The following is a 57,671-nucleotide window of genomic DNA, read 5'->3' as shown; positions in this document are numbered from 1 at the left end:
ACTGGATTAGAATTACTTCAAAAATAATTTATAATGAAAAAAGTGTACCAGTGTATGTAATTGGAAAAATATCTAATATTGATTCTGAAAAAGAGGAAAAAGATAAGTTACTGGATAAGGTTCAAAAAGATGGCTTAACAAATATTCTTAATTCAGCATATATTAGAAAGTTAACTACAGAAAGTTTATCTAATTTATCTCCTAACAAAAATGGAGCTTTGTTAATTTTAGATATTGATTATTTTAAGTCTATTAATGATACTTATGGGCATTTAATTGGAGATAAAATATTAATTGATGTTGCAAAAGTACTTGCTAGAAGTTTTGAAAAAAATGATATTGTTGGTCGATTGGGTGGAGACGAGTTTAGTATCTATATTAAAGATATAATAAATAAGGAAGAACTTGTCAATAAATGTAATGAAGTATATAAACAAATTCACCTCATAAAACTGCCAAGTGGAAAAAGCATATCTATAAGTATGGGTGTAGTAATAACAAAATATGGACAGAAATATGACGAATTATATCAAATGGCAGATGATGCTCTTTATGATTCTAAGAAGCAAGGAAGAAATAAATTTAAAATAGTAGGAGTATAATTTTTAGTAAGATTTACTATAAAAATTGTAAATAAGATACAATTGAACGAGTTTTGTATAATTGTACATAAAAGAGATGTATTAATTTATATAAGATTCAGTATAAAAATATAATAAATTTTTAAATAAAAAGTATCTAATAAATCTTTTTAAAGTAAAAATAATAAAGCCCAATGACGTATGTTATTATCATCATTAGGCTTTATTTCTATAAATTAACACTAAAATTAAACTTGATGCTAACATTAGTATTAATTTACAGGTTAATTTTATATAGATTTACTTAGAATTAAAATCTGCTTCTTAAAACTTAGTCTTAATATTGGTTCATAGATTTTAATATTTCAATAACATAATCCCAAACATTAGCAATAGAAGGTATACTAACGTGTTCTTTTGGAGTATGAACATCAAACATATCTGGTCCTATAGAGATAGCTTCAGCATGAGGAAGTTTATCAAGTAATAATCCACACTCAAGACCAGCATGTAGAGCCATAACAGTAGGAACTTTACCAGTTAATTTCTCATAAGTTTCACTACATATTTTTTCTAATTTAGAACCTTTTTTAAATTCCCAAGCTGGATATTGAGATGTAAGACCATAGTCAGCACCTAAAGCTTGAGCTAAAAGTCTTATTCTATCAGCTATCTCATCTCTAATAGACATAACAGAACTTCTAACAGAAGTTAAGAATTCAATAGTTGATTCTTTAGTTTCAATTATAGCAAAGTTAGTAGAACTTTCAACTAATCCTTCTATATCAAGACTTACAGATTGAACACCATGAGGAGTTAAGCTTGACATTTGAATAACTTTTTCTTTGCAGTCTTTAGTAAGAGCTTTAGTTGCAGAAGTTTCAACTACTGAATAAGCCATATCAGGGTCAGAAGTAGTAAACTCATGTTTAAATGCAGTTAAAATATCATTTATTTGTTTTTTAGCAGATTCAACATCAGCTTTATCAACAGCTATTACACATTTAGCTTCACGAGGTATAGCATTATGCTTAGTACCACCATCAACTGAAACTAATTCGTAATCAATATCTAGTACGCTTAATACTCTAGCTATTGCTTTGTTAGCATTTGCTCTTTGTAAAACAATTTCCATACCAGAATGTCCACCTAATAATCCAGTAACTTCAACTAATAAAGCTTGCTTGTCAGCTCCAACTTCTTTGTACTCAACAGGTAGACTAACAACACAAGTTTTACCACCAGCACAACTAACTAATAGATATCCTTCTTCCTCGGAGTCCATGTTTAGGATATATTGACCTTTGATTAAGCTTGGGTCTAATGCATCAGCACCATTCATACCATCTTCTTCATTAACAGTAACTAAAACTTCTAATGCTGGATGCTCTAAAGTATTATCTTCTAATATAGCCATACCCATAGCAACAGCGATACCATTGTCAGCTCCAAGAGTAGTTCCAGTAGCGTATATCATATCACCATTAATTCTTAATTTTATAGGGTCTTTAAGAAAATCATGTTCAACATTCTTTTCTTTTTCACAAACCATATCCATATGTCCTTGAAGAACTACTCCTGGACAATTTTCATATCCTTTTGTAGCAGGCTTTCTTATTATTATGTTTAAACTTTCATCCTGGATAGTTTCAAGCCCTAAATTTTTACCAAAGCTAAGTAAATAATCACTTATGCCTTTCTCGTTTCCAGAACCTCTAGGAATTTGAGATATTTTCTCAAAGTTTTTAAAAACATTTTCTGGCTTTAATCCTTCTAATACGTTTCCCATGACTTGTGTTCCTCCTTAATTTATCTATATAAGTAGCTATTTTTATAAAATAAGCTAAAATAAACTCCTTTAAAAAATATTAAAGAAGATTTTTTAACAGATTATATTACAAATAAAGCATGTTTATGTATAATATATAGATAGCTACATACATAGTATAATACAAAATATGTTTAAAATATATCTAAAAGAGAAAAAATATAATAAATTTAGAAATAAAAAAGAAATAAAACTTGCAGTTTTTATTGAAAATGCTTGGAAAGCATACATTTTAAATATTAAAGAAAAAAGTTAAAATATTGAGGATGGTGAATATAGAAAAATGAATGAGAAATCGTTAAGAGTTCTAGAATACAATAAAATAATAGATTTATTAAAGAAGAAAGCCTCATCTTCTTTAGGTCTAAAATATATAGAAAGTTTAGTTCCAAATACTGATTTTGTAGAAGTAAAGTCCATGCTAGAAGAAACTAGTGAAGCTCAATCAATTATTATAAAGAGAGGTTCAGTAGGTTTGGATGGTATTCATGATATAGAAGATAAGGTTAAAAGAGCCTATATAGGTGCATCTCTTGACCCAGGAAGTTTAATTATGATAGCGGATACTTTAAGAGTAGCTAGAAGATTAAAAAATAGTCTATCTAGCAGTGATGAAGAAGATTTTAATTATCCAATAATACAATCTCTATCAAATTCTCTATATGTATATAAAGATATAGAAGAACAGATATACAATGCGATAATAAGTGAAGTAGAAATATCTGACAATGCTTCAAGTACACTTAGAGATATCAGAAGAAGAATAGCTCAAAAAAATCAATCCATTAGGTCTAAATTAAATTCAATAATAAGTTCAACTACTTATCAAAAATACTTACAAGATGCCATAATTTCTCTAAGAGGTGATAGATTTGTAGTACCTGTAAAATCTGAATATAGGTCGCAAGTAGCTGGTATAGTACATGACCAGTCATCTTCTGGTGCGACACTTTTTATAGAGCCAATGACTATAGTAGAGATGAACAATGAGTTAAGACAGCTAAAATTAGGAGAGCAAGAAGAGATAGAGAGAATTTTATCAGAACTTTCTGCAATGGTTGGAGAAGTAAGTGAAGATTTGATATCCAATCAAGAGATACTTGGAAGATTAGACTTTGCATTTTCAAAAGGAAAACTTTCTATACAAATGAGAGGTATAGAGCCTACATTAAATGAGGATAAATATTTAAATATAAAAAATGGAAGACATCCACTATTAGATAAGAAAAAAGTAGTGGCAAATACTATTTATTTAGGAAGAGACTTCCACACATTGGTAATAACAGGTCCAAATACAGGTGGTAAAACAGTTACAATAAAAACTGTAGGTTTATTTGCACTTATGACACAAAGTGGACTTCACATACCTGCTGATTATGGAAGTAGTATGTGTGTATATGATAATGTATTTGCAGATATAGGAGATGAACAAAGTATTGAGCAAAGTTTATCTACATTTTCATCTCACATGACAAATATAGTATCAATACTAAAAACCGTAACAGCAGACTCTTTAGTTATATTTGACGAATTAGGAGCAGGAACAGACCCTGTTGAGGGAGCTGCACTTGCAATAGCAGTATTAGAAGATATAAACTCTGTAGGAGCGAAATGTATAGCAACTACTCACTATAGTGAACTTAAAAATTATGCTCTTACTAAATCTGGTGTAGAAAATGCAGCAGTTGAATTTGATATAGAAACTTTAAGTCCAACATATAAGTTACTTATAGGTGTTCCTGGAAAATCAAATGCGTTTGAGATTTCCAGAAAACTTGGACTTAGTGACTATGTAATTTCACATGCCAAAGAATATATAAACACAGATAACATAGCTTTAGAAGATGTATTACAAAATGTTGAAAAGAACAGAATCAAAGCTATTGAAGATAGAGAAGAAGCTGAGAGATTGAAGGAAGAGATAGAAAGACTAAAAGTAGAATACGACGAAAAACTTGAAAAATTAGTTACTCAAAGAGATAAGATGATTGAAAAGGCTAAATCAGAAGCATTTTCAATAACAAGACAAGCTAAGGAAGAAGTAGACCTTATAATAAAGGAACTTAGAAGTTTAGAACAAGAAAGAGCTTCTAAAGAAAAAAATCGTAAAATAGAAGAACTTAGAAAAGAATTGACTAGTTCTATGGGAAGTCTTCAACCAACAGTAAAAAGTATGATAGTTCCAAAAGTTTCAAGTAAAGAAATAAAAGACCTAAAACCAGGGGAAGAAGTTAGAGTAATAACTTTAAATCAAAATGGTAGTGTGGTTTCTGTAGACAAAAAGAGAAAAGAAGCAGTAGTGCAAATTGGTATAATGAAGATGACTCTACCTTTTAAATCTTTACAAAAATCTCACAAGGATGTTTCAAAACACGTTACTAAATCAACAAGAAATATCATAAGGGCAAAATCTGGAAATATAAAAAGTGAAGTTGACCTTAGAGGTTTAAATTTAGAAGAAGCTATAATGGAAGTCGAAAAATATCTAGATGATGCATATGTAGCAGGTTTAGAATCTGTAACAGTAATACATGGAATTGGTACAGGAGTGCTAAAATCAGGACTACAAGACATTTTAAGAAAAAATAGACATGTAAAATCACAAAGAGGTGGCCAGTATGGAGAAGGTGGAGCAGGAGTAACAATTGTTAAACTAAAATAATTTGTATAGGAGCACATTTTTATGATATTAGTATCTGCATGTTTAATAGGAATAAATTGTAAATATAGTGGCGATAATAATGAAAATGAAGAAGTAAAAGAATACCTAAAAGGTAAAGATTTTACTCTTGTATGTCCAGAACAGTTAGGTGGTTTATCTACACCAAGACCTCCTGCTGAGATAGTTGATGGAAAAGTAATCACAAAAGAAGATAATAAAGATGTAACAGAAAACTTTGTAAGAGGGGCTGAAGAAACTCTAAAAATAGCAAGATTATATGTATGTAGCGAAGCAATACTAAAAGAGGGTAGCCCCTCTTGTGGATGTAATCTAGTGTATGATGGTAGTTTTTCAGGCAAAAAAATACCAGGGAAAGGTATCACAGCAAAGTTACTGGAAGAAGAAGGAATAAAAGTCAAGAGTGAAAAAGACTTATAGAAAAGCAATAATCGTATAGATAAAAACTGTAATTATAGTATTTTTAATATATACAGAAAACATAATTATTAAAGTGTTTTGCCCTGTAATGAAATACTTGAAAAAACACTAAATTTGATTTAACATAAAGAGATAAGCACAATATAAACCAGGAACAATGTAGAGAGGAGCAACAAGATGCAAGATTTCAAGGTAGCAATATCAAATTGCCTTAAAGAGAAAATAGAAGAACTGTCGATAGAAGAGATAGAGGCACTTATAGAAGTTCCACCAAACAAGGACATGGGTGACTATGCTTTTCCATGCTTTAAATTAGCTAAAGTATTTAGAAAAGCTCCAAACATGATAGCAAGTGAATTAGCAGAAAGTATAGAAGCTAGTGGAGAGATAACAAAAGTAATACAATTAGGCGGATATGTGAATTTCTTTGTAAACAAATCTCAATTAGCAGAAACTGTAATCAAAAAAGTATTAGATGAAAAAGAAAATTATGGACGTAGTGATTTTGGAAAAGATAAAACTGTAATAGTTGAATACTCTTCTCCAAATATAGCAAAGCCTTTCCATATAGGGCATATAAGAACTACAGTAATAGGTAATGCTCTATATAAGATATATGAATCACAAGGATACAAAACTATAAGAATAAATCATTTAGGTGACTATGGAACTCAATTTGGTAAGTTAATAGTGGCCTTTAAAAAGTGGGGAGAAAAGGAAGTAGTAGAATCTAATCCAATCCCAGAATTATTAAAATTATATGTAAGATTCCATGAGGAAGCAGAACAACATCCAGAAATGGAAGATGAAGCAAGAGCATGGTTTACTAAATTAGAAAATGGTGACGAAGAAGCAAAAGAATTATGGCAATGGTTTAGAGATGAAAGTCTAAAAGAATTTAGTAGAGTATATAAACTTTTAGATATAGAATTTGATTCTTTAGCAGGTGAAAGTTTCTATTCTGATAAGATGGACAGAGTAATAGAGTTGTTAGAAGAGAAAAATCTTTTACAAGAGTCTAAAGGTGCAAGAATCGTTGATTTAGAAGAATATAAGATGCCACCAGCTCTTATTACTAAGAATGATGGCTCAACATTATATATGACAAGAGATTTAGCTGCAGCAATATATAGAAAAGAAACTTATGATTTTGATAAGTGTATATATGTAGTTGGTTCTCAACAAAACCTACATTTCCAACAATGGTTTAAAGTAATTGAACTTATGGGATATGAATGGGCAAAAGACTTAGTGCATGTTGGATTTGGTATGGTAGCTCTTGAAGAAGGGACTATGTCAACTAGAAAAGGAAGAGTTGTATTTTTAGAAGATGCATTAAATCAAGCTATAGATAAAACTAAGGATATTATACTAACTAAAAACCCAGATGCTAAAAATGTAGATGAAATATCTAAACAAGTAGGTGTTGGAGCTGTAGTATTCCAAGAACTATCTAATAGTAGAATAAAAGACTATACTTTCTCATGGGAAAGAACATTAAGCTTTGATGGAGAGACTGGGCCATATGTTCAATATACACATGCTAGATGTTGTGCAGTTTTAAGAAAAGCAAAAGAAGAAATCACTTCTGATATAGATTATAGTCTATTGGCTGATGAAGATAGTGCAGAAGTTCTTAGAGTTATAGAGTCATTTAATAAAAATATTTTACTTGCTCTAAAGAAGAATGAACCACATATAGTTACAAGATTTATGCTAGATTTAGCTCAAGCGTTTAATAAATTTTATCATGACAATCCAATTTTAGTGGAAAATTTAGAGATTAGAAAATCGAGACTTGCTTTGGTACAAGCCACAAAACAAACTTTAGAAAATTCTCTGAAGCTGTTGGGAATGCACGCTCCAGAAAGAATGTAATACAACAAAATGTTGAAATAAAAAGAATAAAATTGAACTTAGTACGCAATTTGTATAACTGTAGAATATAGGGATGTCGAAAACTGATGCTTTACATATAAAAAAGTAGTATCGTATAATAATATATAGATAGTAGATTACAATGATTTTTGTACACTACTATCCCCCTATATATGACAGCTTCTTAACGGGCTGTCTCTTTTTTTTTAATAGCAGGATATTTAAATTAAGTTTTTGAGAAAGGATATATTTATGAATGACGTATTAATAAAAAAAGTCTACACATCTTCTTTTAATAATGGAAGTAAGACTCTTAAAGATTTAATTATAATAAATACAAAATCCTTAATAGATGATAAAACTCAAAGATGTGTATATATAGACGAAAAGAGATTGAAAGATGAACTTATTTACTTTAGATTTTATGGAGAAAAAATAGGTAATGTCAATTTTTTAAATATTTTATTACCATTAATTTTATCAAATACTAATATTCAAAAAAGTGAAGATGAGGTTGTTAAATTAATAAAAAAATATGTGAGTTACTTTAGAAAAGAGGAATTCTTATTTGATTATTTATTAAGTTCTGTAGCATATAATTCTGTTATGCACAATCTTATAAATAACAGTAAAATTGAATATGTCGAATTACTACAAAATATTAAAGACAAGATAATAGATTTTTCTATAGAATTAGACAAGTCTGATATTGTAAAGTTTCAGATGGCAAGGATAGGTACAATACAATTAATTGATAAATATATTGATTTAAAATATGAAGATTATGATGAAGAAAGTATTCTATCAAGTGTTTTAAATATTTTATATGATATTTATATAGAAGACAGAAATGTAGAAAATGAAGGAATTAAAAGCATGAAAAAATCTATATTATCTATTTTAGGTGAAGAGACTGAATTAAACGAAGATAATATAGATTTTATTCTTTCTATGTCAGAATATGTTGTTAAGTTGAGAAAATATAAAATTGGGGTTAAAATGTATAATAAAAAAATAGACCCAAGAAGTCTTATAAGCCTTGAAGAAGGCGATACTACAATAGACCCCATATTTAATCAAATAACAGTTATGTCGAAAACCTTTAGTGATAATATATTAAGCATAAAGATACATTCTAAATCAGGTATTTATATATTAAAGTTTAAAAAGGTTTAGGTTACTAGAGATTACTGTTTTTTTCTAAGTAATCCAAAAAATCTTTTTCTTTAGTGTCAGTTAAGAAACATAATTCTTTTACTATATTATTTCTAAGGTCGATAAAATCACTAATTTGGGTATTTTCATTAGTGTATTCAAGAGACTTTATAATAAGCAGTAAATCTCTTTTTGATAAAGAGTTGATAGATACTTTTTCAATTAATTCCATAAAAAACTTCCTTTCCTCACATTACTTGAAATTAATAATCTAATTATATAAATGTTATATAGACTTTACATATACTATTTTAACCTATAAGGGGTACAAAAAGCAGTATAATATTAAAAAGAGGTGAGAAATATTTGAAAATTTTATTAACAACGTTGAATTCTAAGTTTATTCATACAAATTTAGCTATAAGATATCTAAAAGAATTTGTAAGGAATTTGATAGAAGTTGACATGAAAGAATATACGATAAACAATGACTTAGATTATATTTTAAAAGATATATACAAAAATGAATATGATATAATTTTATTCTCAACATATATCTGGAATATAGGAGATATAGTTAAACTTTGTGATAATCTAAAAAAAATTAGACCAAATACTAAAATAGCTTTGGGCGGGCCAGAAGTGAGTTATGATAGCTATGAGGCAATGAAGAAATACGATTTTGTAGATTATATACTTTATGGAGAAGGAGAATTAATCTTTAGAGATTTAGTGCTTCATCTTAAAGGAAAAAAAGAAATAAAAAGTGTAGACGGATTGGTATATAGACAAGGAAGCGAGATAATAGTAAATAAACCTATGGAACTTCTTCAAAATTTGGACGAGATTCCTAGTCCTTATGAAAATTTAAATCCAAAGGAATATGAAAATAGAATAGTATATTATGAGTCGTCAAGAGGTTGTCCATTTAACTGTCAATACTGCTTATCTTCTACCATTCCTGGTCTGAGATATTTCAGCTTAGATAGAATAAAAAGAGATTTAAAAGCTTTAATAGATGCAAGAGTCTCACAAATTAAATTTATTGATAGAACTTTTAATGCAAATAAAAAAGTAGCTATGGAAATTATGGATTTTCTTATGAAAAATGATAATGGATATACAACCTATCATTTTGAAGTTACAGCATATTTGATAGATGACAAGATGCTAGAGTTTTTGGCTGACTGTAAAGAAGGACTTTTCCAGTTTGAAATAGGAGTACAGTCGACAAATGAAAAAACACTTGATGCAGTAGGAAGAAGAGATGATTTCAAAAAGTTATCTCATGTTGTTCAGACAGTAGCATCTTATAGAAATATACATCAACATTTAGACTTAATTGCAGGACTTCCCTATGAGGATTATGAAAGCTTTGAGAACTCATTTAATGATGTATTTAATCTAGGGATAGAACACTTACAATTAGGTTTCTTAAAGATGATTAAGGGTACAGGTATGAGAAAGGTAGCAGATGAGCATGGATTTAAATATAAGGATTATGCTCCATATGAGTTTTTATACAATAATTATATAAGCTATGAAGAAACATTGAAATTAAAGGATATAGAAGATGTACTTGAAAGATACTACAATTCTAAAAACTTTGTGTTGTCCATGAGATATATTATAGGCAAATTTTATAAACAAAGTCCTTTTAAATTTTTTGAAACTTTTGCTAAGTACTTTGATGAAAATGGGTATTTTGACTTGGCACAGGGGAAAAATCAATTATACAAAATATTATTGGATTTCTATAATGAAAAAATAAATATAGACAATGATGTATTTAATGATATATTAAAGTATGACTACATTTCACTAGGTAAGACATCAAATATACCACAGTTTTTTAATAAGTTAGATGTGGATGACTTTAAGAATAGATGTCATGTATTTTTACAAGATAATGATAACTTATCAACATATCTACCTAATTTTGTTGATAAACCAGCAAAACATATAATAAAATATGTTCATTTTGAACCATTTAAATTTAATATTGTGGATTTAAAAAATAATATAAATACAGAAATAAGAGAAGAAGAAAATATAGTCTTATTTGAATATGATGATAAAAAAATATTTGAGAAATCTAAAACTCATAAAGTAGAAATTTAAGTATTTAGGAGGAAACAATGGATTTTAAAATAGAAAAGTATTTACTGAAGAAGGCAGAAGAACTAGCTTTTATAACTATAAAGCATGGTGGAGAATTTAAATTAAAGAGTTATGATGTGCCAAAAGGTGGACTAGATGTACCTATAAAAAATGAGGTACTAGTAAAAGGTATAAAAGAAAAAACTGCTCAAGATAAGTTAAACTCAATGTCTATAGCAGATGCAATGATATATATAATTGGTATAGATAGTAAATTTAAAAATAATGGAGAATATGAAAAGTTTTTAGATGCTTTGTCTAAGGATATTAACTTAGATTTAAAAGCATATATGGGATACATGTCTAGAAAATACTTTGAGATTGGAGAGCATACAGATTCTTTAATATATATAAAAGCATTTATAACTATGTATCCAGATGATTTAGATGCAATGTATAATTATGCAATTGTGTGCCAAGAGATAGCAAAACAATATCAAAAAGACCTAGATGATAAGGCTATGAATGCATTTTTACTTGAGGCAATGGCCAAACTTGAAAAGATAATAGATATTGATAATGATTTTGCATTAGGTTATTATCATTTAGGTTATCATTATTATAATCAAGGTCAATATTTGAAGACTAAATTGACATGGGAAGATGCATTAAGATTAGGTTTAGATGCTGACTTAGTGGCTGAGATACAAGAAAATTTAGGAAAGATGGATTTTAAAGTACAGTATGAAGAAGGATATACACTTATATTCCATGGTAAGTTTAAAGAGGGATTAGAAAAATTACTGCCACTGGAAGAAGAACATATGGATTGGTGGAATTTGCTGTTTATGATAGGGCTAGGATATAAGGGTATGGGCGAAATAGAGCAGGCTAAGATGTATTTTGAGAAGATATTAGTAATAAAACCTAAGCAAGTAGATGCTATAGTTGAATTAGGGCTTTGTGAAGCTTCTAAATATAATTTAGATAAAGCAATAGAGCATTTTGAGCAAGCTGCTAAGATAAAAGAGGACCCAGAAATTCTTTGTAATTTAGGTATGGCTTACTTAAACAATGGTGAAATTGATGATGCAACTTACTATATAGAAAGAGCTTATGAATTAAATCCACAGGATGAGATTACGATTGCTTGTTTAAAAGAGCTTGGTATAAATAAGTAAGAATGTTATTAGATTGTATTAGATTCTATTAGGTTTTACTTTATTAGGTTGGACTTGATGCTAGCGAGTTTTATCTGATGCTATTAAATTTTATTAATTAAGAGTGGTAGAACATTTATTATGTTGTACCACTTTTTTTATTTACTTTGTCTAAGTATTTTTACTCTTATTTACTATTTGTAATATTATATTTCATAAGTATCTTGAATTTATAATAATTAAATATTAAAGCAGATTTTAGTTGTACAAATTTTTTGTAACATAAAAAATAAATTGATAAAAGACATATCAAATATGGTATTATTTAGTTAAATATATATAAGGGAGGGGTTACTTTTGATAAAGAAATTAGATGATATTTTAGAGCAGCTTAAAGGAGGAGAAAAAATAGTACTTTCTGTAGCAGCAGCTCACGATAAAGAAGTTTTAATGGCTATAAAGGATGCTGTAGAAAGAAATATAATTACTCCTATATTGGTTGGAAATGAAGGAAAGATAAGAGAAATATCAAAAGAAATAGAATTTGATTTGGGTGGAATTAAAATTATTGACAAGGATGATATTAAAGACTGTGCTGAAATAGCAGTTAAATTAGTATCAAGTAAAGAAGCTGATTTTGTAATGAAAGGTTTATTAGATACATCCGTTATCTTGAAAGAAGTGTTAAATAAAGATTATGGTCTTAGAACTGATAGTTTATTAAGTCATGTTATGGTATATGAGTTAGAAAGATACCATAAGCTATTGATAACTACAGATGGAGGAATGAATATAGCTCCTGACTATGAACAAAAGGCAAAGATATTAAAAAATTCTATAAAAGCAGCAAAAGCTTTAGGTATGGAAACTGTAAAAGTTGCATGCTTAGCAGCTAAGGAAAAAGTAAATCCTAAAATGCAAGCTACTGTAGATGCAGATATGCTAGCAAAAGCTTGTCAAGCAGGAGAATTTGGAGATAATGTAATTGTAGAAGGTCCTTTAGCTTTTGACTTAGCAGTTTCAAAAGAAGCTAGTGAGATAAAAGGATTTAAAAGTGAAGTATCTGGAGATGTAGATATTATGTTGGTTCCAACAATAGAAGTTGGTAATGGCATAGGAAAAGCCTTTACATACATGGCAGATTCTAAATCAGCAGGTATAATTATGGGCGCAAAAGCTCCTATAGTTTTAGTATCAAGAGCTGATTCACATGAATCTAAATTGTACTCTATTGCGTATGGAGCTATTGTAGCTAAAAGTATGAAATAAAAACATTAAGTGTGTAAAATAAATGCGTTAAAAGATAAAATGTAGTCATAATATCTAAATTAATGCAATATTAAAAAAATTTTATATAAAAAATAATTATAGCTTCAAATGAATATATACAAATGTTCAATTTGAAGCTATAATTAATATTAAAGTAAGAAAAATAAAAAAATTTCAAAAAATTAGTCCAAAAAATGCTATTCTAAGAAGTTTTTACTAATTATGGTATAGGGAGTAAAAATCTGTAACAAGTCCAAAAAAGTAGTGAGAAATAATAAACACACAAATAAGATATAATATCAAAAAATTGACTAGAAATAATTCAAAATTGATTTAAAAAAATCAAAACATAATTTAATTAAACTAAAATATCAAAAAAGTAGGCTCAAGTATTAAAAAATAGCCAAAAATGAGTAGTTAAATTAACTTAAATTAGGTATTAAAAATAAAATTTTTATGTATTATCTAATTTTGTTAAAAAAATATTTAAATCTAAAGCAAAGTGCTGAAAATTAGTATATAATCAACTTAGAAAGCATTTATTTTATTATTTTATGACATGAAGTCAGTCACCTGGGGGATTTTAAAAATCAAAAAAAGGGGATAGGAATATGGATGAAAAAATGTTAACAATTGATTTAAACAGCCAGAAGATGATAGCAAAAGCTAGAGAAGAAGGCGTAGAAACAATGTATGATAGAAAAGAAGGCTTTAAAGCACAATGTGGTTTTGGTCTTCAAGGGGTTTGCTGTAGAATATGTGGAATGGGACCATGTAGAATAAGTCCTAAAACTCCAAGAGGGTTATGTGGAGCAGACGAACACACTATAGTAGGTAGAAACTTTGCAAGAATGGTTGCTGGTGGGACAGCTGCCCATTCAGACCATGCTAGAGATATAGCACATACATTAGCATTAGCTGATCCAAATGGAAACTATAAAATAAGAGACGAAGCTAAATTAATTACTTTAGCTAAAGAATGGGATGTAGAAACAGAAGGTAGAGATATCTATGATGTAGCACATGAAGTGGCAGAAATTGCATTAATGGAATTTGGTAAACCTTTTGGGACATTAAGATTTATAAAAAATGCGCCAGAACCAAGACAAAAAATATGGAAAGAATATGCTATAGAACCAAGAGCTATAGATAGAGAAATTGCAACAATAATGCACTCTACTCATATAGGTTGTACTGGTGATATAGATAGTTTAATACACATGAGTCTAAGAACTTCTATGGCTGATGGTTGGGGTGGTTCTATGATAGGTACTCGTTTAAGCGATATCTTATTTGGAACTCCAGTACCAAGAAGAACAGAAGCTAACTTAGCAGTATTAGAAGAAAATAAAGTTAATATAATATTGCATGGACATGAGCCAGCATTATCAGAAATGATAGTTTTAGCTGCAGAAGAACCAGACTTAATAGCTTTAGCTAAAGAAGTTGGAGCAGATGGAATAAACTTAGCTGGTATGTGTTGTACAGGTAATGAAATTACAATGAGACATGGTGTAAGAATAGCAGGAGACTTCCATCAACAAGAACTTGCAATAGTAACTGGAGCAGTTGAGGCTGTAATAGTTGACGTTCAATGTATATTCCCTGCACTAGCTAGAGTAGCAGATTGTTACCACACTAAATTTGTAACAACTTCTCCAAAAGCTAAAATAACAGGTTCAACTTATATTGAATTTAGAGAAGAACAAGCTCTTGATGATGCTAAATCAATAGTTAAAGAAGCTATCTTAAACTTTAAAAATAGAGATAAATCAAAAGTACTTATACCTGAATTAAAATCAGGGGCAACAGTTGGGTATAGTGTAGAAGCAGTAGTAAATCAATTAGACAGAGTTGTAAACTCTCATATAGATCCAGCAGGAACAGTTAAGCCATTAACAGACTGTTTAAAATCTGGAGTATTAAGAGGAGCAGCTGGTGTAGTTGGATGTAACAATGCTAAAGGAGTTTCAAATGAGGCTCACGTAACAATAATGAAAGAATTAATTAAAAACGACATAATAGTAGTTACTACAGGATGTGGTGCTTCAGCAGCAGCTAAATTTGGTTTAATGGAAACTGATGCAGCTGAAAAATATGCAGGTAAAGGTCTTGCAACTGTCTGTAAATTAGTAGGAATCCCACCAGTACTACATATGGGTTCTTGCGTTGATATAAGCCGTATATTAGATTTAGTTGGAGCAGCAGCTAATTACTTAGATATGGATATGTGTGACCTTCCAGTTGTAGGTATAGCTCCAGAGTGGATGTCAGAAAAAGCAGTTGCTATAGGATGCTATGTTGTAGCTTCTGGTATAGACACTTACTTAGGAATAATGCCTCCAATAGCTGGTTCTTCAAGAGCAGTAGATATATTAACTAGCGAATTAAAAGATAAAGTTGGTGCAACATTTACTGTAAATACAAATCCAAAAGAGTTAGCAGCTACAATAATAGAAGATATAGAAAAGAAACGTGTTCACTTCGAAGCATTAGTTGAAGAAAAAATGGGTGTTGAAGCAGAAGCTTAGAAAATGGCTAAAGCCTTAGAAAAAACGATTTTATATCTAAATAAAGGTTTTATAGTTGAATGAAGTCAAATATTAAAGAAAAGAACATCAAAATACAATGAATATACTGAATAAATAAAATATAAACAATATAATGAAGAATACTAAAACTATACATGCTGCTTTGAAAAGCTAGTAGGGTAAATGTAATTGGTTCCTGTAAGGACTAGCTGTAGTTTATTTTTAGTGTTTAAAAAATAGATAACTACACTAAAACATAAATAAAATAAAAAGCAAATAGTAATAAAGGTGGTAGGGATTATGAAGATAGCAATAACAGGTAAAGGTGGAGTAGGTAAAACGACTTTTTCTTCAATGCTCTCTAGGATGTTTGCTGAAGACGGATACAGAGTTGTTGCTGTTGATGCCGATCCTGATGCTAATTTAGCTTTAGCACTAGGTTTTCCAAAAGAAGTATATGAATCAATAGTACCTATATCAGAAATGAAAAAGTTAGTTTCAGATAGAACAGCTGCTTCTGTAGGTTCATTTGGAAAAATGTTTAAGATGAATCCTAAAGTAGACGATATACCTGAAAATTTCTGTAAAGAATACAACGGAGTGAGATTACTTACATTAGGAACAGTGGATTCTGGTGGCACTGGATGTGTATGTCCAGAGCACGTTCTTTTAAAAAGACTCTGTTCACACTTAATACTACAAAATAAAGATGTAGTTGTTATGGATATGGAAGCTGGAATTGAACACTTAGGAAGAGGAACAGCTCAAGGTGTAGATGCTTTTATAGTAGTTGTAGAGCCAGGAGAAAGAAGTCTCCAAACATATAGAAAAGTTAAAAAACTTGGTCATGATATAGGCGTAAATAAGGTATTTGTTGTAGGTAACAAAATCAGAAATAAAGAAGATGAAGAATTTATAATACAAAACTTAGAAGATGGGGAATCTTTAGGATTTATCTATTACAATCAAGATGTTATAGATTCTGATAGAGCTAATCAATCTCCATATGATTCTAGTGAAACAACAAAGGCACAAATTAAAGAAATAAAAGAGAAATTAATGTCACTTAAAGATAAATAGAAATTTTGATTTATAATTGGGTTGTTGGTTAAAGGCAATAAATAGGTATTAGATAGGTAATAAATGATTAATTAGATAAATGACTAGCTATTAAGTTAAAGATATTTTAATAGCTTAGTAGCTAGTTTTTAAGCAATTTTACATGTATAATTATCTTATAAAATATAATTTTTACATATTAATACAATTTATACAAAAATTATATTTTAAATCTATTTAGGTTGTGGGAGGAGATTCAGTTATGGGATTTAAATCTGACATTGAAATAGCTCAAGAAGCTAAACCTCAAGATATTAGAGAGGTTGCAAAAAAATTAGGACTAGGTGAAGAAGATGTAGAACTATATGGTAAATACAAAGCCAAAGTTGACTACAATTTACTAAAAAGAGAAACTGGGAAAAAAGCCAAGTTAATATTAACTACAGCTATAAACCCAACTCCAGCAGGTGAAGGAAAAACTACTACTACTATCGGTGTTGCTGATGCATTTGCAAAATTAGATAAAAATGTATTAGTTGCTTTAAGAGAACCATCTCTAGGACCAGTATTTGGTGTTAAAGGTGGGGCAGCTGGTGGAGGATATGCACAAGTTGTTCCTATGGAAGATATAAATTTACACTTCACAGGAGACTTTCATGCTATAGGAGCTGCTAATAACCTTTTAGCTGCTATGCTTGACAATCATATTCATCAAGGAAATGAACTTAGAATAGACCCTAAGAAAATAACTTGGAGAAGATGTGTAGACATGAACGATAGACAACTTAGAAATATCGTTGATGGTATGGGTAAAAAAGGTGATGGAGCAGTTAGACAAGATGGATTTGATATAACTGTTGCTTCTGAAATAATGGCAGCGTTCTGTTTGGCAAGTGATATAGCTGACTTAAAAGAAAGATTAGGAAACATAATAGTTGGATATAGCTACGAAGGTGCACCTGTAACAGCTAGACAATTAAAAGCTAATGGTGCTATGGCTGCATTATTAAAAGATGCTTTAAAACCAAACCTAGTTCAAACTCTTGAAGGAACACCATCATTTGTACATGGTGGACCATTTGCAAATATAGCTCATGGATGTAACTCTGTTATAGCTACAAGAATGGCTATGCACTTTGCAGATTATGTAATAACTGAGGCTGGTTTCGGTGCTGACCTTGGAGCAGAAAAATTCTTAGATATAAAATGTAGAATGGCAAACTTAAAACCAGATGCTGTTATAATAGTTGCTACTGTAAGAGCATTAAAATACAATGGTGGAGTTGCTAAAGCAGACTTAAACGAAGAAAATCTAGAAGCTCTTGAAAAAGGACTTCCAAACTTATTAAAACATGTTGAAAACATAACTCAAGTATATGGATTACCAGCAGTTGTTGCAATAAATAGATTCCCACTTGATACTGAAGCTGAACTTAAACTTGTTGAAGACAAGTGTAAAGAATTAGGCGTTAATGTTGCTCTTTCTGAAGTATGGGCAAAAGGTGGAGAAGGTGGAATTGCAGTAGCTAAAGAAGTTTTAAGATTATTAGATGAAGAAGAAAATAATTTTAGATTCTGCTATGAAGATGATTTATCTATAAAAGATAAGATAAATGCTATAGCTACTAAGATTTATGGAGCAGATGGTGTAGATTATACTCCAGAAGCTGATAAAGAAATAGCTAACTTAGAAAAACTTGGATTTACTAAAGTTCCAGTATGTATGGCTAAAACTCAATATTCTTTAACTGATGACCAAACTAAATTAGGTAGACCAACAGGATTTAGAATAACTGTAAGACAAGCATCAATTTCAGCAGGAGCTGGATTTATAGTTGCACTTACTGGAGAAATAATGAAAATGCCAGGATTACCAAAAGTTCCAGCAGCAGAAAAAATAGATGTTGATGAAAACGGAGTAATAGCTGGATTATTCTAAGTGTATTAATTTATAAATAAAGAGTAGGAAATATCTCTAAGATAATTTAGGATATTTTCCTACATCCTTTTAAGGAGGATTATCATGAAAATAGCAGATAAAACTTGTGTTGATTTTGTAGAAGTACTATCTTCTAAAGAAGCAGTACCAGGTGGCGGTGGAGCTGCCGCACTAGTTGGTGCAATTGGTATGGCTTTAGGGAGTATGGTATGCAATCTTACAATAGGAAAGAAAAAGTATGCTGAGTATGAAGAAAGTGTAAAAGATATATTAAATAAAGCAGGAAAATTAGAAAAAGATTTATTAAAAATGATAGATGATGATGCAGAATGTTTCTTACCATTATCAAAAGCTTATGGGCTTCCTAAAGAAACAGAAGAGGAAAAAAGAATAAAAGCAGAAACAATGGAAAAAGCGCTAAAAGTTGCTTGTGAAGTACCATTAAATATAGTAAGAGTTTGTTATGAAGCTATTAAGTTACATGAAGATTTAGTTGATAAAGGTTCAAGACTTGCTATAAGCGACGTTGGTGTAGGGGTTCAATGTTTAAGAGCTGCTATACTTGGTGGACAATTAAATGTAGTTATAAATATAAATTCTATACAAGATCAAGAATATGTTAGTAAAGTAAAAACAGAAGTAGATAAATTAGTTGAAGATGGCGTTAAAACTTGTGATGAAGTTTATGCTAAAGTTGAAAAAGCGCTTGGAAAATAATTTTTAAATGACGAAAGTAGATACTATGTTATTAATATGTGGTATATAGAATAAATTAATTTAAGTTTGCTTGTAGGGGAGTTGTGAATATATGGAAGTAATGTCAACTAAAGGACAGATTATAAAAGGAAAACCTGTAGCTGATAAGATTAGTGAAGACTTAATAAAAGAAGTCGAGTTACTAGTTAAAGAAGGTATAAATCCTAAGCTAACAATAGTTAGAGTTGGAGCAAGAAGTGATGATTTATCATATGAAAGAGGAGCACTAAAAAGATGTCAAAACATTGGTATAACAACTGAGGTGTTGGAATTAGCTGAAGATATAACTCAAGAAGAATATATTGATGTTTTAAAGAAAGTTAATGATGACAAGGATGTTAATGGTATATTATGTTTTAGACCACTTCCAAAACACTTAAATGAAGAAGTTATAAAATATGTCATTGCACCAGAAAAAGATGTAGATTGTTTTAGCCCAATAAACTCTGCTAAAGTCATGGAAGGAGATAAGAGTGGATTCCCACCATGTACTCCTACAGCAGTAGTAGAAATATTAAAACATTATAATGTTGATTTAAAAGGAAGTAAGGTAACAGTTCTTGGAAGATCAATGGTAGTTGGGAAGCCAGTATCAATGCTTTTATTAAGTGAACATGCAACTGTTACAATATGCCATTCAAAGACTAAAAACTTATCAGATGTAGCTGCAGAAGCGGACGTATTGATAGCAGCTATTGGTAGAGCTAAGATGGTAGATGAAAGTTTTGTGAAAGATGGAGCAGTAGTTATAGACGTTGGTATAAATGTTGATGAAGAAGGAAATTTATGTGGAGATGTTGATACAAATGCAGTTTTAAATAAAGTATCGATGATAACTCCAGTTCCAGCGGGGGTTGGTTCAGTTACAACATCTATACTTGCAAAACATGTAGTTAAAGCTTGTAAGTTGCAAAACAATAAATAGATAGATATTGTGGAAGGTTTAGGGGGGAAGTAGATATGATAATTTCTGAAAATAAACCATTGGAAGAAGTGCTAGGGTACTTAAAGAATTTTGACAAGCTAGTTTTAGTTGGTTGTAATCAATGTGCAGCGACTTGTAAGAGTGGTGGAGAAGAAGAAGTTCTAAAAATGAAGGAAACTCTTGAAGGTGAGGGCAAAAAAATCTTAGGATATGTAATGCTTGATCCTGCTTGTAACCTTTTAAAGTCTAAAAAGGACTTAAAGGCTCTAAAAGAAGAAACTAAAGAAGCTGATGCAGTTTTATCTTTAGCATGTGGAGATGGGACACAAACAATAGTTAAAAACCTAAAAAATAAACCAGTTTATCCAGCTAACAACACTTTGTTTATAGGGGAAGTACAAAGGGTTGGAGAATATGAGGAAGCCTGTAAGGCTTGTGGAGACTGTGAACTTGGTTGGACAGGTGGAATATGTCCAGTAACTATGTGTGCTAAAGGTCTTATGAATGGGGCTTGTGGTGGAGCTAAAAATGGTAAATGTGAAGTAAATCCAGAAAATGATTGTGCTTGGATAAAAATATATGAAAGATTGGAATCTATAGGGCAATTAGATAATTTAGCAGAAATAAGACCGCCAAAAGACTATTCTAAGCAAAATAATCCAAGAAGCTTAAGTGCAAAGAAAAAGAAAGAAGCAACAGCCAATTCATAAAAGTTTTTTTTAGAAGGTTAAAAGGGGGATTAGAGATGAGCTTATTAAGAGAAACATTAGAGAGTGGAAAATTTGCAGTTACTACTGAGATGGCTCCTCCAAAAGGGACTGACCTTTCACATTTAATTGAATGTGCAAAGCCGTTAGTTGGAAGAGTTCATGCAGCAAATGTGACAGACTTTCAATCAGCAGTTATGAGAGCAACTTCTCTTGCTACATGTAAATTACTAAAAGATGCTGGATTAGAGCCAGTGATTCAAATAACAGGGAGAGATAGAAATAGGATAGCTATACAAGGAGAAATGTTGTCAGCAGGTGTATTTGGGATAAACAACTTGTTGGCATTAACAGGAGACCATACTAGCGTAGGAGACCATCCACAAGCTAAAGGTGTATTTGATTTAGACTCTGTAGGGATACTTCAAACTGCTGAAACTCTAATGGCAGGTACGGATATGGCTGGTAATAAATTAAAAGGTTCTCCAGATTTTTATCTAGGAGCATCAGTAACTCCAGAATATTCTCCAATAGAAGTTCAATTATTAAAAATGCAAAAGAAAATAAAAGCTGGAGCTAAATTTTTCCAAACTCAAGCACTTTATGACATAAATACAATGAGAAAGTTTAGAGAACTAACAAGAGATATGGATTGCAAGGTATTGGCAGGGATAGTACCTTTAAAATCTCCAGGAATGGCTAAATTTATGACTGCAAATGTACCAGGAATATTTGTGCCAGATGAACAAATCGAAAGATTAAGAGCAGCTGGAAAAGAAAACTGGGTAAGTGAAGGAATAAAAATGGCAGGAGAACTTATCAAACAATTAAAAGAAGAAGATTTATGTGATGGTGTTCATATAATGGCAATTGGGGCAGAAGAAAATATACCTGCTATACTAGATGCCGCAGGTTTATAGTATTACAAGATTGTAGATTATAAGGTTTGGGGGAATTAAGGATGAAAATAGTAGTAGTAGGTGGTGGACCAGGAGGATATGTAGCAGCTATAAAAGCTTCTATGCTTGGTGCAGAGGTGACAGTTGTTGAAAAAAGAAGAGTTGGAGGAACTTGCTTAAATGCAGGATGTATACCAACTAAAGCACTTCTTGCTTCTTCAGGGGTATTAAATACTGTGAAGGAAGCAAAGGATTTTGGTATAGAGATAGATGGTACAGTTACACCAAATTTCACTGCCATAATGGAAAGAAAAAATAAAGTTGTAAATCAATTAATAAGTGGTATAGAATTCCTATTTGAGAAAAGAGGAGTAAAACTAGTTAATGGTTTTGGAAAATTAATTGATAAAAATACTATAGAAGTAACAAAAGATGATGGAACAGTAGAATCTATAAAAGCTGATAAGATAATACTAGCTAATGGTTCTGTTCCAGTTGTACCAAGAATGTTCCCATATGATGGAAAGATTGTAATAACTAGTGATGAAGTTCTTGGACTTGAAGATATACCTGAATCTATGTTAATAGTAGGTGGTGGAGTTATAGGATGTGAAATAGGGCAATTCTTTAGAGCCTTAGGAACAGAAGTAACTATAGTTGAAATGGTTGACCAGATACTATTAAATGAAGATAAAGATGTAGCAAAACAACTACTTAGACAATTTAAGAAAGATAAGATTAAAGTTATTACAGGTATTGGAGTACAAACTTGTGAAGTAGTTGATGGTAAAGCTGTTGCAACTCTTTCTAATGGAAAGGTTATAGAAGCACAATATGCATTAGTATGTGTTGGTAGAAGACCTAACCTTGATAATTCTGGAGTAGAAGATATAGGAATTGAAATGGAAAGAGGAAAAGTAGTAGTTAATGAGCATCTTGAAACTAATGTAGAAGGTATATATGCAATAGGTGATATAATAGATACTCCTTTCTTAGCACATGTTGCTTCTAAAGAAGGTATTGTTGCAGTTGAAAATGCTTTAGGAAAAACTAAAGTAGTAGATTATAGAGCAATTCCAAGATGTGTTTATACTGAACCTGAAGTTGCTGGTGTTGGTAAAACTGAAAAACAACTTGAAGCTGAAGGTGTAGAATACAATGTAGGTCAATTTGATTTTAGAGGACTTGGAAAAGCACAGGCTATAGGACATTTCCAAGGATTTGTAAAAATAATAGCTGATAAAGAAACAGATAAAATAATAGGTGCAGCAGTAGTAGGTCCTCATGCTACAGATTTATTAACAGAGTTATCACTTGCTGTTCATCTAGGATTAACTGTAGAACAAGTAGGGGATGCAATACATCCACATCCAAGTTTATCTGAAGGACTAATGGAAGCACTTCATGATGTACATGGAGAATGTGTTCATTCTGTACCTAAATTATAATAAGTAAACAGAGTACATAAGGCTCTGTGGCTAGATTTAAGGGGGAAGTCTTAAAATGGGATACAATATAGCTGTTGCAGGAAAAGGTGGAACTGGTAAAACAAGTCTCACAGGGCTTTTGATTGATTATTTGGTTAAGGACAATAAGGGACCAGTATTAGTTGTAGATGCTGATGCTAATGCTAACATAAATGAAGTATTAGGTATTGAAGTTGAAGCAACAATAGGAGAAATAAGAGAAGAAGTAAATCAAAGAGAAAAGTTAGGCAATGCATTCCCAGGTGGTATGACAAAAGCACAATATCTACAATTTAGATTAAATTCTATAATTGAAGAAGGAGAAGGATATGACTTGTTAGTAATGGGGAGATCAGAAGGGGAAGGATGTTACTGTTTTGTAAATGGGATACTTAGAGAACAAGTAAACAAAATATCTGGTCACTACAAATACTTAGTCATGGACAACGAAGCTGGTATGGAACATCTAAGCAGAAAAGTTACTAGACATGTTGATACACTTTTATTGGTTAGTGATTGCTCAAGACGTAGCATACAAGCTGTTGCTAGAATAAGAGATTTAGCTGAGGAACTAAAATTAAATGTTGGAAGAATACTTCTAATTGTAAATAAGGTTCCAAATGGGGTTATGAATGATGGTGTTAAAGAGGAAATAGAAAAACATAACCTAGAGCTAATTGGTGTTGTACCTATGGATGAATTGATATATGAATATGATTCTACAGGTATTCCTTTAGTTAATTTACCTGAAGATTCAAAATCTAAAGTGGCTATGAAAGAGATTTTTGCTAAATTAGAATTAAAATAGGCTTAAGGGGGAAAAAAATATGGCATTTAAAATGTCTACTCAAAAATATTCTGGAAAAATATCAGAAGTTGAAGTAGGAATAGGGGAAAAAGCAATTAAATTAGGTGGGGAAAATGTATTACCTTTTTATAGTTTTGATGGAGAAGTAGGGAATACTCCAAAAATAGGTATAGAAATATCAGACGTTTATCCTGAAAGCTGGACTGATTCATATAAAGAGTTATACAAAGATGTAGCTAATTGTCCAGTAGAATGGGCTAAATATGTTGAAGCTAATACACAAGCAGATTTTATTTGTTTAAAATTTGATGGTTCTGACCCAAATGGATTAGATAAATCAGTTGATGACTGTGCTGAAGTTGCTAAAGCAGTAGTTGAAGCAATAACATTGCCTTTAGTAGTAGCTGGTTCAGGAAATCATGAAAAAGATGGTAAACTGTTTGAAAAATTAGCTCAAGCGTTGGATGGGCATAACTGTCTATTTATGTCAGCAGTAGAAGATAACTACAAAGGAGTAGGAGCATCAGCTGGAATGGCTTATTCACACAAAGTTGGAGCAGAATCTTCTGTTGATATAAACCTAGCAAAACAATTAAACGTACTGCTAACTCAATTAGGCGTTAAAGGTGAAAATATAGTTATGAATGTTGGATGTTCAGCAGTTGGTTATGGATATGAATATGTTGCATCTACTATGGATAGAATTAGACTTGCAGCATTTGGTCAAAATGATAAGACATTACAAATGCCTATCATAACACCAGTAGCTTTCGAAGTAGGTCATGTTAAAGAAGCTATAGCTCCAGTAGAAGATGAGCCAGATTGGGGTTGTCCAGAAGAAAGAACTATAGCAATGGAAGTTTCAACTGCAGCAAGTGTTTTAGTAGGTGGTTCAAACGCAGTTATACTTCGTCATCCAAAATCAATAGAAACTATAAAAGAATTGGTTAACGCATTAGCTTAATTAAATTGTTAAGGTTAGGGGGAGAAAATAATGGCATTAAAAGCTTTAGATATATTTAAATTAACACCAAAGAAAAACTGTAAGGATTGTGGATTCCCAACTTGTATGGCTTTCTCTATGAAGGTTGCTTCAGGAGCTGTAGAAGTAGGCAAATGCCCACATATGTCTGATGACGCTATAGCAAAACTATCAGAAGCTACAGCACCTTTAATGAAAGCATTAAAAGTTGGTACTGGAGCATCTGAATATGAACTAGGCGGGGAAACAGTATTATTTAGACATGAAAAAACATTAGTAAGTAGAAATAGATATGCAGTTTCATTCTGTACTTGTATGAGTGATGAAGCAGTAGATGCTAAAATAGCTAACATGAAAAAAGTTGACTATATAAGAATTGGTGAACAAATGAAAGTTGAAATGGTTGTTTTAGAATACTGTGGAGACAAAGATGCATATTTAAAACTAATAGACAAAATAAAAGGTAGTGGATTAGAAGTAGCTTATATTTTAGCTTGTGATGATGCACAAGCAGTTAAAGAAGCTGTTGAAGTATTAAAAGATGCTAGACCAATGGTATATGGAGCAACTAAAGATAACTACAAAGATATGATAGAAGTAGTTAAAGGAGCAAACCTACCATTAGGAGTAAAAGCAGCTAGCTTAGAAGAATTATATGAAACAGTTGAATTAGTTCAATCTGCTGGATATAAAGAATTAGTATTAGATGTAACTGGAGAAAATATAAAAGATACTTACACTAATGCTGTGCAAGTTAGAAGAATAGCTTTAAAAGAACAAGATAGAACATTTGGATATCCTTCAATAGTATTTGCAAATAGATTATCTAACTCAAATCCTATGATGGAAATTGCTTTATCATCAATATTTACTATAAAATATGGTTCTATAATAGTAATAGATGATATTAGTTATGCTAAAGCATTACCATTATTTGCATTAAGACAAAATATATACACTGACCCACAAAGACCAATGAGAGTTGAACCAAAGATTTACCCAATTAATAACCCAGATGAAAATTCTCCAGTATTAGTTACTGTTGACTTTGCATTAACTTATTTCATAGTTGCTGGAGATATAGAAAGATCAAAAGTTCCAGTATGGTTAGTAATACCAGATGCAGGTGGATATTCAGTTCTTACATCTTGGGCTGCTGGTAAATTTGGTGGAAATTCAATCTCTGCTTTCATCAAAGAAAGTAAAGTAGAAGAAGTAACTAATTGTAAAGACATTATCATTCCAGGAAAAGTTGCAGTACTTAAAGGTGATATAGAAGATAACTTACCAGGATGGAATGTAGTTATAGGACCAGAAGAATCTATGGAATTACCTAAGTTCTTAAAAGGATACCAAGAAAAAGCATGCCAAACAAACTAATAAAATATTAACTAACTATTAATATTAAATTTAAAGGGGGACATTATAAATGGAAAAATTTATGATTATAGGTGAAAGAATACACTGTATCTCACCTTCAATAAGAAAGGCATTAGCAGAAAGAGATCCAGCTCCAATATTAAAAAGAGCAAAAGAACAATTAGAAGCAGGAGCACACTATATAGATTTTAATATAGGACCTGCTGAAAGAGATGGCGAAGAGATAATGACATGGGGAGTTAAGCTACTTCAATCTGAATTTAACAATGTTCCTATAGCATTAGATACAGCTAATAAAAAAGCTATCGAAGCTGGACTTAAGGTTTATGATAGAACTAATGCAAAACCAATAATAAACTCTGCTGATGCTGGTTCAAGATTTGATTTAATAGATATAGCAGCTGAATATGAATCAATGGTTATAGGTTTATGTGCAAAAGAAGGTATCCCAAGAGATAATGATGAACGTATGGCTTACTGCCAAGAGATATTAGAAAAAGGCTTAATGCTAGGAATGGAGCCAACTGATATATTATTTGACCCATTATGCTTAGTTATAAAAGGTATGCAAGAAAAACAAGTAGAAGTTTTAGAAGCTATAAAAATGATGACTGAAATGGGACTTTTAACTACAGGAGGATTATCTAATGTATCTAATGGATGTCCTAAACATGTTAGACCTGTTTTAGATAGTGCATTCTTAGCAATGGCAATGGCTAATGGATTTAGTTCAGCTATAATGAATCCATGTGACCCAGAATTAATGAAAACTGTAAAATCTTGTGACATAATCAACGGGGCATCTTTATATGCAGACTCTTTCTTAGAGTTAAATGAAGGTGGATTTGCTTTCTAGGGTTTTTAGGGTATAGTTAATAAAAAATAGGTGTAAATATTAAAGGGGGAAATAGAATGAATCTATATAATATAATCTTTACAGGGTCAGAACAAGCTTTGGGTGCAGCTCAAGCTATGTTAAATGAAGCTATAGAAAAAAACGGAAAAGAACATAAAGTAGCTTTCCCTGATACAGCATATTCATTACCTTGTATATATGCTGCAACAGGACAAAAAATGAACACTTTAGGGGACTTAGAAGGTGCTTTAGAAGTAGTAAAATCTTTAATCAATAGAACTCATTTATTAGAACATGCTTTTAATGCTGGTTTAGCTACTGCTTTAGCTGCAGAAGTAATTGAAGCATTAAAATACTCAACTATGGATGCTCCATATAGTGAGCCATGTGCAGGTCATATAACTGACCCTATAATCAGATCACTTGGTGTACCACTAGTTACAGGAGATATACCTGGTGTTGCAGTTGTTCTTGGAGAATGTCCTGATGCTGAATCAGCAGCAAAAGTTATAAAAGACTACCAATCTAAAGGTTTATTAACTTTCTTAGTTGGTAAGGTTATAGACCAAGCTATAGAAGCTGGCGTAAAAATGGGTCTTGAGCTAAGAGTTATACCTCTAGGATATGATGTAACTTCTGTTATCCACGTTGTATCTGTTGCAGTAAGAGCAGCATTAATATTTGGTGGATTAACTCCTGGTGATTTAAACGGATTATTAGAATACACAGCTAATAGAGTTCCTGCATTTGTTAATGCATTTGGACCATTAAGTGAATTAGTTGTATCTGCAGGTGCTGGAGCAATAGCTTTAGGATTCCCAGTTGTAACTGACCAAACTGTTCTTGAAGTTCCAATGAATTTATTAACTCAAAAAGATTATGATAAGATAGTAGCTACTTCATTAGAAGCTAGAGGAATAAAAATAAAAGTTACTGAAATACCTATACCAGTTTCATTTGCAGCAGCATTTGAAGGTGAAAGAATTAGAAAGAGCGACATGTTTGCTGAATTTGGTGGAAATAAAACTGAAGCTTGGGAGCTTGTTGTTAAGAAAGAAGCTGCTGAAGTTGAAGACCATAAGATAGAAATAATAGGACCAAACATAGATGAAGTTGAAGCAGATGGTGTATTAAGATTACCACTTGCTGTAATAGTTAAAATAGCTGGTAAAAACATGCAAGAAGATTTCGAACCAGTTCTTGAAAGACGTTTCCACTACTTCTTAAACTATATAGAAGGTGTAATGCACGTTGGACAAAGAGATATGGCTTGGGTAAGAATCTCTAAAGATGCATTTGATAAAGGATTTAGACTTGAGCATATAGGAGAAGTTTTATATGCTAAGATGTTAGATGAATTTGAATCAGTTGTTGATAAGTGTGAAATAACTATAATTACAGATGCAGAAAAAGTTTCTGAATTAAAAGGTGAAGCAATAGCTAAATACAATGCTAGAGATGAGAGATTAGCTTCATTGGTTGATGAAAGTGTAGAGACTTTCTATTCTTGTAACTTATGTCAATCATTTGCACCAGCTCACGTTTGTGTTGTTACTCCTGAAAGACTTGGTCTTTGTGGAGCAGTTAGCTGGTTAGATGCTAAAGCTACTAAAGAATTAGACCCTACAGGTCCTTGTCAACCAATAGAAAAAGGTGAATGTTTAGACGATAGAACAGGTGTATGGAACTCTGTAAATGAAACTGTAAACCAAATATCTCAAGGTGCAGTTGAAGCTGTTACATTATACTCTATATTAGAAGACCCTATGACTTCTTGTGGATGCTTCGAGTGTATCTGTGGTATAATGCCAGAAGCAAATGGATTTGTTGTAGTTAACAGAGAATTCCCAAGCGTTACTCCAGTTGGTATGACTTTCGGAGAACTTGCTTCTATGACAGGTGGAGGAGTTCAAACTCCAGGATTCATGGGACACGGAAGACATTTCATATCTTCTAAAAAATTCGCTTATGCAGAAGGTGGACCAGAAAGAATAGTTTGGATGCCAAAAGAATTAAAAGATTATGTAGCTGATAAATTAAATGCTACAGTTAAAGAAATGACTGGAATAGAGAACTTCTGTGATATGATTTGTGATGAAACTATAGCTGACGATTCTGAAGGAGTATTAGCTTTCTTAGAAGAAAAAGGTCATCCAGCATTAGCTATGGAAAGTGTAATGTAATTGATGGAAAATTTAAAATAATGTGATATAATATTAATATGATTTAAATAAATTAATCAATAATATAATATTGGGGGTCTATCGAAATGAAATTATTACCAGAATTAAAATACTCTAAAGATCATGAATGGGTAAAAGTAATTGATGGAGATGTTGTATATATAGGTATAACAGATTATGCTCAAGATCAATTAGGAGAAATATTATTTGTTGAAACACCAGAAGTAGAAGATACTGTAACTAAGGGAGTAGATTTTGGAGTAGTTGAATCTTCTAAAGTAGCTTCTGATTTAATATCTCCTGTTAATGGTGAAGTATTAGAAGTTAATGAAAAATTAGAAGATGAACCAGAATGTATAAATGAAGACCCATACGAAAACTGGATATTAAAAGTAAAACTAGCTGATGTTGCTGAGCTTGATACATTATTAAGTGATAAAGAATACGAGGCTGGATTAGAATAATTAAAGACTAGGGATGTTATTATAATTGGGGAAAGTATAGTAAAATTTGAGTGCACGCAAATTTAGCTATACTTTCCTTTTATAATATATAGAACAAATTGGGAGGGATATCATGATAAAGGTAAATTTTATGCCAAACAATAAAGAAGTTTATTGTAATGAGGGGGATATATTACTAGAAGTTGCAAGAAATGCTGATATATTTATAGATGCTCCTTGTAATGGAAATATGTCTTGTGGTAAATGTAAGGTAAAGTTGTTAAAAGGTAAGGTTGATACAGAAAAAACGAGACATATAACAGATGACGAATGGGAGCAAGGTTATATATTAGCTTGTTGTACAAAAGTAATCTCAGATATAGAAATTGAAGTTCCTTCTAAAGTATCATCTTCTATGCATGGTATGAAGATTGAAGGTAGCAATAAACAAAAAGATAGAGAAATTTTTGAGAGAGCTAAAAAAATAATAGAAAAGCATAACTTACAATTTAAGACAAATATAAAAAAGAAATACATAGAAATGGAAGAGCCAAACTTAGATGACAATATAAGTGATGTAGATAGATTAGAAAGACATGTTAGAAATCATCTGGGATACAATGAAATAGATTTTAGATTAGATATACTTAGAAAGATGCCAACGATATTTAGAAAGAGCGATTTCAAAGTTACAATAACATATGTTCAAAAACAAAAGAAACTTACAATCATAAATATAGAAGAAGGAAATAAGGAAAATTCTCTGTATGGAGTTGCAATAGATATTGGTACAACTTCGGTAGTTGTATGTTTAGTAGACTTATATTCAAAAGAAGTAGTAGATAAAGCATCATCTGGAAATGCTCAGATAAAATATGGAGCAGATGTTATAAATAGGATTATATATTCGACTAAGAAAAACGGATTAGAAACTTTACACAAAGCTATAGTTGATGAAACTATAAATCCTCTATTAAAAACATTATATGAAAGAAATGGCATAAATAAGGAGGATGTAGTCACTTTAGTAGCTGCTGGAAATACAACTATGACAAGTTTATTCTTAGGGGTGTATACAGACTTTTTAAGACAAGAACCTTATATACCACCATTTTTAAAATCTCCAAAACTTATGGGTGAAAATGTAGGTCTTTTTGTAAATGATAGTGCATATGTGTACTTAGCTCCATCTGTAGCAAGTTATGTAGGAGGAGATATAACAGCAGGGGTATTATCAGCTGGTATATGGTCAAGTGAAGAAAATGTTTTATTTATAGACTTAGGTACCAATGGAGAGATAGTATTTGGAAATCAAGACTATATGATGAGCTGTGCATGTTCAGCAGGTCCTGCATTTGAAGGTGGAGGCATAAGCTGTGGAATGAGAGCATCAGCAGGAGCAATAGAGAAGGTGGCTATTGATAAAGGAACTTTAGAGCCTACATTAAAAATAATAGATGAATGTGCACCAGTTGGTATATGTGGTTCTGGTATAATTGATTTAATTTGCCAAATGATTACTAAGGGTGTAATAGATAGAAGAGGTAAGATATATAGAGATTTAAATAATAAGAGAGTCAGATTTAATGAACATGAAATAGGAGAGTATGTATTAGCATTTAAAGAAGAATTTGATTTGGAAAATGATATAGTAGTAAATGAAGTGGACATAGATAATTTTATTAGAGCTAAAGGAGCTATATATTCAGGCGCATATACTCTTGTAGATAGCTTGGGTATGGATTTTAGTATATTAGATAGAGTTTATATAGCAGGTGGTATAGGAAATAACCTAGATATAGAAAATTCAATAATTATAGGATTACTTCCTGATATCGATAGAGAGAAATTTACTTATATAGGAAATAGTTCACTTGTAGGTTCTTACTTGGCTCTTATAAGTAAAGATGCCAAAAATAAACTTGAAGAAATAGGTAAACAAATAACTTATGTTGAACTTAGTGTTTATCCAAGTTACATGGACGAATTTATTTCTGCATGCTTCTTACCACATACAAATATAGAGCAGTTCCCAACTGCAAAGCAACTACTAGAAGAGTAAAATATCAAAATATAGATGCATAGGTAGAGCATTAAAACATAAAAACATAAATGTAGAGGATTAAATTATGTATAAGGATTTGTCTGAGAAAATGAGAACTGCGTTTGACATTAAATTAAGAAATTTCGGAAATGAGATAGAGTTTGCTTATCCGAATCAGACTCTAGCTCTTAGTACTACAAGTAATAAGTGTAGTCTTAAATGTGCTCATTGTAATGGTCATTATTTAGAAAATATGATACCAATTGAGGACTATAAAGAAAAAGTTAAATCAAGAAATATAACTAGTTTTTTATTAAGTGGTGGTTGTAGTTATGAAGGTGATGTCCCAATAAATACCCATATACAGACCATTAAAAAGTTAAAGGAACAAGGATACAGATTAAATGCTCATTTAGGGCTTATGGATAAAGAGAGTATTATAGAATTATGTAAGTATTTAGATATAGTTTCTTTCGACTTGGTATTCGATAAAGAAACTATAAAAGAAGTTTATAAAATGGATAAAAGCAAAGAAGATTATATTAAAGCTTACAATACAATAAGAGAAAATACAGAAGTAGCACCACATATATGTATTGGTTTAAAAGGAGGAAAAGTAAAAGGTGAGTATGAGATTATAGAATACTTACAAAAAAATCCTCCTAATAAACTGACATTTATAGTTCTTATTCCTACAAAAGGTACTGAATATGAAGATGTAGAACCTCCTAATTTGAAAGAAGTAACAGATGTTTTATGTGAAGCTAGAATTAGTTTACCAAATACCGAGATTAACCTAGGTTGTATGAGACCTAGAGGTGTGTATAGAAAAGAACTAGACCAATTAGCTATAATGTGTGGAGTTAATAGAATAGTTCTTCCATCAAAATCTGCTAAGAATAAGGCTATAGATATGAATATGACAATAACTGAATGTAAGGAGTGTTGCGTTTTATGATTAGATTATCATCAGGGACAGCAATAGAACTTGGAATATTAAATAAAAAAAGCGATATACCTCCTACTACAGCATATATAATGATTGGGGAAAAATGCATAAACAAATGTAGTTTTTGTTCTCAATCAATAGAAAGCAGTACTAGAAAAGATAAATTATCAAGAGTAGTTTGGCCAGAGTATTCTAAAGAGGAAATATTGAATGCTTTGAGAGCATATAACGGGAAAAATATAAAGAGAATATGTATACAATCAATGGCAAGTGAAGAGGCACATAAATCTGTTTTAGATTTTATAAATTACATAAATGGTAAAATAGATATGCCTATTTCATTGTCTGCAAAATTAGAAAGTGATGAAGAAATAAACAAGTTTTTTTCTGCTGGAGTAGATAAAATAGGAATAGCGATAGATGCAGCAAGTAAAGACTTATATGAAAAAATAAAAGGATATAATTATGATGAAAAATTGAATTTTATAACAAAAATGTCAAAGTTATATCCTAATAAAATCAGCACACATATAATTGTTGGTATGGGAGAAAGTCATGAAGACATATACAACCTATATACTTATTTAAAGAAGAACAATATAACTATTAGTTTATTTGCGTTTACTCCAGTTAGAGGAACTAAAATGGAAAAAATAAGTCAACCAAATATAGAAAGTTACAGAAGAGTACAGCTAATGTCCTATATGATAAATAAAGGTTATTCACAAGAATACTTTGAATTCAAAAATGGATACTTGGAAAATATAAAACTAGATGATGAGACTGTATCAGATATAAACAGGGGTTACCCTTTTGAGATAAGAGGCTGTAAGGATTGTAATAGACCATATTATAATGAAAGACCAGGAAGTACTATATATAATTATTCAAGACCTTTAAATCAAGATGAGATAGATTTGGCTATAAGAGAACTAAATCTGTAAATGATTTCTTGAATATATTTATACTAAAGATTGGGGCGTAATAATCATGAATCAGTGGAGAGTTATACATAATAAATCATATGATGGTGCAATGAATATGGCAATTGATGAAGCTATATTTACTGCATATAAAAAAGGATGTGTGAAGCCAACACTTAGATTTTACACTTGGAAGCCAGCTTGCTTGAGTGTAGGATATTTTCAAAAACTTGAAGATGAGGTAGATTTAGATAAGTGTAAGTGCATGAATATAGACTATGTCAGAAGAATCACAGGAGGAAGAGCTGTATTACATGATAATGAGCTAACTTATAGTATAATTATAGGAGAAGATAATCCTTTAATTGATAAAAGTATAAATCTATCTTATAGATATATAAGTGAAGGTTTAGTTAGAGGATTGAATTTAAGTGGTATAGAAACAGATAACTTAAATAGTGGAGAGAGAATAGGTAGAGAAAATTTATCAGCTGCATGCTTTAATGCACATGCATCATATGAAGTTACTATTAATAATAAAAAGGTAATTGGAAGTGCTCAAAGTAGAAAAGATGGTGTTTTGTTACAGCACGGTTCAATAATAATGGATTTTGATGTAGAAAAATTGTTTAAATTAATAAAGGCTAAAACACCAGAACTAAAAGAAAGAGCAATGAAATTCACAGCTAAAAAGGCCAGTGGAATAGAGAATGAAATTGGTAAAAAAATAGACATAGATATTCTACAAGCTAATCTAATAAAAGGACTGGCTAGTCAATTTAATGTTGAGTTTGTAGAAGAAGACTTGACTGATTATGAAAAGCAATTAGCTGAAGAATTATATAAAAAATACAAGGATGAAGAGTATAATAAAAAGCGTTAACTTTAATTGACTTTAAGTAAATTAAAGTGATATACTTAAGGTATAATAATATACGAAAATTGAAATCATGAAGGTTTCTTTGGTGTATTGAAATACCTGAGGAAGTCTTTTTTTGATTTTTAATAAAAATCATATTAGGAGGAGATTTATATGTGTGAATCATCAGCTTTCATTTGTAAGAATAACAATGAATTAGAAAAGGTTATGGAGAATGTGGTTAATATAGACCCTTGTGATGGAAAGATTTATTTAACTGATTTATTAGGAGAACAAAAAATAATAGATGGAATAATTAAAGAAATAAGATTGATGGACCATAAGATAATAATACAAGAAAATTAATTAATAGGGGAATTTCATATGATAATAGCAGTGATAGATGGAATGGGTGGAGGTATAGGAGCCCAGATAGTTTCTTCTCTGAGAGAAGAATTACCTACATATGTAGAAATTTATGCACTAGGAACTAATTCTATAGCAACTAGTTCTATGATGAAGGCTCATGCTAATAAAGGAGCTACAGGGGAAAATGCTATAGTAGTATCAGCTAGAAAAGCCAATATAATAGTTGCACCTATTTCTGTAATAATACCTAATTCTATGATGGGGGAAGTCACTTGTAATATAAGTGAAGCTATTGCAGATAGTGAGGCACTTAAGATACTTTTACCTATTATGCCAGAAAATATAGAGTTAGTTGGATTAGAAGGTAAACCATTAGCACTACTTGTAAAAGATTCTGTTAATGTTATAAAAAAAGAATTTAATATAAAATAACAGGGGGAATAACTAATGATGTTTGATAGAGAGATTATAAGATACCACCATGGGCACCATGACCATGACGACCATTGCCATGAACATACTCATGGAGATATGTGCCATGAACATCCACACGACCATGCTCATGACCATGACCACGAACATAATCATGAAGAATCATCAGAGTCTAAAGATGAGAAAACTTTAAAAATACTTTTAGTACATTGGATAAATCACAATGAGACTCATGAAGAAGGATTTAGAGAATGGGTAGAAAAGGCTAGAGCTATTGGAAAAGAAGAAACTGCAAAGAGTATTGAAAAAGCTATAGAATGTATGGAAGAAGCAAATAAAATGTTATTAGAGGCTAAAAAACATATGTAAATATGATTGTTAAAATCGCTTATATATTTTGATATAGGCGATTTTTTATGCCTTATTTATATTTAATTATTGAAATTTCTAATGAGTATGTACTATACTTTAATGAGGAAATTTATTATAAAACTGAGTTATTTAATATATCTTCGGCTTCAAATATTACTGGAGATAGTTAAGGAGGAGTAGTTCAATTTAATAAAAGGAGAGAATTAGTTATGAAAGATGGTCATATACATTCACCTTATTGTCCTCATGGAAGTAAGGATGATTTTGAAAAATATATACAAAGGGCAATTGATGTTGGTCTAACAGAAATGACATTTACAGAGCATTTTCCATATCCAAATGGATTTCAAGACCCTGCACCTGAAAATGATAGTTGCATGAATCCTGAAAATTTATCAAATTACCTTAATGATGTTAAAAATTTCAAGCAAAAATATGAGAGCAAAATTAAGATAAATGTAGGAGCGGAAGTAGATTTTCTTGAAGGTTATGAAGAAGACATAAAAAACAATTTAGATAAATATGGTGATGAATTAGAGGATTCTCTATTATCAGTACATATAATTAAAATTGATGGTGCCTATTGTTGTGTGGACTATAGTGTAGAAGAGTTTCAAAATCTGATTGATAAGCTTGGAAGCATTGAAGCTGTTTATAATAAGTATTATGAAACATTAATAAAAGCTGTAAATGCTGATTTAGGTACATATAAACCAAAGAGAATAGGTCATTTAAATTTAGTTAGAAAGTTTAATCAAGTATTTCCATATAATTATGAAGGAAATAAAGTTCTTGAAGAATTAATAAAGTTGGTTAAAGAAAAAGGATATGAACTTGATTACAATGTTTCTGGAAACAGAAAAGAATATTGTAAAGAGCCTTATGTAGATGGATACTTATTAGAATTAGCAAAAAAATATGATATTCCATTAGTTCTTGGCTCAGATTCTCACTGTGCAGAGGAAATAAATAATTATGATATAGGATAAAGATGTATATATTATAATCCTAAAGTTATGATAATTTATATTTTTAAAGTATTTATTTAAAAGATTGTAAGTAGATTTATGTAAAATAAATCTACTTACAGTCTTTTTGTTAAATTAGAAAAATATTTATAGATTTGTTCAGTATGAAAGTTTTATAATTAATATTTTTTCATGGATATAGCCTATTTTTACTTATCTTAACAATCATAAAGTGCTTTTAGTGTTTAGAGATATTACTGCATAAGTTTATCATTTTCCATTATTATTGGGTCTAGTAATTCTACATTTCCTTCTGACATCTTTAATCTATTGAACATATAATTTTTCACATCTTTTTTACTTTTGAACTTAGTAACTTGGTAAGGTGATGTAGAACCATATTTTTCTATAAATAAGATATCTTTATCAGTTTTGATACATATACCTGTATGACCTATAAATACATTTTTAGTTTCTGGATAACGAAGAAAGCCACTTATAATAGACATATTTTTATTATCTTTAAAAGATATTTTTCTTTTTTTCCACTCTTTTTTTATTTGTTCTGCATTTTTATTTATATCATCTGTGTCTTGAGTTGGTATTGCAGAGAAAAAGTTAATAAATTTTTCTACATCCTTTGAGTTAAATTTTGCATCTCTATTATTCATTATAGTATCTAAATCAATACTTAAATCGATAGAATCTCCAGTAAACTTCTCTTTTGAGTTGATGAAATCTTTAAAAAGTCTAAATGCTGTTATTCTACAATTTACATCCATATAGTTAGGAAACTTTTCCATCCAGTTACTTTGTAATTTATCTAAATTGTATGGAACCTGTTTTGTGTTAATTGAACTATATCCAGACTTAGATATATTTACATTGTTTTGAAGTATTTTAATTTGAAGTTTGTTGTAGCTCCTAACTGATTTAATAAAAATATCAATATCTTTCTTATTTATTTTATTTTTTTCTAATACATTTTTCACTTGATTTTGTGTCTTTCTATCTATTATGTTAGAGTATACTAATCTGCTATTATCTTTAATAGTTGAATATGCAAAGATTGTAAGTATGCTTGATAACACTAAAATAGCAGACAATATTGCTATTAGTAAATTTTTTCTCACCTGTTTTTCTCCTTTATAAATTTATTTTGTCGACATATTTATAGTATATAGTACATTTAATTTTAGCTTCAATATGTTTTTAATTACAAAACTGTTGCAAAAAATATAACTTTATTTAAAACTTTTTTTTAATATATAAAAATATATACTAAATAGGGGTATATATTCTTTGAATTTTTAACTAATTTATTTGGAGATTGATTATAGAATTTTATAAGTAAAAAATGAGTAAGCTATCAATGAAATATATAGTGAGACTAGTTTTTTGGATGTAGTATTTTGGTAAATAAGTAGGTTTGAGATATATGATAAATTTTACTTTATTAAAAATAAAATTTATTAAGTTCAATAAATATACTATTAGACTCATTAAAAGTTTAAAAATTTTATTTTTTTAATTCAACTATTCCCCAAAAAATTAGGTTTTAAGGAATAGTTAAATTAAAAAGTTTGGTTACATAATAGTAATTTTAGTTACAAGAATGAAACTGTAAAAATTAGATTTTTATTTATATAATTTCACTAAGAACATTTAATTTAGGAGGTAAAATATGAAGTTAAAAAAATTAAAAACTGGTATGGTCATGGCATTAACAATAATAACTATTGGGACGTCACTGATAAATGTATCAGCTATGGAATTAAACAGGAGTGAAGAATTTGAGACTAAGTACAGTGAAATGAAAAAAGAATTTCAAGAAGAGTATGGAAAGGAAGATAAATTCAAAGTCGTGCTAGATGATGAATTTACAAAAGAAGAAGTAAATGGAGCTAAAGGGATTATAAAGACAACTAATAAAATGAATAATGAGGTTGTAGTTTTAAATTATTTTGATGAAATGAAATCAGGAATTGAATTTGAATTAAAACCAAAAGCTGAAAAAAATGTAATTTTAAGAGCTGAGTTTCAGCAAGGATATGGAAATGAAGATAAATTTAAAGTTGTACTAGACGATGAATTCACAAAAGAAGAGGTAAATGGAGCTAAAGGGATTATAAAGACAACAGATAAAGAAACAGGTGAAGTTATTGTATATAATTACTTTGATGAGCTTGAAAAGTAATATTTAAAGCCTTTAATTAAAAAAAGAATCAGATTTAAAAGTATATAGTATCATGTATAGATTTTAAATTTATAACAATCTATACAGTTAAATAGCCGAATTGTATCAAAAATATAAAAGAATTAAATATAAAAAGAATTGTATAAAAATAAATTTTTCATATAGGGGTGAACTTTACATATTAGAGTTCACCCTTATAAAAAAATATAAAACAACATCTGGCTATATTTAATGTTCAAGTATATTTTTGAATATGTTCATATAGAGTGATTATTTATAGATAGCTGTTATTTACAGACCATAATCTAGTTTAACTTGAGATATTTATATAGTTTTTTTATTTATGGTCTTGAGATATTTATATGGCTTTTTTAACTTCTAGCTTTGATTTTAAAATATCAAGGAATTTATAACAATCGTCTGGATAAATTTCTCCCATATTTGCAACTTGGAACATATTATCATCTAGAAATTTGCCTTTTCCTGGATATACCACATAACCATTTTCTTCTTCTAGTTCTAATATAAATCTATTTATATCAATTTCTTTAGGAAGAAATACAGACGTAACAGTATTAGACATATATTTATCTGGAAGTAAAAATGTTAGACCTAGTTCCTCCATACCATTTCTTAAAATAGCAGAACATTCTTTATATCTTTCTATCTTACTGTCATCTTCTAAAAATTCAGTTAAAGCTTCATTAAGAGCAAATATTAAAGTGACATTAGGTGTATTTGGTGTTTGAGAAGATGATTTTGCAAGCTTATAATGTTTGTAAAGGCTAAGATACACATTTTTACATTGATCTTCTTTAATATTTTGTAAAACGCTTTCTTTAGCACAAAGATATGCAGAGCCTGGAAATGCCCCAAGGGCTTTACCACCAACACCTGTTATTATATCTATATTAAACTCATCAACATCAATGTATTCACCAGCAGATGCACTTATTGCATCAACAAAAAATATTTTGTTATATTTTTTTGCAAGTTTTCCTAATTCAGGTACAGGATTTATCATTCCTGAACTAGTCTCATGAAATACCATAGCAATTACTTTTATGTCAGGATTTTCAAGTAAGTATTTTTCTAAAATATCTAAGTCTGGATATTCAGCCCATTTAAAGTCTGGTTTGTAGGTCTTAACACTATAAGCAGATAATATTTCTTCTAGCCTTTCTCCAAATACACCATTACTAACTAATAAAGCAGCATCTTCTTTATCAAATATAGAAGATAATACACATTCATTTACAGATGTTCCAGAACCAGATACAACTAGAGAATAATAATCAGAAGTTGCATTATATAATTTACCGATTTTTTGTTGTGTATCTTTAAATAAATTCATGAATTCATTTCCTCTATGACATATATCATAGTGAAGAAGTGAATTTCTAACCCTATCTGTAACCATTACTGGTCCAGGACTAAATAGATATGTTTTTTTCATTGCAAATCCTCCTTAAAGTTTAATTTAAATTTTATGATGACTGTTTATGTGTATATATTAAAAGTTTATGTGTTAATTTAACTAGATTATAGAATAAAACTAATAATATTGCAATAATATTTTAATTAAAATACTTTAACAATCAAAAAAAGTAAAAATATACAAAAAATATTGTAATAAATATTGTATAAATCCCCAAGATGATATAGAATATAAATAAGTTGAATAGATTTTATATTCAAAAAATAATAAAAAATCTATTAATTCTGAAAATAAAGGGGGACGCTTAAAGTGAAATATGTATTAGCAATTGATCAAGGAACAACAGGAACAAGAGCAGTATTAATAAATGAAAAATCAGAGTTTGTTTTTAGTGATTATATGGAGCATACTCAAATCTATCCACAATCTGGATACGTCGAACATGACCCTATAGAAATTTGGAATAACACAAAAACTGTAAGTAATAATGTACTACAACAAGCTTTTAAAAGTGGAATAGATGAAAGTGATATAAAGGGAATAGGTATAGATAATCAAGGTGAAACAGTAATGCTATGGGATAAAAATACAGGTATGCCATTATACAATGCAATTGTATGGCAGTGCAGAAGAACTTATGATTATGTTGAAAATTTAAAGAATATACCAGGATTAGAAAATAAGATAATAGATAAAACAGGACTAATCATAGACCCTTATTTTTCAGGGACAAAAATTAAATGGATAATAGATAATGTAAAAGGTGTAAAAGAAAAAATCAAAAATGGAGAAGTACTTGCTGGAACATTAGATAGCTGGTTAATTTGGAAAATGACAGGAGGAAAGTCTTTTTTAACTGATGTTTCTACAGCAGCAAGAACCATGCTTTTTAATATAAGAGATATGAATTGGGATAGAGAATTACTTGATATTATAGGAGTTCCTAGAAGTATTTTAGCGGATATAATGCCTACAAGTGGTGATTTTGGGACTACAGACAAAGGGGCATTTTGTGGTGTATCAATAAAAATTACTGCTTCGATGGTTGACCAGCCAGCAGCTCTATTTGGAAATGGATGCTTTGAGCCAGGTATGGTTAAAAATACTTATGGAACAGGATGTTTCTTATATATGAATATAGGTGAAGAGTTGAAAATAGCGGGTAATGGTATATTAACAACTGTTGCTTGGAAAATAGGAGACAAAATTACATATGCTTATGATGGCGGAGTATATATAGCAGGTGCTGCAATACAGTGGCTTAGAGATGGAATTGGAGTTATAAAAAATTACTCAGAAACTGATGATATGGCTAACTCAATACCAAGTACTGGTGGTGTATATTTTGTTCCAGCGTTTGCAGGGATTGCAGCACCTTATTGGGACCAATATGCAAGAGGTACAATGGTTGGTATAACAGGCAGTACTAAGAAAGAGCATATAGTAAGAGCTACTCTTGAATCTGTTGCACTTCAGGTCAAAGATGTTGTTGACTCTATGAATTTAGCTTCAGGAAAGGATATAAAAATGCTAAGAGTGGATGGTGGAATTACAAAAAATAATTTTACAATGCAGTTTCAATCCGATATATTAGATATACCAATTGAAATTGCAGAAAATCCTGAGACAACAGTGCTTGGAGTAGGATATATGGCAGGTCTTTCCTGTGGTGTTTGGAATAGTATTGATGAAATTAGAAATGAGTTTACAATAAGTAAAGAATACACTCCAAATATGACAAAACAAAAAAGAGAAGAAATTTTGCTTGGATGGAATCAAGCAGTAAAAAGAGCTATGAACTGGGAAAACGATACCAAAAAGATGTGTGCTAATTAAAGTACAACATAGTATTTACATGTATAGGAGGAATTAAATATGCCCTTTGATAAAGTTATATTATATATAATGGCTGTAGGGGTGCTTTTAGGAGCATTAGATAGGATAATTGGAAATAAATTTGGTCTTGGTGAACAATTCGAAGAAGGTTTTAATTCAATGGGTCCACTAGCTTTAGGGATGGTTGGTATAGTTTGTTTAGCTCCAGTTATCTCAAATGTATTAGGACCAGTAATAATACCAATATTCAATTTATGTGGAGCAGACCCATCTATGTTTGCAACCATATTAGCAAATGATATGGGAGGATATCCATTAGCGATGGAACTTGCACACAATAAAGAAGCAGGGATGCTTGCAGGATTAGTTGTATCATCAATGCTTGGGTGTACACTTGTATTTTCAATCCCAGTAGGATTAGGCCTTATAGAGTATGAAGACAGACCATTTTTTGCAAAAGGGTTATTAATAGGATTAATAACAATACCTTTTGGGGGGATTGTAGGAGGAATGATAGCAGGATTTAATTTATCAATGGTGATTATAAATATGGTGCCAGTAATAATATTAGCAGTAATATTAGCAATAGGTCTGAAAGTAAATTCAACACTTATGATAAATGGGTCTTTAGTTTTTGGAAAAATTATATCTATATTGATAACAATAGGATTAGGTGCAGCAGCATTTCAAGAAATAACAGGGGTAGTACTTATAAAAGGAATGACACCTATAAGAGAGGGTATTCAAGTAATTGGAAGTATTGCAATAGTATTATTGGGTACTTTTCCTATACTACATTTATTAGTTAAAGTTTTAAATAAACCACTTACAGCAATAGGTGGAAAATTAGGTATGGATGCAACAAGTGCAGCTGGATTAGTTTTCACTTTAGCTAATAGTATTCCAGTGTATAAAATGATGAAAGACATGAGCCCAAAGGGAAAAGTAGTAAATACAGCATGGTTAGTTTGTGCAACAGCAGCACTAGGTGATCACCTAGGATTTACAGCAGGAGTAGTGCCAGAGATGATTACACCTGTTGTAATTGGAAAGTTAGTTGGTGGAGTATTGGCGATTGCACTTGCTATGGTAATGACAAAAGATTTAACAGCAGAAGAAGAGCAAAGTAGTAAAATGAAAAAAGAGGTTGTATAAAAGAATTAATGTTAAAGTAAGCGTTAAGCTAAATTAAAAAATAGAGTTAAGTTAAAAAAATAAGGTAAATAAAAAAAGACATAGTGACATAGTAAAGACACTGTATAGTTTAGGTATAAATGGAGCTAAATAAATAATTATTTGGCTCCTTAACTTTAATCAATGATATTTTATAAGGAACTAAAAAGCAATCATATAAGCTAATTATCAGCTATGACTAAAGGTATTCCTTTTTGAGAAAATTCTATAATTATGTCGTGGTCTATACTAGCAGATGTAATAATAGTATCTATATGCTCTATAGGAGCAACAGAAGCAAATGAATTTATTCCAAACTTAGGTGGCTCAACAACTACTATTGACTTTCTAGACCTTTCAATCATTTTTTTTCGAACAAGTGATTCTTCTAAGTGATAGTCAGAAATACCATTTTCAAGTGTAATACCTCCAGCACCTAAAATTGCCTTATCAACATTAAATTGTTCAATGGCTGCTAATGTAAGTGGTCCAGAAAAAGAACCTTCAGTTTCTCTAAGATATCCACCAAGTACATATACTTTTATATTAGTATTCATAAGTTCATTTGCAACCAAAATTGAGTTAGTTATTACAGTTAAGTTTTTTTTGTCTTTTAAACTTTTTGCAACTTCAAGAACAGTAGTTCCAGTATCCATAAAAATAGTGTCATTTGTATTTATAAATTCACTACATTTAAGAGCAATTTGTTTTTTATCATTTGAATTTATTTTTTTTCTTTTAATATAGTTAAGTTCTACGCTACTTGCTATAACTGGTATAGCACCACCATAAACTCTTTTTAAAAGTCCAATACTTTCCATATGTGCTAGGTCTCTTCGTGCTGTTTCTATTGATATATCAAACATTTGGACTATGTCATTTATTTTAATTATATTATCTGATTCGAGAATACTTAAAATCTTCTCATATCTTTCCTGTGGTAACATGGAAAATCCTCCTTGGATTAATATTATTTTAGTTTTAAGCATAACTTATGATGAATTAAGGATTTATGTCTATATGTTAATGTGTGTATATTTAGTAAATAATATTATAAGCGTTATGCAAGATAATTTTACCATATTTCAAACTTACATTTAAGTAAAAAAGTGAAAATAGATATTTAATGACTTAAAATACCTTAAATTTCATAAATTAATTGACTAAAATATAATTTTATTATATAATTTAATTGCATAGAAATAAGGAGAAGTACTCAAGTGGCTCAAGAGGATCCCCTGCTAAGGGATTAGGCTGGGTAACCGGTGCGAGGGTTCGAATCCCTCCTTCTCCGCCAATTATCAAAGGCTATCCTTGTTGAAGGTAGTCTTTTTTGTAATGTCTATTAATAAAAACAACCTAGCAGACATAATTAAAGAAAGGAGGTAATATATGACAACTTTAATTTTCTTTATAGTGGGAATAGCATCTTTAGTGGTTGCTTTCGTTATTGATGGGGGACACATTGGAGCCTTATTTGTATTTTCATCAGCACTTGTTGTTTTTGGTGGAACTATAGGGGCTGTTGGTGCTTCAACACCATTTCCTGTATTCAAAAAGTCCATAAAGATAATGTTGTTAGCTTTTAAAAATAAAAAGCCTAACAATATAGAAAACATAGTTTATTTCAAAGAAATTGCAATCAAGGCCAGAAAAGAAGGTCTTCTTAGTATTGATAAAGAAATAAGCGAAAATGATGAATTGGACCCATTTATTAGAAAAGGTCTTGAACTTATGGTAGACGGCGTTGATGCAGCTACAATAAGAAATATATTAGAATCTCAAATACAAATAACATCAAAAAGACATAAAGAAGGAATAGCAATATTCGATTCAGCAGGAGGGTATGCACCTACACTGGGAATCATAGGTACAGTTATGGGATTAGTACATATTTTAGGAAATCTTTCGAGTAATCCAGATGCACTTGGACCTCAGATATCTGTAGCGTTTTTGGCTACTTTATACGGTGTTGGTTCAGCCAATTTAATTTGGTTACCAATAGCATCAAAGCTTAAAGCTATAAATCAGCAAGAAACTAATGAAAGACTTTTAGTGATAGAAGCGATACTATCTATACTTGAGGGAGATAATTCTAATTTAATGACAGAAAAATTAAAGATATTTTTAAATTCAAAAGAATTAATTGAACTTGGAGAAGCTGATGGTAGAATTGAATAATATAAAAGGATGGAATATTTATGTTACATGATGAAGACGAAAAAGAAGAAAATAATGAGCGATGGCTTTTAACTTATTCAGACCTCATAACATTACTTATGATTTTCTTTGTCATAATGTATTCTATGAGTAATGTTGATGCAGAGAAATATAAACAATTATCTCAATCTCTAAGTTCTGCATTTGGTGGTTCATCTGGAGTTATTGAAGGTGGACAAAATAAAATAGAACCAGTAGTTGACCAAAACAATAATAATCTAGATAGTTTACAAAATCCTGAGTTTAAAGAAGTTGGTGAAAATATTCAAAAGTATTTAAATGAAAGTGGATTGGCAAATTCGGTATCATTAAAAGCTCAAGATAGAGGACTAGTAATAAGCCTTAAAGATACTATATTATTTGATACTGGAAAAGCTGTTATAATAAATGATTCTAGAGATAAGATTATTCAAATAGGTAAGATGTTAAATGAAATGAATAGTTATATAAGAGTAGAAGGTCATACAGATAACCTATCTATAAAAAATTCTGAATTTAAATCTAATTGGGATTTATCAGTTATGAGAGCAACCAATGTTGTCCAACTTCTTATTGATAGTGCAGGTATTGCACCAAATAAGTTGTCTGCTGTAGGATATGGTGAATTTAGACCAATAGCTGACAATTCATCTCCAGATGGCAAATCAAAAAACAGAAGAGTTGATATAGTCTTGGTTGATAGTAAGTTCGATGATGTAGAAAATGTTGGAGAAAATAAATAGTTAAATAAGCTATCTCAATACAGAGTTATTTCTAATAAGGGATAGCTTTTTTATGCGAAAATTAAAAATAGATGATTAGTAAGTTACCTTTTTGTGATAATATATGGTATCTTAAATATATAATATTTAAATTATGAAAGGACTCAATTTTAAAATTGATATCAAAGGTGAGTAAATAAATGGGTAATAAGAATAAAAACACAAAATATAAAGATAAAACAAGGGCAAGGTATAATAAAAAGGTTGAAACTTTAAATAAAGAGAAGTTAAAAGAATCTAATAAACAACATAAAAAAGAAGATAAGATTACTACTATTATTAATAAATCTAGTATTGTATTATGTGTTCTTTTAGTAATATTTTCTTTACTTTATCTGTTTAAGTTAGTTCAGCTTAATATAATAATGACACTTTTAGTAATTACAGTGGCTATTCAACAAGGTTTGGTATCATTTGGTGCATTTAGAGAGAAGAATTATGCTAAAGGTATATTTTCAATATTTGTAATCATTTGTTTTCTAGTTGCTTTTAAATATACTGTTAGTCCTATTTAAATATATCAGTAAATATTTTATAATTAATATAAGTAATTAAGTTACGGTTTTAATGCTATAATAAATTTTATACATTTGAAGGAGTCGATTTTATGAATAGGAGTGGATTTGTAAAATTAATTATCACATCAATGATTATTTTATTACTTACAGGGTGTGATTTGAAAAAGGAAGAGAGTTATAAACTAGATCCAGAAAATCCGACATCAATAGAAATTTGGCATTATTATAATGGACAGCAAAAAATGGCGTTTGATAAGCTAGTTAAGGAATTTAATGACACTGTAGGTGCTGAAAAAGGAATTATTGTTGAAGCGTTTAGTCAGGGAAATGTAGTTGATTTATCTGAAAAGGTGCTGGATTCTGCTAATAAAAAGGTTGGTTCTGAAGATGTTCCAAATATTTTTGCAGCGTACTCAGATACTGCATATGAAATGGATAAATTAAAACTACTAGTAGATATTGATAAGTACATAAGTAAGGATGAATTAAATGAGTATATAGAAGAATATGTAGATGAAGGTAGACTAAATTCTGATAACGAACTTAAGCTTTTTCCGATTGCAAAGTCTACTGAGATTTTGATGTTAAATAAGACAGATTGGGATAAGTTTGCCAAAGCAACAAATTCAAATATAAATGATATACAAACAATTGAAGGATTAGTAGAGACATCAAAGAAATACTATGAATGGACAGATAGTTTAACAAAAGAGTCTAATGATGGTAAAGCATTTTTTGGAAGAGATGCTCTAGCAAATTATATTATTATAGGAAGTAAGCAGTTAGGAGTAGAAATTTTTTCAGTTAAAGATGGAAAAGTTACATTGAATCTTGATGAAAAGGTTATGAAAAAATTATGGGATAATTTTTATGTCCCATATATAAATGGATATTTTGCATCTTATGGTAAGTTCCGTTCTGATGATGCAAAAACAGGAGATATACTAGCTCTTGTTGGCTCTAGTTCAGGAGCATCATATTTTCCAGATGAAGTAATGTTAAATGATAATGAGAGTTATAAAATTGAGACATCTGTCTTTCAAGCTCCACGTTTTAAAGATAAAGAAAAATATGCTGTACAACAAGGGGCAGGAATGGCTGTAACAAAATCTACTAAAGAAGAAGAGTATGCATCAGTAGAATTTTTAAAATGGTTTACAGATAAAGAGTCTAATGTAAAATTCTCTATTGCTTCTGGATATCTACCAGTAAAGAAAAAAACAAATAATTTGGATGTTATAAAGGATGTTATGAATAAAGACGATTTAAAGGTATCAAGTAAAGTGGAAAGTTCAATTGTTTCATCTATTGAACAGATTAATAGTTGTAAGTTGTACACTAATAAAGCATTTGATGGTGGGACAAAAGCCAGACAAATCCTTGAGTATTCAATGATTGATAAAGCTAAAGAAGATTTAAATAAAATAAATGAATTAATAAAAAATGGAACCTCTAAAGAGAATGCAGTAGCACAATTTAATAATAATGAAAATTTTTCAGCATGGTTTTTAAATTTTAAGACTGAGCTTGAAAATGCTGTAAAAGAGTAGGTGAATTGGCAACGTGTACCAAAATGCACAAAGGTATGGGTGGAATAAATATGGAAAATAATCTAAAAAAGAATAACTCAATAATGAAAAAGATGATATTTCCTCTAATTATTGTTATGCTAATTCAAACAAGTTTATTTTGTGCCACAATTTTATGGGGAGGAACTATTAAAAGACTAAATGATAATTCATTTGATATTTTAAATGAAAGAGTAATTAATCGTAAAAATTATATACAAAATGAGATGTTACAAAGATGGTCAAAGACAAGCGAGACAGAACTAGCTATTAACTCATCTGTAAAAAAGGTTTTAGATGAAAATAATGTCTCAATTAAAGATGTGGGTATAAACGAAGAAATTAATAAAGAAATTATAAAAAATATATCAAAAGATTTAATATATCTTTTGAGAAAAAATTCTGTTACAGGTTCTTTCATAATTTTAAATAACAAAGATATTGAATATGATTCAATAAATAGTAAAGATGAAATAAGTAAGACAGGATTGTATATAAGAGACCTAGACCCTAAATTTAACCCAAATGATAATTCTGATTTGCTAATTGAAAGAGGCTCCTCAGAGATAGCAAGAAGTTTTGGAATATCTATGGATAGTTATTGGGCTCCAAAGTTTTCCTTTAAAAGTGAAAATGAGGAAAAAGGAGATAATTTCTTTTATAAACCATTTAGAGCTGCAATTGATAATCCAAATACATCAAGTTCTAATTTAGGATACTGGGGAAGTCAGTTCTTATTAACAAATGAAGGCGATAGAGTTATAACATATTCAGTTCCTCTTATTTATGAAGATGGAACTGTATATGGAGTACTTGGAATAGATTTAGGTATAAATTATTTAAGAGAGTTGCTTCCATATGGGGAGATAAATGAAAATAAAAAAGGTAATTATATTTTAGGCGTAGATAGAAATGATGATTTGGCATTTGAAAATGTTGTTTCGAATGGTTATACATTTAAAGACAAATTTTGGGATGGTTTACATTCGAACCTTGAGCAAAAAGAATCTTATAAAAATGTATATAAAGTTAAAAATGAAGATGATGGTAAAATTAAAGAAAGTACTTATGCTAGTGTACAATATTTAGATTTATACAATTCCAATACTCCATTTGAAAATGAGCGTTGGGCTCTTTTGGGAATTATTGAAGAAAAAAGTTTATTGTGTTTTTCAAAAAGAGTGGAAACCTTGGTAATAGTGTCTGTTGCAGTTTCCTTAGTGATAGGGCTTATAGGTATTTATATTGCTTCGAGATTGTTTACAAAACCAATTGTTCTTTTGGTTAATAAAGTTAGAAATAGTAATCCATCAAAACCAGTAAATCTTGATAAAATAAACATATCTGAAATAGATGAATTATCTTCAGCCATAGAGCTACTTAGTGCAAATGTTGCAGATTCCTCATCAAAATTATCACAAATTATTGAAATTGCAGATATGCCAATTGGAGCTTTTGAATTATATAAAAATGGAGATAATGTTTTTTGTACAAAAGGATTTTTTAGTATATTTACTACGGATGATGAATTTCAAGAATATGGATATATATCAAAAAGTAAATTTATAAAAAAAATGAATGAAATGGATACATATTTACAGAAAAATTATAAGACAGAAAATATATACATATATAAATTTGAATCTAAAGATAAAACTTCTAAGTGGATAAGATTAAATATTGTTGAAGATGACTTAAAGATATTAGGTGTTGTTGTTGATGTTACAAAAGAGTTTATTGAGAAAATGAAAATTGAGTATGAAAGAGATTTCGATATTTTAACAAATCTTCTAAATAGGAGAGCTTTTTATTCACAAGTACGAGAAAAATTTGAAAATAAAGAAGAGACTAAAATAGCTGCATTTATAATGTGGGATTTAGATAATTTAAAATATATTAATGATACCTATGGTCATGATGCTGGTGATGAATATATTAGATGTGCAGCAGATATACTTAAAAAGTTTATATCATGGAATGGTATAGTTTCTAGACTTTCAGGGGATGAATTTTATGTATTCATATATGGGTATGAAAGTAAAGATAGCATAAGAACTATTATTAACTCTGTTAAGACACAGATGAATAATACTTTATTAAAGCTTCATGATGGGACAGAATTTAAAATAAGAGCATCAGCAGGAATTTCTTGGTATCCTAGCGATTCAACTAACTATGATGAACTAATGAAATATGCAGATTTTGCTATGTATCAAATTAAAAATACAATTAAAGGTGAAGTAAGTGAATTTGATGTCAATATATATAATAAAGATTCATTCTTGTTGCATAATAGAGAAGAGTTAAATAAATTAATTGATGGTCAATTGGTTGAATATGCATTTCAGCCTATTGTGGATTGTAAAGGTGAAGTATTTGCATATGAAGCACTTATGAGACCCAAAATGGAAACTTTTAGTTCTCCAATGGATGTTATTAGATTGGCTCGTTCACAGTCTAAGTTATATCAAATCGAACGTATCACATGGTTCAAAGCACTTAAATCTTTTAAGAGATATAGGGAACAGTTTGGAGTGTGTAAATTGTTCTTAAACTCTATACCAAATAATAATTTATCAAAAGTTGATTTTGAAGAAATAGAAGATTTATATGGTAATTATCTAAATAGGGTAGTGCTAGAAATAACAGAGAATGATAAGATTAGTGAAGATTTTATTGACAAAAAGAAAGTGTATATAAATCAGTGGAATATAGAAATTGCTTTAGATGATTTTGGAACAGGTTACAATGGCGATGCTGTACTACTGTACATAATGCCAAATTATGTGAAGATTGATATGTCTATTGTAAGAGGTATTGACAAAGATGAAGATAGAAGAAAAATACTAAAAAACCTTATTTCATATTCTAAAGAAAGAAATATTAAAGTTATAGCAGAAGGTGTAGAAACCAAAAGTGAAATGGAAGCATTAGTAGCTATTGGAATAGATTATATTCAAGGATATTACATTGGTAAACCAGAATTTGTTCCTCAAGATATAAGTGATAAAATTAAACAGGAACTCAAGATATGTTATGAAAATAGAGATGATATAGTTTAATAGAAGAAAAATTAAATGTATTTTTAGGATACTTTTAGTTTATAATTAAAAAAGAAAATAGGATGATTATAAATTAAGGTGGTGGATGTAATAATCACAACAAATATAGATATAAGACAGTTAAATGAAAATCAACTAGAAGCAGTTGAACATATAGATGGGCCTTGCATGATACTTGCAGGGCCTGGTTCAGGTAAGACTAGGGTAATTACATATAGAATAGCTAATATGGTAGTAAACAAAAATATAGCACCAGCAAGAATATTGGCGATAAGTTTTACCAAAGCATCCTCAGTAGAAATGAAAAATAGAGCATTGAGTTTAAGTGATGATATAAGACTCAATAAGGTAACATATGGCACTTTTCATTCTGTGTTTTTTAAGATTTTGAGGTATTTTGAAAGGTACAATTTAGATAGCATATTTGATGAAAAGTCAAAGAGGATAACAATAAAGGCAATATTAAAAAGTCTAAATATAGAAAATGCAGATGATGATGAAAATATAGGTCAAGTTATAAATGAAATATCTTATGTAAAAAATGAACTTATGGATAAGAATGAATTTAACTCAGAAGTGTTGACAAAAGATGAGTTTTTAAAAGTATATAATTTATATGAAGAGCAAAAATCAAAAGTTAATAAGATTGATTTTGATGATATGCTTATAAAGACTTATTATTTGCTTTTGAATAATAAATCAGCCTTAGAAATGGTTAGGAATGTATATAAATATATATTGATAGATGAATTCCAAGATATAAATAAAGTGCAATTTGAGGTTTTAAAGTTAATTTGTAATCCACTAAACAACATATTTGCGGTTGGAGACGAAGACCAAAGTATATATGGTTTTAGAGGAGCTAGACCAGATTTTTTGCTTGAATTTGAAAAATATTTTAATAATACTAAAAAAATAGTGCTGGATGTAAATTATAGGTCTAAAAGTGAAATAGTAAATACTGCAAACAGGCTTATAGAAAAAAATAGAAATAGATATGAAAAAGTTATTAAATGTAGTCAAGGTAAGGGAGGCATTGTGAGTTATATTTCTCCATATGATTCAGAGGAAGAAGCTTTACATATTGCCAAGGAAATAATTGACGAAATAAAAAAGGATTATGTAGAGTATTCAGATTTTGCAGTAATTTATAGAACTAATATACAGTCAAGAGCCTTAGTAGATGTATTTATGGATATGAGAATTCCATTTGTAGTAAAAGATTCAGTAATTACAATATATGACCATTGGGCAAGTCAGGATATACTAGCATATTTAAGAATAGGTATTAATCCAAAATCAAATAAAGATTGGTTAAGAATTATAAATAAGCCATTTAGATATATATCTAAAGATAATGTAAATATGGTTAAAGATGAAAAAGATTTTGTAACAGCACTAATAAACAAATGTAACCTTCATCCCAAACAAGTCAAAACAATAACAGATTTGGAGATAGACTTGAGCTATTTGAATACTTTAAATCCTAAAAATGCAATATCTTATATTAGAACTAGTCTTGATTATGATAGATATGTCTTGGATTACTGTAGCAATAGAAAGATAAAGACTAATGGGCTTGTAGAGATATTAAACGAACTTGAGAGCTCTGCTACAAATTTCAATACAGTGACAGAGTTTTTAGACCATATTGAGAGAGTAAAGATTGAGTTAATGGAAAATAACAAGAATAAACAGACTGATGGTGTTATATTTACAACTATGCATAGTGCAAAAGGATTAGAATTTAGGAATGTCTATATTATAGGTGCAAATGAAGGAACAATACCTCATGAAAAATCATATGATATTTGTAAGGAAGAAAAAAAAGAGGAACAATTAGAAGAAGAAAGAAGACTTATGTATGTAGCTATTACAAGAGCTGAAGAAAAACTATGTATAAGTTCTACTTTAAATAAATATGGTAAAAAAGTTGATAAATCATTGTTTATCAATGATATAAAATCTCCAACTAAAAAAGAAATTGATAGTATTGGTGTTGGTGATAAGGTATACCATAAAAAATTTCACGAAGGCGAAATAATCAAAAAAGATGGAAACATGTTTACGATAAAGTTTAAAGATAGAGAGCGAACTTTAGATTTGAAAACTTGTTTATTGAAGAATATAATCCATATTATTTAACTTAGTATATAAAATTTAATAAATATAAGATATATTATTTATAAGTATTTAAGCAATGAAAATGAAAAAGAAAAATATTATTTATAAGTATTTAAATAATGGAAATAAAAAGAAAAATATTATTTATAAGCATTTAAGAAATAGAAACAAATAAGAAGTATATTATTTGTAATTACCTAAAGAACAGAAATAAATAAGAAATACATTATTTATAAATATATGGATAATATCAACAAGCATGTAATACAATATCTAAATTTTAGAAAATAAAATTATTAAAAAAATAAAAAACTTATTGACAAAAATATTAGAAGGAAGTACAATTGTATTAACAATTTAAGGAAACAAATCCAGTGATAGAGAAAGTAGCATATATGGATTTACAGCGAGTTAGGGGTTGGTGTAAGCCTAGCAATGAAGTCTATGTGAAGAGAGCTCTGGAGGAAATTATCAGAAGTTTTAGTTAGTATGATAATTGGTTTGCCCGCCTTAAGGGATTGAGAGGATAAGTACTTACTTATCAAAAAGAGTGGTAACGCGGATATAATTCGTCTCTTAGCTGTAAAGCTAAGGGACTTTTTTGATTTTAAAATTAAAATATCCCTGTAGCTATAAAGGCTAAAATTCACAAATTTTGAAGGTTGTATAAGTATTTATCAATAAGAGTGGTAACGCGGTAAAGTCGTCTCTTAGTCATTAAAGACTGAGGGACTTTTTTTGTAACTCGAAACATTAAAGTATTAAAAATTTGAGGGAAAATTATAATTAAAAGAGAGGGGTAGTTAAAATGAAAGTATTTAAAAAATTATTAAGTTTAGGATTAGTATTAGGATTAACATTATCGCTAGTAGGATGTAGTGGTGGAGAAGAAAAAACAAAATTAGAGCAAATAAAAGAAAGTGGAAAATTAGTTGTTGGTACTAGTGCAGAATTCCCACCATTTGAATTTCATAAAGTAGTAGATGGTAAAGATTCAATAAAAGGATTCGATGTAATGTTGGCTGAAGAATTTGCAAAGGAACTTGGTGTAAAGGTTGAAATTAAAGATATGTCATTTGATGGATTAATAGGTGCTTTAAATGCAGACCAAGTTGATATGGTTCTTGCAGGGATGTCTCCAACACCAGAAAGAGAAAAGAGTGTTGATTTCTCAGAATTATATTATTTAAGTAGAAATGCAGTTATAGTTAAAGATGCAGATATAGACAAAGTAAAAACTGAAGACGATTTGAAAAAACTTAGAGTAGGGGTACAGGCAGGAAGCATTCAAGAAGAATATGTAGTTAACACTCTAAAAATGACAACTACAAAATCTTTAAAAGCAGTACCTGACCTAATCACAGAATTAAAAAATGGAAATATAGATGCAGTTGTTGTTAATGAAGCAGTTTCTTTAATAAATGTTAAAAAATATGATGGAATAAAAATGGCAAATACTGAAGTTGGTAAAGATGTAACAGAAGGTATGGCAGCAGCAATTAAAAAAGCTGATAACAACAAAGACTTTATAGAATTATTAAATAAAAAAATAAAAGAATTACAAGATGGTAAAAAAATAGAAGAATTTTTAAATGAAGCATCTACTGAAGCTGCTTCAAATTAGTAAGAAAGTTATGTGGGAGATGAAATTATGAGTTTAGATTTTAGTTTTTTAAGTAGATTTGGGACTTCTTTTTTGGAAGGAACAGGTGTGACAGTAGGAATTTCTCTTGTGGCATTATGCTTTGGATTTGTAATAGGTATAATTATCTGTATGGCAAAAATATCAAAGAGTAAAGTATTAAGAGTAATATCATCAATCTATATTGAGATTTTAAGAGGAACACCATTATTAGTACAGATATATATAGTATGGTTTGGATTACCTCAATTAGGAATAAGATTCCCTATGTTATTTGGTATACCAAGTGAATTTATAGCTAGTGCATTTGCATTGTCAGTAAACTCTGGTGCATATGTGGCAGAGATACTTAGATCAGGTATACAATCAGTTGATAATGGACAAATGGAAGCAAGTAGATCATTAGGATTAAATTACTGGTCAACTATGAGATATATAATAATACCTCAAGCTATAAAAAATATACTACCTTCATTAGCAAATGAGTTTATTACACTTGTAAAAGAATCTTCAATAATATCTGTAATAGGTGTTGTTGAGATAATGCGTACTGCTGATATAGTAAAAAATGCAGCATTCAGAGCATTAGAGCCATTAATAGTAGCAGCAGCAATTTATTTTGTTATAACATTTACTCTATCAAGATTAGTTGGATTATTAGAAAAGAAACTATCTGTGTCTAACTAGATGAGAGCATGTTTAGCATTTAGGGAAAACATAGAATAGTAAAAAGGAAAGTGATAATATGATTACAATAAAAAATTTAAGTAAATCTTTTGGAGATTTAAATGTATTAAAAAATATAGACTTAGAAATCGCTAAAGGCGAAATAATGGTTATAGTAGGTCCAAGTGGCTCTGGTAAAAGTACACTTCTTAGATGTATGAATTTATTAGAAATACCTACAGGTGGAGAGATAATATTTGAAGGAAAAAATTTAGTTGATAAAAAAACTAATATTGATGAAGTTAGACAAAATATAGGTATGGTGTTTCAGAACTTTAATTTATTCCCACATAAGACTATTTTAGATAATATAACATTGGCACCAATTAAATTAAAAAAAATGACTAAGGAAGAAGCAGAAAAAAAAGCAGAAGTTTTATTAAGTAGAGTTGGTCTTTTAGATAAAAAAGATTCATATCCATCACAATTATCTGGAGGGCAAAAGCAAAGAATAGCAATAGCGCGAGCTCTTGCTATGGAACCAGATATGATGTTATTTGATGAGCCAACATCTGCTCTTGACCCAGAAATGGTAAATGAAGTTTTGGATGTTATAAAAGAACTTGCTAAAGAAGGAATGACAATGGCAATTGTAACTCATGAAATGGGATTTGCTAAAGAAGTTGCAGATAGAGTTATCTTTATAGATGGAGGAAGTATTCTTGAGGAGGATTCTCCAGAAGAAGTCTTTGGAAATCCAAAACACGATAGAACAAAATCATTCTTAGCAAAAGTGTTATAATATATAAAAAAAGGATGTATTGATATTAGAAATTCAATACATCCTTTTTTAGTGCTAATTAATATGATTTTTAAAATTAAAATTATACTGACATTAACTTTATCTTAGCTTAATATTATATTTTTGCAGAAAAAAAAGAGCTCGGGGTAAGCTCTTTTTTTCCATCGAATTAGTTTCCGATATTAATTCGATTTTTAATAAATATAAAATATATCCTTATGAAAGGGTATTGGGAATAGATATATTAACTAACTAGGGTTACCAGGGGGATAACCTTAATTTATTATAACAAAATGCGACACAAAAATCAATATTTTTTTTGATATAAATTATAAAAGTTATTTTTATAACAAGTAAGCTTATAAAAATAGACTTTATAGCAAAAATAAGTATATGTATAATATAATATATTTATTTTATATAATATATTATTTTATCATATATTGTATGTTATCACGTATTTTTGTAGGGTATAGTATAAATATATTATATTTTAGCATAAAATTTTGTAGTTAAGTGAAAAAACTAGATTTTTATGAAAGAAGATTCTATAAACTTAAGATTATCTTTTTAATAAAGATTAACAAAAAAAATACTGTAATTAATGGTATAATAATTAGAGTTGAAGATTTTAAATAAAGGCAGGTGTAATTAAGTTGGAAATATACTTAGATAATAGTGCAACTACAAAACCTTATCCAGAAGTTATAGATAAAATGGTATATGCACTTAGTACGGATTAT

General features: G+C 29.8%; 48 protein-coding genes, 1 tRNA gene and 1 other annotated feature (2 of these 50 running past the window's edge). Of the genes, 44 read left to right on the top strand and 5 right to left on the bottom strand.

The features are described from left to right. Window positions 1-602 carry the 3' end of a diguanylate cyclase domain-containing protein gene (locus IR151_RS05220; RefSeq protein WP_227433463.1) on the top strand. Its footprint begins 1,867 nt before the window's first position, so the window shows 602 of its 2,469 coding nt (coding positions 1,868-2,469); its start codon lies off the left edge, out of view; the stop codon is at window positions 600-602. A gap of 316 nt (window positions 603-918) precedes the next feature. On the opposite strand, the gene IR151_RS05215 is transcribed toward IR151_RS05220, so the two are convergent. Next, window positions 919-2,370 carry an aminoacyl-histidine dipeptidase gene (locus tag IR151_RS05215; protein ID WP_227433462.1) on the bottom strand — a complete coding sequence of 484 codons (1,452 nt, stop codon included), beginning with the start codon at window positions 2,368-2,370 and terminating at the stop codon, window positions 919-921. 322 nt (window positions 2,371-2,692) lie between these two features. Between IR151_RS05215 and IR151_RS05210 the strand changes: the two genes are divergently transcribed. The 4 genes from IR151_RS05210 to IR151_RS05195 all read left to right on the top strand — a co-directional run bounded on the left by IR151_RS05210 (window position 2,693) and on the right by IR151_RS05195 (window position 8,563). Continuing rightward, window positions 2,693-5,071 (top strand): endonuclease MutS2, encoded by a 2,379-nt coding sequence (locus IR151_RS05210; RefSeq protein ID WP_227433461.1) that lies wholly within the window; start codon window positions 2,693-2,695, stop codon window positions 5,069-5,071. Window positions 5,072-5,092: 21 nt separating this feature from the next. Beyond that, window positions 5,093-5,509, top strand: coding sequence for a DUF523 domain-containing protein (locus IR151_RS05205; protein WP_227433460.1), 417 nt, complete (start codon window positions 5,093-5,095; stop codon window positions 5,507-5,509). 177 nt (window positions 5,510-5,686) lie between these two features. Beyond that, a complete protein-coding gene (gene argS, locus IR151_RS05200) occupies window positions 5,687-7,387 on the top strand; it encodes an arginine--tRNA ligase (RefSeq protein WP_227433459.1) in 1,701 nt (566 codons plus the stop codon). 252 nt (window positions 7,388-7,639) lie between these two features. Beyond that, entirely contained in the window at window positions 7,640-8,563 is a 924-nt protein-coding gene (locus IR151_RS05195; protein ID WP_227433458.1) for a hypothetical protein, read from the top strand. 4 nt (window positions 8,564-8,567) lie between these two features. On the opposite strand, the gene IR151_RS05190 is transcribed toward IR151_RS05195, so the two are convergent. Next, window positions 8,568-8,774, bottom strand: a complete 207-nt coding sequence (locus tag IR151_RS05190; RefSeq protein WP_227433457.1) for a hypothetical protein — start codon at window positions 8,772-8,774, stop codon at window positions 8,568-8,570. 134 nt (window positions 8,775-8,908) lie between these two features. Between IR151_RS05190 and IR151_RS05185 the strand changes: the two genes are divergently transcribed. The 25 genes from IR151_RS05185 to hisJ all read left to right on the top strand — a co-directional run bounded on the left by IR151_RS05185 (window position 8,909) and on the right by hisJ (window position 36,942). Continuing rightward, the gene (locus tag IR151_RS05185) at window positions 8,909-10,663 is read left to right on the top strand and encodes a B12-binding domain-containing radical SAM protein (protein WP_227433456.1); all 1,755 of its coding nucleotides are present in this window, start codon (window positions 8,909-8,911) and stop codon (window positions 10,661-10,663) included. A 17-nt stretch (window positions 10,664-10,680) separates the two neighbouring features. Then, window positions 10,681-11,823 (top strand): tetratricopeptide repeat protein, encoded by a 1,143-nt coding sequence (locus IR151_RS05180; RefSeq protein ID WP_227433455.1) that lies wholly within the window; start codon window positions 10,681-10,683, stop codon window positions 11,821-11,823. A gap of 336 nt (window positions 11,824-12,159) precedes the next feature. Next, window positions 12,160-13,071, top strand: a complete 912-nt coding sequence (locus IR151_RS05175; RefSeq protein ID WP_227433454.1) for a bifunctional enoyl-CoA hydratase/phosphate acetyltransferase — start codon at window positions 12,160-12,162, stop codon at window positions 13,069-13,071. Window positions 13,072-13,682: 611 nt separating this feature from the next. Beyond that, window positions 13,683-15,602 carry an anaerobic carbon-monoxide dehydrogenase catalytic subunit gene (gene cooS, locus IR151_RS05170; RefSeq protein WP_227433453.1) on the top strand — a complete coding sequence of 640 codons (1,920 nt, stop codon included), beginning with the start codon at window positions 13,683-13,685 and terminating at the stop codon, window positions 15,600-15,602. 300 nt (window positions 15,603-15,902) lie between these two features. After that, window positions 15,903-16,682, top strand: a complete 780-nt coding sequence (locus tag IR151_RS05165; RefSeq protein ID WP_227433452.1) for an AAA family ATPase — start codon at window positions 15,903-15,905, stop codon at window positions 16,680-16,682. A 241-nt stretch (window positions 16,683-16,923) separates the two neighbouring features. Continuing rightward, window positions 16,924-18,600 (top strand): formate--tetrahydrofolate ligase, encoded by a 1,677-nt coding sequence (locus tag IR151_RS05160; RefSeq protein ID WP_227433451.1) that lies wholly within the window; start codon window positions 16,924-16,926, stop codon window positions 18,598-18,600. Window positions 18,601-18,684: 84 nt separating this feature from the next. Beyond that, on the top strand, window positions 18,685-19,317 hold the full coding sequence (locus tag IR151_RS05155; RefSeq protein WP_227433450.1) for a cyclodeaminase/cyclohydrolase family protein: 633 nt from the start codon (window positions 18,685-18,687) through the stop codon (window positions 19,315-19,317). Between the two features lie 91 nt (window positions 19,318-19,408). Next, window positions 19,409-20,281 carry a bifunctional 5,10-methylenetetrahydrofolate dehydrogenase/5,10-methenyltetrahydrofolate cyclohydrolase gene (locus IR151_RS05150; protein WP_227433449.1) on the top strand — a complete coding sequence of 291 codons (873 nt, stop codon included), beginning with the start codon at window positions 19,409-19,411 and terminating at the stop codon, window positions 20,279-20,281. 35 nt (window positions 20,282-20,316) lie between these two features. Then, entirely contained in the window at window positions 20,317-20,991 is a 675-nt protein-coding gene (locus tag IR151_RS05145; protein ID WP_227433448.1) for a methylenetetrahydrofolate reductase C-terminal domain-containing protein, read from the top strand. Between the two features lie 35 nt (window positions 20,992-21,026). Further along, window positions 21,027-21,908, top strand: coding sequence for a methylenetetrahydrofolate reductase (locus tag IR151_RS05140; RefSeq protein WP_003432262.1), 882 nt, complete (start codon window positions 21,027-21,029; stop codon window positions 21,906-21,908). A 41-nt stretch (window positions 21,909-21,949) separates the two neighbouring features. Next, the gene (gene lpdA / locus IR151_RS05135; RefSeq protein ID WP_227433447.1) at window positions 21,950-23,335 is read left to right on the top strand and encodes a dihydrolipoyl dehydrogenase; all 1,386 of its coding nucleotides are present in this window, start codon (window positions 21,950-21,952) and stop codon (window positions 23,333-23,335) included. A 55-nt stretch (window positions 23,336-23,390) separates the two neighbouring features. Further along, window positions 23,391-24,161: a carbon monoxide dehydrogenase accessory protein CooC gene (locus IR151_RS05130; protein WP_021383511.1), complete on the top strand. Its 771-nt coding sequence runs from the start codon at window positions 23,391-23,393 to the stop codon at window positions 24,159-24,161. A 19-nt stretch (window positions 24,162-24,180) separates the two neighbouring features. Beyond that, window positions 24,181-25,125, top strand: a complete 945-nt coding sequence (acsD, locus tag IR151_RS05125; protein ID WP_227433446.1) for an acetyl-CoA decarbonylase/synthase complex subunit delta — start codon at window positions 24,181-24,183, stop codon at window positions 25,123-25,125. Window positions 25,126-25,155: 30 nt separating this feature from the next. Further along, on the top strand, window positions 25,156-26,523 hold the full coding sequence (gene acsC, locus IR151_RS05120) for an acetyl-CoA decarbonylase/synthase complex subunit gamma (RefSeq protein WP_227433445.1): 1,368 nt from the start codon (window positions 25,156-25,158) through the stop codon (window positions 26,521-26,523). Window positions 26,524-26,572: 49 nt separating this feature from the next. Beyond that, complete coding sequence (gene acsE, locus IR151_RS05115; RefSeq protein WP_227433444.1) at window positions 26,573-27,379, top strand: carbon monoxide dehydrogenase/acetyl-CoA synthase methytransferase subunit; 807 nt, start codon at window positions 26,573-26,575, stop codon at window positions 27,377-27,379. A gap of 56 nt (window positions 27,380-27,435) precedes the next feature. Further along, window positions 27,436-29,562 (top strand): acetyl-CoA decarbonylase/synthase complex subunit alpha/beta, encoded by a 2,127-nt coding sequence (gene acsB / locus IR151_RS05110; protein WP_227433443.1) that lies wholly within the window; start codon window positions 27,436-27,438, stop codon window positions 29,560-29,562. 86 nt (window positions 29,563-29,648) lie between these two features. After that, window positions 29,649-30,026, top strand: a complete 378-nt coding sequence (gcvH, locus tag IR151_RS05105) for a glycine cleavage system protein GcvH (RefSeq protein ID WP_003418363.1) — start codon at window positions 29,649-29,651, stop codon at window positions 30,024-30,026. A 112-nt stretch (window positions 30,027-30,138) separates the two neighbouring features. Next, window positions 30,139-32,067 (top strand): corrinoid activation/regeneration protein AcsV, encoded by a 1,929-nt coding sequence (gene acsV, locus IR151_RS05100; protein WP_227433442.1) that lies wholly within the window; start codon window positions 30,139-30,141, stop codon window positions 32,065-32,067. Between the two features lie 67 nt (window positions 32,068-32,134). Continuing rightward, window positions 32,135-33,007 carry a radical SAM protein gene (locus tag IR151_RS05095; protein WP_227433441.1) on the top strand — a complete coding sequence of 291 codons (873 nt, stop codon included), beginning with the start codon at window positions 32,135-32,137 and terminating at the stop codon, window positions 33,005-33,007. Further along, entirely contained in the window at window positions 33,004-33,942 is a 939-nt protein-coding gene (locus IR151_RS05090; protein WP_227433440.1) for a radical SAM protein, read from the top strand. The genes IR151_RS05095 and IR151_RS05090 overlap by 4 nt, the downstream gene beginning before the upstream one ends. 46 nt (window positions 33,943-33,988) lie before the next feature. Then, window positions 33,989-34,804: a biotin/lipoate A/B protein ligase family protein gene (locus IR151_RS05085; RefSeq protein ID WP_227433439.1), complete on the top strand. Its 816-nt coding sequence runs from the start codon at window positions 33,989-33,991 to the stop codon at window positions 34,802-34,804. Between the two features lie 150 nt (window positions 34,805-34,954). Further along, window positions 34,955-35,146, top strand: coding sequence for a CooT family nickel-binding protein (locus tag IR151_RS05080; protein WP_227433438.1), 192 nt, complete (start codon window positions 34,955-34,957; stop codon window positions 35,144-35,146). 18 nt (window positions 35,147-35,164) lie between these two features. Continuing rightward, window positions 35,165-35,581: a DUF3842 family protein gene (locus IR151_RS05075; RefSeq protein WP_227433437.1), complete on the top strand. Its 417-nt coding sequence runs from the start codon at window positions 35,165-35,167 to the stop codon at window positions 35,579-35,581. A gap of 15 nt (window positions 35,582-35,596) precedes the next feature. Continuing rightward, on the top strand, window positions 35,597-35,950 hold the full coding sequence (locus IR151_RS05070; protein ID WP_227433436.1) for a zinc transporter: 354 nt from the start codon (window positions 35,597-35,599) through the stop codon (window positions 35,948-35,950). A 212-nt stretch (window positions 35,951-36,162) separates the two neighbouring features. Continuing rightward, a complete protein-coding gene (hisJ, locus tag IR151_RS05065; protein ID WP_227433435.1) occupies window positions 36,163-36,942 on the top strand; it encodes a histidinol-phosphatase HisJ in 780 nt (259 codons plus the stop codon). Between the two features lie 233 nt (window positions 36,943-37,175). On the opposite strand, the gene IR151_RS05060 is transcribed toward hisJ, so the two are convergent. Beyond that, on the bottom strand, window positions 37,176-38,054 hold the full coding sequence (locus tag IR151_RS05060; protein ID WP_227433434.1) for a DUF4300 family protein: 879 nt from the start codon (window positions 38,052-38,054) through the stop codon (window positions 37,176-37,178). 551 nt (window positions 38,055-38,605) lie between these two features. Between IR151_RS05060 and IR151_RS05055 the strand changes: the two genes are divergently transcribed. After that, window positions 38,606-39,118 (top strand): hypothetical protein, encoded by a 513-nt coding sequence (locus IR151_RS05055; protein ID WP_227433433.1) that lies wholly within the window; start codon window positions 38,606-38,608, stop codon window positions 39,116-39,118. A gap of 358 nt (window positions 39,119-39,476) precedes the next feature. On the opposite strand, the gene IR151_RS05050 is transcribed toward IR151_RS05055, so the two are convergent. After that, window positions 39,477-40,574, bottom strand: a complete 1,098-nt coding sequence (locus IR151_RS05050; RefSeq protein ID WP_227433432.1) for a pyridoxal-phosphate-dependent aminotransferase family protein — start codon at window positions 40,572-40,574, stop codon at window positions 39,477-39,479. A 291-nt stretch (window positions 40,575-40,865) separates the two neighbouring features. On the opposite strand from IR151_RS05050, the gene glpK reads away from it, so the two are divergent. Both glpK and IR151_RS05040 read left to right on the top strand, forming a co-directional pair. Then, window positions 40,866-42,392 carry a glycerol kinase GlpK gene (gene glpK, locus IR151_RS05045; RefSeq protein ID WP_227433431.1) on the top strand — a complete coding sequence of 509 codons (1,527 nt, stop codon included), beginning with the start codon at window positions 40,866-40,868 and terminating at the stop codon, window positions 42,390-42,392. 39 nt (window positions 42,393-42,431) lie between these two features. Next, entirely contained in the window at window positions 42,432-43,547 is a 1,116-nt protein-coding gene (locus IR151_RS05040; RefSeq protein ID WP_227433430.1) for an ethanolamine utilization protein EutH, read from the top strand. A gap of 200 nt (window positions 43,548-43,747) precedes the next feature. Here the strand turns inward: IR151_RS05040 and IR151_RS05035 are convergent, their stop codons facing one another. Further along, window positions 43,748-44,512 carry a DeoR/GlpR family DNA-binding transcription regulator gene (locus IR151_RS05035; protein ID WP_227433429.1) on the bottom strand — a complete coding sequence of 255 codons (765 nt, stop codon included), beginning with the start codon at window positions 44,510-44,512 and terminating at the stop codon, window positions 43,748-43,750. A 259-nt stretch (window positions 44,513-44,771) separates the two neighbouring features. Between IR151_RS05035 and IR151_RS05030 the strand changes: the two genes are divergently transcribed. The 11 genes from IR151_RS05030 to IR151_RS04980 all read left to right on the top strand — a co-directional run. Continuing rightward, window positions 44,772-44,862 (top strand) — tRNA-Ser (locus IR151_RS05030). Between the two features lie 95 nt (window positions 44,863-44,957). Beyond that, window positions 44,958-45,746, top strand: a complete 789-nt coding sequence (locus IR151_RS05025) for a flagellar motor protein (RefSeq protein ID WP_227433428.1) — start codon at window positions 44,958-44,960, stop codon at window positions 45,744-45,746. Between the two features lie 20 nt (window positions 45,747-45,766). Then, window positions 45,767-46,507, top strand: a complete 741-nt coding sequence (locus IR151_RS05020; protein WP_227433427.1) for a flagellar motor protein MotB — start codon at window positions 45,767-45,769, stop codon at window positions 46,505-46,507. Window positions 46,508-46,686: 179 nt separating this feature from the next. After that, window positions 46,687-47,061, top strand: a complete 375-nt coding sequence (locus IR151_RS05015) for a hypothetical protein (protein ID WP_227433426.1) — start codon at window positions 46,687-46,689, stop codon at window positions 47,059-47,061. 92 nt (window positions 47,062-47,153) lie between these two features. Continuing rightward, entirely contained in the window at window positions 47,154-48,614 is a 1,461-nt protein-coding gene (locus tag IR151_RS05010; protein ID WP_227433425.1) for an extracellular solute-binding protein, read from the top strand. Between the two features lie 50 nt (window positions 48,615-48,664). Further along, window positions 48,665-51,694: an EAL domain-containing protein gene (locus IR151_RS05005; RefSeq protein ID WP_227433424.1), complete on the top strand. Its 3,030-nt coding sequence runs from the start codon at window positions 48,665-48,667 to the stop codon at window positions 51,692-51,694. A 78-nt stretch (window positions 51,695-51,772) separates the two neighbouring features. Beyond that, entirely contained in the window at window positions 51,773-53,839 is a 2,067-nt protein-coding gene (locus IR151_RS05000; RefSeq protein WP_227433423.1) for an ATP-dependent helicase, read from the top strand. Between the two features lie 344 nt (window positions 53,840-54,183). After that, window positions 54,184-54,398: a binding site (T-box leader), on the top strand. 228 nt (window positions 54,399-54,626) lie between these two features. After that, the gene (locus tag IR151_RS04995; RefSeq protein ID WP_227433422.1) at window positions 54,627-55,442 is read left to right on the top strand and encodes a transporter substrate-binding domain-containing protein; all 816 of its coding nucleotides are present in this window, start codon (window positions 54,627-54,629) and stop codon (window positions 55,440-55,442) included. A gap of 27 nt (window positions 55,443-55,469) precedes the next feature. After that, on the top strand, window positions 55,470-56,147 hold the full coding sequence (locus tag IR151_RS04990; RefSeq protein ID WP_227433421.1) for an amino acid ABC transporter permease: 678 nt from the start codon (window positions 55,470-55,472) through the stop codon (window positions 56,145-56,147). A 58-nt stretch (window positions 56,148-56,205) separates the two neighbouring features. Then, window positions 56,206-56,928 (top strand): amino acid ABC transporter ATP-binding protein, encoded by a 723-nt coding sequence (locus IR151_RS04985; protein WP_227433420.1) that lies wholly within the window; start codon window positions 56,206-56,208, stop codon window positions 56,926-56,928. 656 nt (window positions 56,929-57,584) lie between these two features. Next, window positions 57,585-57,671, top strand: partial view of a cysteine desulfurase family protein gene (locus IR151_RS04980; RefSeq protein ID WP_227433419.1) — the start only. 1,065 nt of this gene lie beyond the right edge of the window; only the first 87 of its 1,152 coding nucleotides appear in the window; the start codon lies at window positions 57,585-57,587; its stop codon lies beyond the right edge, outside the window.

It is taken from the genome of Clostridioides sp. ES-S-0006-03, assembly GCF_020662275.1.
GTDB lineage: Bacteria > Bacillota > Clostridia > Peptostreptococcales > Peptostreptococcaceae > Clostridioides.
The sequence above is the reverse complement of the archived record's forward strand: the minus strand, read 5'-3'. Positions and strand labels throughout refer to the sequence as shown.

Bases quoted from the DNA above. Each gene is read 5' to 3' on its own strand.
- IR151_RS05195 (WP_227433458.1), top strand. From the start codon at position 7,640: ATGAATGACGTATTAATAAAAAAAGTCTACACATCTTCTTTTAATAAT.
- cooS (WP_227433453.1), top strand. From the start codon at position 13,683: ATGGATGAAAAAATGTTAACAATTGATTTAAACAGCCAGAAGATGATA.
- IR151_RS05160 (WP_227433451.1), top strand. From the start codon at position 16,924: ATGGGATTTAAATCTGACATTGAAATAGCTCAAGAAGCTAAACCTCAA.
- IR151_RS05210 (WP_227433461.1), top strand. From the start codon at position 2,693: ATGAATGAGAAATCGTTAAGAGTTCTAGAATACAATAAAATAATAGAT.
- IR151_RS04985 (WP_227433420.1), top strand. From the start codon at position 56,206: ATGATTACAATAAAAAATTTAAGTAAATCTTTTGGAGATTTAAATGTA.
- IR151_RS05145 (WP_227433448.1), top strand. From the start codon at position 20,317: ATGATAATTTCTGAAAATAAACCATTGGAAGAAGTGCTAGGGTACTTA.
- IR151_RS05055 (WP_227433433.1), top strand. From the start codon at position 38,606: ATGAAGTTAAAAAAATTAAAAACTGGTATGGTCATGGCATTAACAATA.
- IR151_RS05070 (WP_227433436.1), top strand. From the start codon at position 35,597: ATGATGTTTGATAGAGAGATTATAAGATACCACCATGGGCACCATGAC.
- IR151_RS05165 (WP_227433452.1), top strand. From the start codon at position 15,903: ATGAAGATAGCAATAACAGGTAAAGGTGGAGTAGGTAAAACGACTTTT.
- gcvH (WP_003418363.1), top strand. From the start codon at position 29,649: ATGAAATTATTACCAGAATTAAAATACTCTAAAGATCATGAATGGGTA.
- IR151_RS05215 (WP_227433462.1), bottom strand. From the start codon at position 2,370: ATGGGAAACGTATTAGAAGGATTAAAGCCAGAAAATGTTTTTAAAAAC.
- IR151_RS05080 (WP_227433438.1), top strand. From the start codon at position 34,955: ATGTGTGAATCATCAGCTTTCATTTGTAAGAATAACAATGAATTAGAA.
- acsV (WP_227433442.1), top strand. From the start codon at position 30,139: ATGATAAAGGTAAATTTTATGCCAAACAATAAAGAAGTTTATTGTAAT.
- IR151_RS05010 (WP_227433425.1), top strand. From the start codon at position 47,154: ATGAATAGGAGTGGATTTGTAAAATTAATTATCACATCAATGATTATT.
- IR151_RS05025 (WP_227433428.1), top strand. From the start codon at position 44,958: ATGACAACTTTAATTTTCTTTATAGTGGGAATAGCATCTTTAGTGGTT.
- IR151_RS05155 (WP_227433450.1), top strand. From the start codon at position 18,685: ATGAAAATAGCAGATAAAACTTGTGTTGATTTTGTAGAAGTACTATCT.
- IR151_RS05130 (WP_021383511.1), top strand. From the start codon at position 23,391: ATGGGATACAATATAGCTGTTGCAGGAAAAGGTGGAACTGGTAAAACA.
- IR151_RS05075 (WP_227433437.1), top strand. From the start codon at position 35,165: ATGATAATAGCAGTGATAGATGGAATGGGTGGAGGTATAGGAGCCCAG.
- hisJ (WP_227433435.1), top strand. From the start codon at position 36,163: ATGAAAGATGGTCATATACATTCACCTTATTGTCCTCATGGAAGTAAG.
- argS (WP_227433459.1), top strand. From the start codon at position 5,687: ATGCAAGATTTCAAGGTAGCAATATCAAATTGCCTTAAAGAGAAAATA.
- IR151_RS05180 (WP_227433455.1), top strand. From the start codon at position 10,681: ATGGATTTTAAAATAGAAAAGTATTTACTGAAGAAGGCAGAAGAACTA.
- IR151_RS05020 (WP_227433427.1), top strand. From the start codon at position 45,767: ATGTTACATGATGAAGACGAAAAAGAAGAAAATAATGAGCGATGGCTT.
- IR151_RS05040 (WP_227433430.1), top strand. From the start codon at position 42,432: ATGCCCTTTGATAAAGTTATATTATATATAATGGCTGTAGGGGTGCTT.
- IR151_RS05005 (WP_227433424.1), top strand. From the start codon at position 48,665: ATGGAAAATAATCTAAAAAAGAATAACTCAATAATGAAAAAGATGATA.
- IR151_RS05050 (WP_227433432.1), bottom strand. From the start codon at position 40,574: ATGAAAAAAACATATCTATTTAGTCCTGGACCAGTAATGGTTACAGAT.
- IR151_RS04990 (WP_227433421.1), top strand. From the start codon at position 55,470: ATGAGTTTAGATTTTAGTTTTTTAAGTAGATTTGGGACTTCTTTTTTG.
- IR151_RS04995 (WP_227433422.1), top strand. From the start codon at position 54,627: ATGAAAGTATTTAAAAAATTATTAAGTTTAGGATTAGTATTAGGATTA.
- IR151_RS05090 (WP_227433440.1), top strand. From the start codon at position 33,004: ATGATTAGATTATCATCAGGGACAGCAATAGAACTTGGAATATTAAAT.
- IR151_RS05015 (WP_227433426.1), top strand. From the start codon at position 46,687: ATGGGTAATAAGAATAAAAACACAAAATATAAAGATAAAACAAGGGCA.
- IR151_RS05140 (WP_003432262.1), top strand. From the start codon at position 21,027: ATGAGCTTATTAAGAGAAACATTAGAGAGTGGAAAATTTGCAGTTACT.
- acsE (WP_227433444.1), top strand. From the start codon at position 26,573: ATGGAAAAATTTATGATTATAGGTGAAAGAATACACTGTATCTCACCT.
- IR151_RS05035 (WP_227433429.1), bottom strand. From the start codon at position 44,512: ATGTTACCACAGGAAAGATATGAGAAGATTTTAAGTATTCTCGAATCA.
- acsD (WP_227433446.1), top strand. From the start codon at position 24,181: ATGGCATTTAAAATGTCTACTCAAAAATATTCTGGAAAAATATCAGAA.
- IR151_RS05150 (WP_227433449.1), top strand. From the start codon at position 19,409: ATGGAAGTAATGTCAACTAAAGGACAGATTATAAAAGGAAAACCTGTA.
- acsC (WP_227433445.1), top strand. From the start codon at position 25,156: ATGGCATTAAAAGCTTTAGATATATTTAAATTAACACCAAAGAAAAAC.
- IR151_RS05205 (WP_227433460.1), top strand. From the start codon at position 5,093: ATGATATTAGTATCTGCATGTTTAATAGGAATAAATTGTAAATATAGT.
- IR151_RS05085 (WP_227433439.1), top strand. From the start codon at position 33,989: ATGAATCAGTGGAGAGTTATACATAATAAATCATATGATGGTGCAATG.
- IR151_RS05095 (WP_227433441.1), top strand. From the start codon at position 32,135: ATGTATAAGGATTTGTCTGAGAAAATGAGAACTGCGTTTGACATTAAA.
- acsB (WP_227433443.1), top strand. From the start codon at position 27,436: ATGAATCTATATAATATAATCTTTACAGGGTCAGAACAAGCTTTGGGT.
- lpdA (WP_227433447.1), top strand. From the start codon at position 21,950: ATGAAAATAGTAGTAGTAGGTGGTGGACCAGGAGGATATGTAGCAGCT.
- IR151_RS05190 (WP_227433457.1), bottom strand. From the start codon at position 8,774: ATGGAATTAATTGAAAAAGTATCTATCAACTCTTTATCAAAAAGAGAT.